Below are 49,603 nucleotides of genomic sequence, written 5' to 3'. Positions count from 1 at the left end.
TATCACAGGTGGCAACCTGAACCCAGGTTGTAACCCAGAAAGCATCAACTTCGGTTCTGCTTCTGCTAATGATAATTGTGCTGGTGCTGTTCCTGTTACTTCTACTGCCGGTACGATCACTACTACTGGTTGTTCAAGAACTCAGACTATGACATGGAATGCAAGTGATGCTTGTAATAATTCTTCATCCACTTCACGTACTGCTACATGGACTGTGGATACACAAGGACCAGTTATCACTATCACAGGTGGCAACCTGAACCCAGGTTGTAACCCAGAAAGCATCAACTTCGGTTCTGCTTCTGCTAATGATAATTGTGCTGGTGCTGTTCCTGTTACTTCTACTGCCGGTACGATCACTACTACTGGTTGTACAAGAACACAGACTATGACATGGAATGCAAGCGATGCTTGTAATAATTCTTCATCCACTTCACGTACTGCTACATGGACTGTAGATACACAAGGACCAGTTATCACTATCACAGGTGGCAACCTGAATCCAGGTTGTAACCCAGCAAGCATCAACTTCGGTTCTGCTTCTGCTACTGAGAATTGCGCTCGTGCTGTTCCCGTCGCTCCTCCTGTCTGTACGATCACTACTACTGGTTGTTCAAGAACTCAGACTATGACATGGAATGCAAGTGATGCTTGTAATAATTGTTCATCCACTACACGTACTGCTACATGGACTGTAGATGTTGATGGACCAGTTATCACTATCACTGGTGGCAACCTGAATCCAGGTTGTAACCCAGCAAGCATCAACTTCGGTTCTGCTTCTGCTAATGATAATTGTTCTGGTGCAAGTGCTGTTACTTCTACTGCCGGTACGATCACTACTACTGGTTGTACAAGAACTCAGACTATGACATGGAATGCAAGTGATGCTTGTAACAATTCTTCATCCACTTCACGTACTGCTACATGGACTGTGGATACACAAGGACCAGTTATCACTATCACAGGTGGCAACCTGAACCCAGGTTGTAACCCAGCAAGCATCAACTTCGGTTCTGCTTCTGCTAATGATAATTGTGCTGGTGCTGTTCCTGTTACTTCTACTGCCGGTACGATCACTACTTCTGGTTGTACAAGAACACAGACTATGACCTGGAATGCAAGTGATGCTTGTAATAATTCTTCATCCACTTCAAGAACAGCTACATGGACTGTGGATACACAAGGACCAGTTATCACGATCACAGGTGGCAACCTGAACCCAGGTTGTAACCCAGCAAGCATCAACTTCGGTTCTGCTTCTGCTAATGATAATTGTTCTGGTACAGTACCTGTTACTTCTACTGCCGGTACGATCACTACTACTGGTTGTACAAGAACACAGACTATGACTTGGAATGCAAGCGATGCTTGTAATAATTCTTCATCTACTTCAAGAACAGCTACATGGACTGTAGATGTAATTGCACCTGTATTCACGAATCCGCCTGCAAGTGTTGATCTTGATTGCAGTGCAGCGATTCCAACAGTTCCAACTGTAACTGCAACTGATAATTGTGGTGGCACACCTGGAGTTGTGTACAATGGACAGACTGATAATCCATCAAATTGTCAAACAGGATTCCAGCGTATCATAGTAAGAACATGGACTGCTACTGACGCTTGTGGAAATACTGCAGTACATACCCAGACTATCAGAGTTAAATGTTGTGTACCTATATGTACATTGACTCAGGGTGGTTATGGTCAATACGGTGGTACTATTTGCTTGCCAAATGGACAAACAGTTCTTCAGCATTCATTAATGGCGACTGCTCTTGACAGTGAGCCTGGTGATTCTGTTGTATTTGGTAAACAAAGCAATAACAAGTATTGGGTAGTTAGTCTCTCTGATGTTAACAACGGAGCCAATAGCAATATCCTTAAGATGTTGCCTGGTGGCGGAGGATCATTCGTATTAGGAGCAGATATTTATAGCAATGCACCTAAGTATTCAAATGCACCTTCATGGCCTGTAGCTCCATTGGCAGGTAACGGAAAGATCAGGAACACATTGTTAGCGCAAACAATCACTTTCTACTTCAATACGAAGGTTGTAGGTAGTGGTATTGGAAGCCTGATCCTGAATGGTGATTCTGCGATTATATCAGATAGAGTATGTGGTTCACTTGTTCCTGTTCCGGGTACAAGAGATACAGTTGAGCTTATTTCACCAACAGTTGTTTCATATATGTCAAGTCATGGCTATCCAGCCACTGCAGCAGGATTGTTGCAACTTGCAAATGATGCATTGGGTGGTGTAAATGTCAGCCCGCTTAGCCTTAGTGATATAGCTGGTGCAGTTGACAGGATCAATAATGTATTTGACAATTGCGTACTGCTTGAAGGTTATGTTGCTTACGTTTCTTCTAACAGAGGAAGCAGTAGCCATGTAGTAAGACAGGCGCTTCCTGCCAATGAACTGAATGTAACAGCTTTCCCTAACCCTTATGAAGAGCAGAACTTCTCTTTGAGAATTAATGCTCCTGTAAGCGGCCAGGCAACAATCGAGTTCTTTACAATTGATGGTCAGAAAATTTCTGAGATCAAAAGAACAATAGTTGCTAACAGGGATGAAGTAGTAACATTCAAAGTTCCAGGTGTGCAGAAATCAAAGATTGCATACGTGGTTAAGGTAGGCAAGTACAATTCAAAAGGGATTGTGTTAAGCCCGAATTAATCATTGATCAAATAACAAACAAAAAGGCTGTCAGAAATGACAGCCTTTTTTTATTTTAATAATGAGTACAGTACTTGTTTACTTAACGTTTGAGGTTCCGTTTGTTTTGATCAGCGTTTTTGTAACCCGCATTTTTTCATTGGTTGCTTCAATGATGTATTTCCCCGGTGGTAATGTTGAGAAATTTTTAGAGAAATAATTTTCACCTTTCATACATTTCATTGTTTCATTAAACATCACTTGTCCCTGCATGGAAATGACCCTTAGATTTAATTTACCCAGCTGGTTGGTTTGAATATTCAAAACTAAATTGGCAGATACAGGATTCTCAAAACTCAGATCAACATAAGGCATATCCGACCTGTTAACCGAAACAATTCTGTGATACTTTATATTTCCATCAATGTCAACCTGCTTTAACCTGTAAAAAGATTTACCTGGAAGCGGGTTATCATCTTCGAGCCTGTATAATTTTTCGCTGAAAGATTCAAGTGCTCCTTCCACTCTTCCAACCGGAATAAAATCTTTTCCATTTGCACTTCTTTCAACCTCGTAATAATTATTATTAAACTCCTGCAAGCTTGCCCATTTGATAAGGTTTGAACGGGATACTTTTTCAGCAGTAAAATATTTAATATAAGCAGCAAGACCTACTGAGTTGCTAGCGCTGATCTGGTACTGGCAGTTAGAACCCGCAACTCCATCGATACCCACCGCTACCCTTGTACCAGCAGGCAGGGTCCCGGTACTAGCAGACACCGTAGCCCCTGAATTAGATGAACAGGTAAGGGGTATAAGACTCGCACAGGAGGTGCCTGTAAAAAATCCGATCTGGAATCCATTACTGTTATTTGCATCTCCATTATCGCAGCCAATACTTGTGATATTTACAGTACTTGAACCAGTGCTTGCAAGTGTATAAGTATACCAGGCTGTATTCTCCACGCTGAATGCACAGAGATAAGATGGATTAACGGTAAGATCAGGAAGGTTGCAGGCATTATGATCCCAGATAGGTATAGGTCCAAGTGTTGTAGCACCTGAACATGTATTATTAGGTGCCGTATAAAGCCGTGCATTTATTGATATGTTTCCGGCAGTAAGCGTTTTAACCCGGAGATTATAAGTTGCATTAGGTGTAAGTGAAAAATTATGAGCAGGAGCCCAAAGACCAGTAGCATCATAAAAACAAATACTGGAAGCAGCTTCAAGATTACCTCCTGAACAAGCACCATCATACATGGCAACCTCACAATTTGTTCCACCGGGGCCAGTAATGTTTAACAAAGGCATTTGAGCAGATGCATTCGTAGTTACAGAAAAATAGGTAATGGGAGTACTGCCTGGCATTGTACAAATAACTGCATTGCCGGTACTGGCAGATGTTGCATAAGTTCTTGTAACTCCATCGAGGATTAAGACATGCGGTGTAGCGCAACTGGAGCCTGTTTGTGCTGATACTGATATATAAAATAAATATACCGGTATGAGAGTACAGATATATTTCATAGGTACTGGATTTGGTTATCTCATAGGTTACACCATAAAATTATTCTTAATATGCCCCGGGTAGAAGCATTTAATAATCAGCCTGAAAAAATTGAGTACTTTCCTGAAAGGCTATTTCGTAGTATCACTTTTGCCTATCCATACTGTTCGTATAATCTACCTGTTTACGGCATTACAGATTTTACGGATACCATATATCCACAAACTCTATCGCTGCATAATGAAAAAGAGGCTCTTATCAAAAACACTGCGCTGGATGGCCTGCAAAATGTAGATTGCTTAAAACTTCAATCATGAAATCGTTATTAGTTTCAATCTGCTTCTTGCTTATCACTTTTATTTCTATAGCCCAGATCCCACTTACTGTTTTACCGAGCGGTGGAAATAAAAAAGCATCCGTAACTGAACAGGTAGGCCTTACAAAAGTATCTATCAACTATGACCGGCCGGGTGTAAAAGGACGTGAAGGGAAAATATGGGGACAATTGGTTCATGCCGGGTTTATTGACCAGGGATTTGGAAGTGCAAGACAAGCTCCTTGGCGTGCAGGAGCCAATGAAAACACAACAATAGAATTTTCTACGGATGTAAAAATTGAAGGAAAAGATCTACCTGCTGGTAAATATGGTTTTTTCATTGCTTATGGCACTGATGAATGCACACTTATATTTTCTAAAAATGCCGGTTCATGGGGAAGTTATTATTACAATGATAAAGAAGATGCATTGAGAGTGAAAGTAAAACCGGTTGCACAGGCTCAATTAACCGAGTGGCTGAAATATGAATTTTTAAACGAAAAAGAAAATTCATCCACAATAGCACTTACTTGGGAAAAACTATCAATCCCTTTTAACGTGGAAGTTGATTATGTAAAAACACAACTTGAATCTTTCAGAAATGAATTAAGAACGGATAAAGGTTTTATCTGGCAAGGCTGGGCACAGGCTGCTGATTGGTGCCTGCAGCGAAATATAAATCTTGAAGAAGCATTGCTATGGGCAGACTCTGCTACCAGCCCGGGTTTTGAAGGTGACAAATCTTTCCGTGCCTGGAGCACAAAAGCACAAATACTTGAAAAGCTCGGTAAACCAAATGATGCAGCTGAAGTAATGAAGAAAGCTCTTCCTATTGCAACAATGAATGAAGTTCACCAGTACGGCAGGCAATTACTTGGTCAGAAAAAAAATAAAGAAGCACTGGAAGTGTTTAAATCTAACTACGCAAAATACCCTAACCAGTTTACAACGTTGATGGGTATGGTAAGAGGACACTCGGCAAATGGAGATTATAAATCTGCATTGAACTTTGCTAACCAGGCATTGCCTTTAGCACCTGATACAAATAACAAGAACAATGTATCAGCAATGATCGATAAACTAAAAGCAGGAAAAGATGTTAACTAAAAAGAAAGCCGTCCCGATGTTATCGGAACGGCTTTTTTTTATTCCTTTATATTATTAATTACAACCTAATAATTCACACAGCTTAGAATCGAGTGCTGGTCCGCGAAGGTTTTTTGCTACTATTTTCCCTGTAGGGTCAATTAAAAAATTCTGTGGTATGCTGCCTACTTTATAAAGTTGTGCTGCCGCATTATTCCAAAACTGTAAATCGCTGACCTGTGTCCACGCAAGATTATCTGCATGTATTGCATCCAGCCATTTGTCTTTTTGCCCTGGCTTGTCAAGTGATACGCCGAGCACTGTAAAATTTTTCTCCTTAAACCTGTGGTAGCTGGCAACAACATTTGGGTTTTCATTCCGACAGGGGCCACACCAGCTTGCCCAGAAATCAATTAAAACATATTTACCTCTGAAAGATGAAAGAGCAACAGGAATACCAAGTGTATCTGCTTGAGAAAATTCCGGCGCCAGGGTACCAATAGAAGCGATCTTTATTGATTTGATATATTCTCCCAATGAAATCCCAAGAACAGATGATTTTATAGACTGGTCAAGATAATTATATCGTGTCTCAAGTAACATAGGATCATCATACAACTGTGTTGTTACATACAGTACAAATGGTGATACGTAAGATTTGGGCCTGGCCTTTATAAATTTGTCAATTTGTGATTGTATATCTTCCAGTATAACATTGTACTCCTTCATCATTGAATCCCTTTCTGCACCCGGCCAACTGGAATTTATCTTGTTTGCTATATTGCTCATTTTCTCAACGCGGGGATCAAATATTTTTTTAAAATCTTCAAAATCTTTATGAGATGAAGAACCTGAAATTTTTAATGGGCTAATAGCATTGGCAGCTGCATTACCTGAAATTGCGATCGTTTTGTTTTCAAGATATATATCCACTGCCCGAATAGTACCTAAAGACAATTTTACTAAGACTGGTTCACCCACTTTTCCTTTGATAGTGAAAAGTCCATTATACATTTTCGTCCTGCCAACCTCTTTATCGTTCTCGGTTAATTTGATCTCAGTACCATTTGGTACGCCGGTCAGTTTACCATTGATCGTAAAACCAAAATCCCCCATTTGTGAATAGGCTAAGCCACTGATCAAGGTGAAAATGAGAAATAAAAACTTTTTATACATTATTACGGATTTTAAAGGCTCAAATTTAAAACTAAAAAACCGAAGATTATATCGGCAGTCTACAGATGTTTATAAACGGTATATAGCGGCTATTTTATGGATGAAAGGAAGGTTTTTGTGACGGACTTAACATCTGCAGTGTTCTCCAGTGCCCGGATATATGCACTGCCAATGATGGCCCCGTTTGCATAAGCACAGGCAGCCTCAAATGTTTGTTTATCCTTTATGCCAAAACCAACCAGGACAGGATTTTTCAACTTTAAACTTTGCAGTTTTTGAAGGTAAGCGGTAATATCCGTCATGTTCTTATCTGAGCCTGTAGTAGATGAAGAAGAAACAGCATATAAAAATCCTGTGCTTAAATCATCCAACTCCTTTATCCTTTCATTACTTGTTTCTGGTGTAACAAGGAAAATAAAGTCTATCTCATATTTTTTAATAATAGCACCATACTCTGTTTCAAACTCATATTGGGGCAGATCAGGTAAAATCAACCCATCAATTCCAACTGCCGCTGCATCCTTGCAAAAATTTTCAAATCCATATTGTAAAACAGGGTTCATATATCCCATCAACACTACCGGCACAGTAATTTCGTTTCTGAAATCTTTTAGCTGTTCAAAAAGTGTTTTCATTGTCATCCCGTTTGCCAATGCAATGCTGCTGCTCTGCTGAATAACGGGCCCATCAGCCAGCGGATCACTATATGGCATGCCGAGTTCAATGATGTCAGCTCCGTTTTCCTGCAGTGCCTTCATCACATCCAATGTTGAATTCAACTGAGGATAACCTGCTGTACAATAGACATTAAGTATTTGCCCCCTAAATCCCCCTGAAGGGGGACTTTCAAAGACTCTGTCAATTCTATTTTTCGTTGTCTCTTGCATTACACTTTATTTCATTAATTACTGCTTTCATTTTCTCAATTACATTTTCAATTTCGTTTCTTATTTCATAGTTTTTAAACCTGACGACTTTTATACCAAACGATTTTATATCATCCTCCCTTATAATATCATTTTCCATAACTTCCTTAATATTATGAACTGAGCCATCGATTTCGATAACTAATTTTAATTCGTGACAATAAAAGTCAGCTATATACAACCATATCGGATGCTGTCGCTTAAATCTTACTCCTAATTGATTTACTTTTAAAAATTGCCACAACAACATTTCCTCATGAGTCGGGTTCTTTCTCAATATCTCAGCTCTTGTAAAAATTGGTTTAATTGCGCCATAAAACATATTTGCCATATGCCGTAAATAAAAAAATAATGAATCCTTAAATTTCAGAGTCCTAAGTCTCCCCTTCAGGGGAGATTTAGAGGGGCATTTGTTTCATATACGCGGCTAAATCCTTATCCCCTCTACCACTTAAACAAAGCACCACTTTATCTTTTGCCTCAAACTTCACTATATTCAATGCATGCAAAGCATGTGCACTCTCCAATGCAGGAATAATTCCTTCCAACTTCGCTAGTTCAAATGCTGCAGCCAAAGCTTCATCATCTGTTGCATTTAAAAATTCACCGCGGCCGCTTTCAAATAAATGTGCATGCAAAGGGCCGATACCCGGATAATCCAACCCAGCTGAAATACTATGTGGCTCTACTACCTGACCATCTGGTGTCTGCATCAATAAACTTTTACTGCCATGCAGAATGCCGGGGGTACCTAATGCTGTAGTAGCGGCACTGAATTGAGTATTCACTCCGTGACCCGCTGCTTCTACTGCGATCAATTTAACTGAAAGCTCATCTAAAAAATGATAGAATGCACCCGCTGCATTACTGCCGCCACCTACACATGCAATAACATGAGATGGTAATTCAGTTCCAACCTGCCCGCCGTGGCGGGTTTTTTCTTTTAACTGCCAGCGGATCTCTTCACTTATCACACTTTGAAAACGTGCCACCATATCCGGATAAGGATGCGGCCCTACTACACTTCCAATTATATAATGTGTATCAACAGGATTATTTATCCAATCGCGGATAGCTTCATTCGTTGCATCTTTCAAAGTTTTACTGCCGCTTCTTGCTGGTATCACGGTAGCACCAAGCATTTTCATTCGGGCTACATTCGGCGCCTGCCGTTCAATATCTTTTTCTCCCATGTAAACAATACACTCCAATCCTTTCAAAGCACAAACAGTTGCAGTAGCTACACCGTGTTGACCTGCCCCTGTTTCAGCAATGATCCTCTTCTTTCCTAAACGCAACGCTAATAAAATTTGTCCAATAGTATTATTGATCTTATGAGCACCAGTATGACAAAGATCTTCCCGTTTCAGGTAAATCGTTGTTCCAAATTTTTCACTCAACCGTTTTGCATGATATAAAGGTGTTGGCCTTCCTGCATAATCCTTCAGCAATTCACGGAACTCTTTCTGAAAAGATGCTTCATTAATGATATCAAGATATTTTGTACGCAACTCTTCCACATTGCGGTGAAGCATTTCTGGAATATAGGCGCCCCCGAATTTTCCGTAATAACCTTGCTCGTTTGGCTGTTGAAATGTTTTCGTAGTTGCCATTTTTTTACTTAGCTTTTGTGCTACTATTTAGGTTCTGTTGCGTCGCACTCTTGTACTTTATGTAATGCTATTCATTATTTCAATCCCTGCTTAAACCCCAGCACCAGTCCCATATCTTTTACGCCGGGTTCTTTTTCAAACCGACTATTAATATCTACTCCAAAAAAATCCGGATGTCTGAATGATTTGATCTTTGCAGCATCATCCGGTCCTATCCCCCCACTGAGAAAGAATGGTTTTTCAATTTTTGCTTTCTTTAAAATATCCCAGTCAAATTGTTTGCCGGTACCACCAATGCTATAATCACTAGCCTTGTCAAACAAATAATAATCACATACATTATCGTATACTTTTACCATCGCATCAATATCCGTGTCATCTTCTTTTATACGAAAAGCTTTTATCACTTCCACTTCACTACTAAGGTCATCACACATTTCCGGTGTTTCATCGCCGTGCAACTGTACCGCATCCAGCCCATATTCATCAATAGCATCTAACACATCGATCATTTCAGGATTTACAAACACTCCTACTTTTTTCAGGTCAAAGTCTGCTGATTTGATGTCCTTTTTTGAAAGCTTATCACCTACGTAACGTGGCGACTCCTTATAAAAGATCAATCCGGCAAAATCAATGTTGAGTGCTTCCAGTTGCTGCAGTTGTTTCAGTTGTGTAATACCGCAAACCTTAATATTCATTTCAGTTATGTTTTAGTTATACCAATCTTAGTTGTAAAATCCTTTACTTTCCTCACATCCTTCACACCGGGGCTAATTTCAAACCGGCTATTAATATCTACTGCAAATAATTTCTCTCCTGCTGCAGTAGTTACAAATTTCATTAATTTTTCTTCGTCACCCGGCTCAATGCCGCCACTGAGAAAATATGGTTTGCGTGGGGGTGCTTTTTCCAACACGGACCAGTCAAATTTTTTGCCTGTACCACCGTAACCTACTCCGAGTGTATCAAACATAAAAAAATCACATACTTCCAGGAAAGGATTGGTCATCCATTCCAGGCTATCATTTTCACTCAGGCGAAATGCTTTGATCACAGAAATATAATCAGCGATCTTCTCGCAGAACTTTGGTGTTTCATCTCCGTGCAACTGTACCATATCCAGCCGGTATTCATCCACTGTTTTTTTCAAATCATCATAGGTTGGGTTTACAAACACTCCCACCTTCACGATCTTGCCTTTGATCTGTTTCATTTTTTCCGCAGTTATTTTTTGCCCCAAATATCTCGGCGATTTTGGATAAAAAATAAACCCGGCTAATGTCACACCCATTTCATCAAAGGCGCTGACCTGTTCGGGTAAGGTATTACCACAAACTTTAATCTTCATGTGCTTTTGCTTTTAATTGTTTTACAAATTCTGCAAAAGCAATCGTTGGGTCTTCCGCTTTCATAAAATTTTCCCCAATGAGAAAACCTCTAAAGCTATGCTGTTTAAATAATAAAATATTTTCAACTGAACTGATTCCGCTCTCGGCCACTTTAATTTTGCCAGCCGGGATCTTTTCTGCCATACGCAAACTCCTTTCAATATCTACTTCAAATGTTTTAAGGTTGCGGTTATTGATCCCTATTATATCTGTTTCATCACAAATATGCCCCAACTCTTCCTCATCATGCAGCTCTAGTAATACTTCAAGCCCTAAGCTTTTTGCAAAGCCGGCCAGCCTCTTCACTTCTGCTGGCGACAGGCATGCTGCTATCAGCAAAATTACGTCAGCCCCGATTGATTTAGCTTCTGTAATTTGGTATTGCTCAATAATAAAATCCTTTCTCAGTATCGGCACTTCATTGATTCTTGCTTTTATAAGGTCATCATTGGTTCCACCGAAGTAATATTGATCCGTAAGAACGGATAAGCAGGAAGCCCCATTATCGGCATAAGCTGTTGTTACTTCCAGTACATCTGCTTTATCGTTTATTATTCCTTTTGATGGTGATTTTCGTTTGAACTCAGCAATAATTCCTGTTCTCGTATTATCATTTAAAAATTCTTTCAGCGAAAATGTTTTTCTTGCGTATAGCTCACTTGACTCCAGCTCAGCTACAGGCTTGGCTAATTTCCTGTTTTTAACTTCTCCTCTTTTAGTTTCTATTATCCGTTCTAAGATATTCATCACTGTATGCTAATTAGTTTTTGTAAACATTGATTAGCCTTTCCGCTTTCCAAACTTTCTACAGCAGCATTATATGCCTCATCATATGTTTTATATTTACCCGTACAGTTCAAAGCCATAGCAGCATTAGCCAGCACTACTGCATTCTGGGCAAATGTGCCTTCACCTTTTAATATAGTAGTAAAAATCTTTGCTGCTTCTTCAACACTGTTTCCTCCTGTGATATCCGAAGCCATAACCATCCTTTTTCCTAATTGCTCAGGTGTCATTATCTTCTCTCCTTTATTTGTAATCACTTTTGTATCGTTGGTCAATGATATTTCATCATACCCATCAAGCCCATGAATGATAGTGAAGGCCCGGTCAGAAAGTTGTAAGAGGTAATTATAAATTCTTGCCATTTCTAAATTAAAAACACCAACGAGTTGATAAGCCGGTGCAGCAGGGTTTACCATTGGCCCAAGTATATTAAAGAATGTTCGCATAGCAAGGTTCTTACGAATTGGCCCAACAGTTTTTAACGCAGGATGAAACATTGGTGCATGTAAAAAACAAATTCCAGCTTCTTCAACTTCTTTCTTCAATGCGTCATTATTGTTTTTAAATTTGTATCCCAGTTGCTCCATTACATTACTTGCACCGCTTATAGAAGAAGCTCCATAGTTACCATGCTTCGCCACTTTTTGCCCGGCACCTGCTACTATAAAACAACTAAGAGTAGAAATATTAAATGTGTTCTTACCATCACCACCGGTACCAACAATATCCATTGTTTGATGACCATTCAAATTAACTGGTACACACAATTCAAGCAATGCATCCTGGAAACCCTGCAATTCTTCAATTATAATGCTACGCATAAGATATACAGTCATGAAAGCAGTAATCTCATGTTCATTATAAATTCCCTTACCGATGTTTACTAAAACTTCTTTTGCCTGTTCACGGCTAAGTGTTTTGTGTTCGAATAAATATTGAAGGATCTTTTTCATACCCCTGTCCCCTAAAGGGGAACTTAGTTTTATAGTTAATAAATTATAGCCGATTATTCCTTTTCATTAATCCAATAAAGACTTTACATATTAAGTTCCCTAAAGCCCCCTTTAGGGGGTTTGGGGGTTTAACCAGTTTCTTAAAATACTTTCTCCCATAGGCGTCAACACACTTTCCGGGTGAAACTGCACACCCTGTACATCAAACTTTTTATGTTGTAAACCCATTATCATTCCGCTTTCATCTCTTGCCGTTATTTCAAGTTCATTTGGAAAATTTTCCTCTGAAACAACCCATGAATGATAACGACCAACTTCCAATTCATCAGGCAATCCTTCAAATAAGGGACTCCTGACTCCCGACTCCTGACTCCCAACATCTATCTTAGTTGCTACTCCATGAAAAACCGAACTTAAATTCTCCAGCTTTCCACCAAATGCCTGCCCGATAGCCTGATGCCCCAAACACACACCCAGTATGGATTTCCGGGATGCATATTCTTTTATCAAAGGCAACAACAAACCGGCTTCTTCAGGAATGCCGGGGCCCGGAGATAAAATTATTTTATCATATTCATTCACTTTCTCCATTGCAATCTTATCATTCCTGTACACATCAACCTTAGTATGTGTGATCTTCTCAACCAGGTGAACAAGGTTGTAAGTAAATGAATCGTAATTATCAAAAACTAATATTTTCATACCCCAAACCCCTAAAGGGGCTTTATAGTTTTAAAGTTTATAATGTCATTTCCTTCTCAAAGACTCTTCTTAAGTCTCCCTTTAGGGAGATTTAGAGGGTTTCCGCTTTTTCAATAGCCTTCTTCAACGCTCCGAGCTTATTATTTACTTCCTGCAATTCACTTTCAGGTTTGCTTGCTACCACTACACCAGCACCGGCCTGTGATGTCAACGTATTGTTGCTGCTAAGAAAAGTGCGGATCATGATGGCATGATTGCAACTGCCATCAAAGCCAACAAAACCGATAGCGCCGCCATAATAACTTCTTGCAGTAGGTTCATACGAATCGATCAATTCCATTGCCTTAAATTTCGGTGCACCACTTAATGTACCTGCCGGGAATGTTTTAGCAAGCAATTCAAATACATTACTCCCCTCTCTCACTTTACCAGTTACCTCACTCACCATATGAATAACATGACTGTAGTATTGTATTTCTTTGTAGTGAGAAACTTTCACATCATCACAGATACGACTAAGATCATTACGGGCAAGATCAACTAACATTACATGTTCGGCATTTTCTTTTTTATCACCAGCCAGTAACTCTGCCGCCAAATGATCTTTATCATCATCACCTGTTCTTCGGAATGTGCCGGCGATCGGGTGAACGACCGCTTTGCCATTCTGAACAACCAGTTGCGCCTCCGGTGAAGAACCCATTAACTTATAGTCGCCATAATCGAAGAAGAATAAATACGGAGAAGGATTGATACTACGCAGTGCCCTGTATACATTAAACTCATCGCCTGTAAATGCCTGCTGAAATCTTCTGCTCAATACAATTTGAAACACATCACCACGATGGCAACTTGTAATTCCTTTCTTTACCATTTCCCTGTAATCATCATCACTCATATTGGATTGCTCATTTCCTTTTGCTTTAAAAGGATAAACAGGTACATCTTTACTACGGATCAAAGATTCAAGTAAAGTTGAATCCGATTCAATTCCGTTGATATTATTTTCGAGAATAAACAACTCGTCTTTAAAATGATTGAATGCAATTACATATTGGTAGAAGCGGTAACGCATCAAAGGAATAGATGCTGGTTGTGAATTTCGGGCTGAAAGACGAATTGTATCGAAAAACTGAATTGCATCATAAGTAGTATAACCAAATAACCCTTGTGCAAATCTTGCTTCCTTAATTTCAGATTTTGTGATTTCGAACCGATGCATAAAATCCCAAAGGAGTTGTGGTACTTCGCCTGAATTTTTGAGTTCAATTCTTTCAGGTTTTTGTCCCGGTAGTTTGAATTCGATACTGCTGGCATCTGTTATTTCAATACCACCAATAGCATTTACACAAATAAAAGAGTAGCTATTTTCAGCAACATGATTGTCGGTACTTTCCAGGAGAATTGTATCCCGGAAACGATCACGCAGCCGGAGGTAGATGCCTACTGGTGTATATACATCCGCAAGGAGTCTTTTAATTGTTGTATTAACAATAATCTTTTTCATGTCGCTTTATATTGTTCAATTACATTACAGCATGTAAACAAAAAACCCCGACGATACTGTCGGGGCTTAGTATATGTTTATAAATAAACACAGCGTGTCACTACAGCCCCGGAAGAGTTGTATGCCACCACCACTGATTATTTATTGTTTGCTTATTCATGCTACTGCAAATATGCAGCTTCAATTTGACTAAAGCAAATTATTTTTGATAGTTTTAAGCCATGCAGATACAAAATAAGAAGATCGGAAACAAAGGCCTGTTTTATGTAGAAATAGATGGCGAAAAACTGGCAGAAATGGTTTACACCATGCCATCCCCCGATAAAATGATCATTGAACATACCGATGTAGATGAAAAGCTGAAAGGCAAGAATGTGGGCAAGCAACTGTTACATACGGCTGTTGAGTATGCAAGAACCCATAATATTAAGATCATACCTCTTTGTCCATTTGCTCATGCAATGTTCAAAAAGAAACCTGAATACGCTGATGTACTTTTAAATAAGTTGATATGAAAAAATATTTTTCATTCATTCCTTTATTGTTTGCATTTATTTTTTGTTGTGCGCAGCAAACAGATAAATATATTTTACTGAAACCTGACCATGTATTTGATGGCGAACAAATGCATAGTGATTGGGTAGTGTTGGTAAAAAATAATAAGATCGAACAGGCAGGAGCAATGATGTTTAAATTACCTGCAGGTACAGAAATAATTGAGTTGAAGGGAATGACTTTGCTGCCAGGTTTGATCGAAGGTCACTCTCATTTATTTCTTCATCCGTATAACGAAACTTCATGGGATGACCAGGTGCTGAAAGAATCAAGAGCGGAAAGAACTGCAAGGGCAGTGAATCATGCAAAAGCAACTTTATTGGCGGGTTTTACAACCGTAAGAGATCTCGGAACTGAAGGCGCAATGTATGATGATGTGGGTTTGAAAAAAGCAATCGAAAAAGGAGTTGTACCGGGGCCGAGAATGATAGTTGCTACAAGAGCAATTGTTGCAAAAGGAACTTATGGACCCAAATCTCCTTCACCTGATGTAGAACTGCCGCAGGGTGCTGAAGAAGTAACAGGCCTGGAAGAGTTATCAAAAGCTATTCGTTCACAAATTGGTCATGGTGCTGATCTAATTAAAGTATATGCCGATTACCGATATGGCCCTAATGGTGAAGCACAGCCAACATTCAGTGAACAGGAACTCGGATTGCTTACTGAAATCACAAAAAGTAGTGGAAGAAAAGCCGTTGCTCACGCATCTACTGCAGAAGGAATGAAACGAGCAATTAATGCCGGTATATCAACTATTGAACATGGTGATGGTGGAACTGAAGAAGTTTTCAAACTAATGAAGGAAAGAAATGTTGCGCTATGCCCTACCCTTGCTGCCGGTGATGCAATACAACAATACCGTGGCTGGAAAAAAGGAACTAATCCTGAACCTGCTTCCATTACCAGTAAAAAGAAAAGTTTTGCGCTGGCTTTAAAAGCAGGTGTCACTATTTGCATGGGCGGTGATGTAGGTGTATTTGCACATGGCGAAAATGCAAGAGAAATGGAACTAATGGTGGAATATGGAATGAAGCCAATTGATGTGCTGAAATCCGCTACCTCTGTAAATGCAGATGTATTTGGCTATGCGGATAAGATCGGCAAGATAAAAACCGGATTGTTTGCCGATTTAATTGCAGTAGAGGCTGATCCTTCAACAAACATTAATGCAATCAGGAATATTAAACTGGTGATGAAGAATGGACAAATTGTAGTCCGTAATTAATTACACAAACGGAGCCTGTTATTGGCCGCTGTTTCTTAACTTCAAAAAAAATCTATCATGAGAAAATTTGCTTTATTGCTATTATGCTTTTTTACAACAGTATCATTAAATCTTTTATCAGCACAGGATAATGCCGGCTACAAACTGCCGCCAAAAGATATCGCTGATATGCTGTTGACAAAACCTACACCCGGAGTAAGCGTGGATGATAAAGCAGAGTGGATGTTGTTTACAGAAAGCAGTAGCTATCCATCAGTAGAAGAACTGGCGAGACCTGAATTGAAAATAGCAGGCTTGAGGATAAACCCGGCCAACTTTGCCCCCAGCCGCCAGAATTTTATTACAAATATTTACCTAAAAAATATTGCATCAGGCAAAGAATATAAGATCACAGGACTTCCCAACCCGATGTACGGAGGAAATGTTTCCTGGAGTCCTAATGATAAAAAAATTGCATTCACCAATACAACCGGGAGTCGTGTTGATCTTTATGTAGTGGATATAGCCACACAAAAAACAACAAAGATTAATAAGACTGCCGTTAACACAGTAACCGGCGGTTATCAATGGTATGATGATAATACTATTCTCTATCGTGCAATTGTAAAACCTGTATCTGCTGCACCTGCAAAACCTGCTGTACCTAGCGGACCAACAGTGCAGGAAAATTATGGAAAGGCAAGCCCCCGTCCTACTTTCCAGGATCTGATCAAAAGCCCTTACGATGCGCAGCTTTATGAATTTTATGCAACAACACAGTTGGTAAAAAATACAAATGGTATAGAAACAAAAATTGGCCAGCCTGCCATTTATAGTTTTATGAATATTTCACCCGATAAAAAATACATGCTTGTACGTACATTGAAAAAACCATTTTCATACACGGTGCCTGCAGGTGGTTTTGCCTCAACCATTTTTATTACTGATATGAATGGTAAGATGGTAAAATCATTAGGTGACTTGCCATCATTAGAAACAGCACCCAGCGGAAATGATAATGTACAAATGGCGCCACGCAGCTATGGCTGGCGGGATGATGAGCCTGCAACATTAACATGGTGTATGCCGCTTGACAGTGGGTTAATTAAAAAGAATGTTGACTATCATGATGTGGTATTTGCATTAGCTGCGCCGTTTAATGGTAGCGCAAAAGAATTGTTCAAAACAAAAATGCGTTTCCGCGGTGTGACCTGGGGAAGCAAAACTTTTACCTTGATAAATGAAGGTCTTACGGGAAAACAAAAAACAGCTACTTACCGTTACAATCCATCTACAGGGGAAACAGAATTACTGATGGAAAGAAATACTACAGATAATTATTCGAATCCAGGTTTTCCTGTTACTGAAAAAAATGAGTGGGGGCAGGATGTAATAAAACTGGTTGATAATGGGAATAAAATTTTAATGAATAATGGAACTGGTGCATCTCCAAAAGGAGACTTACCATTTCTTGCAACATTTGATCTCACGACAAAAAAACTGGATATCATCTGGAGATGCGCAGACGGCTATTTTGAAAACGTAGTAAGAGTATTGGATGCCGATAAACTGCAACTGCTTACAAGAAGAGAAAGCGAAAAAGAAATGCCGAACTACTGGATCAAAAACCTGAAATTAAAGATCGCTGACCGCCAACTTACATCATTCAGCAATCCTTACCCGCAAATGGATGGAGTAACCAAAGAAAAAATAAAATACAAAAGAGCTGATGGTGTTGATCTAACCGGCGATTTGTATCTGCCAAAAGGTTATAATAAAGAAAAAGATGGCTTGTTGCCAGTATTTATCTGGGCTTACCCAGCTGAATACAACTCAGCTGATGATGCAGCACAGATAAGAGGAAGCGAACATCGTTTCACTTTTGTTGGCGGTGGTTCGCCAGTGTTTTATGTTACACAAGGGTATGCAGTTTTAAATAATGCAGAAATGCCGATCGTCGCAACGGATAAAGACAAAAAACCAAATGATAATTTTATTGATCAGTTAAAAATGAATGCAGAAGCTGCAATCAATAAATTATCTGAAATGGGAATTGGTGATAAAGACCGTGTAGCTGTGGGTGGCCATAGTTACGGGGCATTCATGACAGCTAACCTGCTTGCGCATACAAATCTTTTCAAAGCAGGCATTGCACGCAGCGGCGCCTATAATCGTTCATTAACGCCTTTTGGTTTTCAAAATGAAGACAGAACATACTGGCAGGCTACTGAACTGTATAATAATATGAGCCCATTCAATTATGCTGATAAAATAAAAACACCACTGCTGCTGATACATGGTGATGCGGATAATAACACCGGCACCTTCCCTATTCAAAGTGAAAGAATGTTTAATGCCGTGAAAGGACATGGTGGTACAGCAAAATTTGTAAGCCTTCCATACGAAGCACATGGATATGCAGGAAGAGAAAATGTATTACATGTATTGGCCGAACAGTTTGAGTGGTTGGAGAAATATGTGAAGAATTCGCCGAAAACTAATGATGCGAAAAAAGAACCGAAAGCATTTTAATAACGGATGGATTTAATAAAGAGTTTAAAAGCCAGGCTATTTGCATCTCAACTGCGAAAGCCTGGCTTTTTATTTGGTAAAAAAGTAGGATTGCAGATGAATGCCGGAAATGCCTTCTTGTATGATTTTACATTGAACGCAATGCAGCTTAAAGACCAAGAGTCAATTCTCGAGATCGGATTTGGCAACGGAAAATTTTTCAAACAGATATTTTCAAAAGCAAATAATCTAAAGTTATCCGGTATTGACTATTCAGCCGAAATGGTAAGAGTAGCAAAGACATTGAATAAAGATCTAATCCAACCAGGCAATCTTGTTTTAATAAACGGCAATAGTGATGCAATGCCTTTCAGCGAAAACCAGTTTGACAAAGTTTTTTGTATCAATGTCATTTATTTCTGGGATGATCCTGCTGCCCATCTGAAAGAAGTTTACAGGGTATTGAAACCTGGTGGAAAATTTTATGCTGTAATCCGAAGCAAAGAACAGATGCAGTATATGCCATTTACCAAATATGGCTTTAACATGCATAACGAAACAGAATGGCTTGATCTGCTCAATAAGTCAGGTTTTAAAAATTTATCTGTACTGCCTATTACTGAACCTGCAGTAAAACATAAAGGGAAAGAATATATTTTACAGTCGCTTTGCTTCGAAGCAATAAAATAAATAGAATGAACCAGCAACTCGTACATATTGCATTAGTCGTAACAGATTATGATGAAGCAATTCAATTTTATACTGAAAAATTAAATTTTGAATTGATAGAAGACACACCACAAAGCGAAACAAAGCGATGGGTATTGGTATCACCACGTGGAACCGGCAACTGCAAACTACTACTTGCAAAAGGTGCAAATGAAGAACAGCAATCTAGGATTGGCAATCAAACAGGTGGTCGTGTATTTTTATTTCTTCAAACTGATAACTTCCAAAGAGATTTTGATGAATACAAATCAAAAGGCGTTGAATTTGTAAGACCTCCATCACACGAAGAGTATGGAACTGTAGCTGTTTTTAAAGATCTGTATGGAAATCTTTGGGATTTGATCGAGTTTAAAAAATCTTAATAGTTTCATTCTATGCTAAAACTGCTGGATATATTTTACACCTGTCTTCATTTACTTATTATCAGCTTCAATTTATTTGGCTGGATATGGCCGCAAACAAGAAAACTGCATTTAATTGTTGTAACTACTACCCTTCTTTGCTGGTTTGGACTTGGCATCTGGTATGGATGGGGCTACTGCCCGGTTACTGATTGGCAATGGGATGTAAAAGAAAAACTCGGAGAAACTAACCTGCCCAATTCCTTTGTAAAATATTTTGCCGATAAAGTTACCGGCAGAGATTTCCCACCGCCACTTGTTGATCGTGTCACATTAATCAGCTTTATTGTTGCAATTATTATTACGATATATGTAAACTTCATCCGGAAATCCTTTAAGAAATAATTTAACTTCATATTGGTTGGCAAATGCAACCGTGGCATATTATTTAGGCTCTTACTATACAAATCACCGGTTTGAAAAAAACTATTCTTATCCTTTCTCTTTTGGCCAGCTCTCAACTTTTTTCACAAAAAGTGGACAGCATTGCCTTTCACCTCTACACCGACAGTCTGAAAAAAGGAGTACATAATTACATTAATGTAGATGGCAAAATGGGTAAAGGGAATTGGATGCCAATGTCAGCAAAGGAAATTTCATTTACAAGTTCTGTAGGGCATTTTGAGGGCTGCGACCTGGTTATTCCCGCAACTTATACGGGTGAGAGTGTAGTTGTAAATGCCTCACTTAAATCCAACCCGGCTATTTATATAAAAACAACTATTTGGATGAAGATAAAACCCGATCCCGATCGATTGCCAACACTGGATGAACTGGATAAGAAAAACACCAAACCAGATTCGGGATCGAAAAAAAATAAAAGCTCTAAAAACAAATAAGCCCCTTAAACAGGGGCTTTATAATTACATTGTCTTTTTTGCATCTTCCAAAAATTTGGCAAGGCCAATATCAGTAAGGGGATGTTTTAGCAAACCTAATATTGAATCTAATGGACAGGTACAAACATCAGCACCGGCTTCTGCACAACGAATAATATGATTAGGATTGCGGATAGAAGCCGCAAGAATTTCTGTTTCATAACCCTGCACCGTATAAATATGTGAAAGTTGTTCTATCAATTGCACACCATCCCAGCCGCTATCATCAATACGACCAATGAACGGAGAAACATAGGCTGCACCTGCTTTAGCACAAAGGATCGCCTGGCCAGCAGAAAAAACTAATGTGCAGTTGGTACGGATGCCATTATCAGTAAACCATTTTATCGCTTTCACTCCATCTTTGATCATCGGAACTTTCACCACAATATTCTTATGAATTTTTGCCAGCTTCTTGCCTTCAGCAACGATACCATCAAAATCAGTTGATATTACTTCAGCGCTGATATCACCATCAACCATGTCGCAAATTGCTTTATAATGGTTCATAATGGCGGCCTCACCTTTAATGCCTTCTTTTGCCATTAGCGATGGGTTTGTAGTAACTCCATCCAAAATTCCTAATTCGTGAGCCTCTTTGATCTGGGCAAGATTCGCAGTATCAATAAAAAATTTCATGAGCAATAATTTAATAAAAAACCCCATTAGGGGCTTAGATTTAAAAAAACGGCAGGCTCCTCACATCGCACCGCTACAACCACTTATCCTTGCTGCCTTCCGGCCCTGGGGAGGTTCAGCAGGAGCTGGTCGTGTAAGACCTGCCGGGCGCAAAGATAAGGGAATGACTTTTTTCAATTGAATATTTTCAATTGTCATTTGATAATCATTTGTAGAAATTATTGTTGTCTTTGAAATGCAGAATTCAGACTTGCGAAACCAACCAATTCATCTGCCCGACCGCCGAAAGAACGATAGTAAACAAGTATCGTGTAATTATTTTCAGTACCCCAGTGATTGCCTTCAGTGTTATCAAAATCCGGGAGATTATTTTCTTTATTTTTATCTGAGAGTGTTACGTAACTATAATTATAAAAACCTTGTTTCAGCAATAATGTTCTTTCATAAGCCCCTCTTTCCGGGTTGAATTCCAGTTTACTTGAATCATTAACCTCAAACTGTGTAAGTTCCCCGAACATATAAACGCTTCTACCTTCATAAGGTCTGTTCCCTGGCGGAAAATAGCTAAAATGGACATATGCATAATCACTCTGCCAATAAGGGTTGAGGTTTTCATCATTCTCTAGTATGAAAGAACCATTCAGATCCCGGTAATATAAATAAGTACCCTTTGTGCGTTCTAAATCTGGTTTTACAAAAATATCTGTTCGGGCAGGTTTATTATCGATACGTTGCATATGGTCACTCATTAGCCGCAGACTTACAAGGTTGATATACCGCCATTCCTTTCCGGCCGGAAAAGAATTTTGTATCTCATCATTATATTCAAAATAGTTTCCCCGGAAAATATTTGGCCGGGTAAGAAGTTTTGAAGTAGGCCATGCATTATTCTGCAATAAAACCACTTTAATATCCTGTGGTGTAAGAATGTTTAGAGGGGTTAATGTTTTTACCGTAACCAATATTTTCTGATGACTCATGAACATTGTGCTGTTGAACGGTTGCTGAATTTGTGCAGCCACGTTTGATTTATTTTCCACCACCATCATACGCTTGGTAAAAACAAGTTTGGATGTATCATTATTTAAAAAAACTTTTAGCAGGTAATTTCCGGAACGGTTGGGCTTGCAATTGCGTTCAGGAAAAAAAAGCTGGTAATGAGTGTAGCGGGTAAGTGAAAGAGATGAGTAGCGGTAATTTGTGATTCTATTGGTTTGAAATCCGCTGATATAATCGAATGGTGGAAGATCTGCCGGAGTCCAGTCAGCATTACAAAGCTGAAAAGTATAATAATAGAACTTATAATCCGCATCCATATCATCAAAGTGGAGCTCAAGCAATTGATTGCCGTTAAGATTGATAATAGGATAACTGTAAATATCACCCGCCTTGAACAATTTAACAGCATGAATACTGGGTTTGTAAATATGATCTGGAATTTGCGAATATCCCTGCAGCCAACCCATTACAAATACCAGTGCAATTGAAGTTTTTATAAGGCGGTTAAGTTTCATTTTATATAATTCCATAAAGTAACTGAAAAAAGGTGAGAAAAGCTTTTCCTACTCAGCCGGTTAATAGCAACAATGGTTAAAAATGTATAAACGGTTATTTGAGCCGGACATTGTATTTTTGAAGACAAACCCATTCAATTGAAGGTTGCATCATTTATAGCAAACCGTATCGCCTTTAACAGGCAGAAATCTTTTTCACGGTTTATTATCCGTCTTTCTATTGCAGCTACTGTCATCAGTGTAGCTGTTATGATCGTTACCTGGTCTTTTGCCAATGGTTTCCAGGAAAAGATCAGTCAGAAAATATTCAGCTTTCTTGGGCATATTCAGGTGCAGGATAAACAACCTGATAAAGCTGTCTTTGCAGAAGAATATCCCATTATGCATAACGATACAGTGGTGAATGATATCAAAAAGAACCCTGCCGTAGTAAGTGTTCATGCATTTGCTACCCGTTATGCGATCCTTAAAACAAAAGATGAAATGGAGGGGGTTAAGTTCAAAGGAGTTGACAGTAGCTTTGATTTCAACCAGCTAAAAACTTTTATCAAAGAAGGGCGGCAGGTAAATTTTAATGACAGCACTTATAGTCGTGAAATAATGATCTCAACTTATACGGCAGAACAATTGAAGCTGAAATTAAATGACAAGGTGCTGATCTATTTTATAAAACCCGGCAGCAGCCCCGAAGATGAAGATAAGTTCAGGGCAGATAAACTCACCATTACCGGTATTTACAAAACAGGCATTGAAGATTATGATAAATATTTTGCTATCGGTGATATAAAACTGATACGCCGCCTGAATGGCTGGGATGAAAATGAGATCGGCGGTTATGAAGTTTTTTTAAACGATTATACAAAGATCGATAAAGTGGCAAAAGAAATACATGAGCTTGATAGTTTCCCGGTTACATGGACTCCGAAAAGTGCCAGGAATATTTCGCCCAACATTTTTGATTGGCTGAACATGCAGAGTAAAACACGGAATGTTTTAATGGGAATTATGGCTGTTGTTGCATTGATCAATCTTATCACCTGCCTTATCATTTTGGTATTGGAAAGAATAAGAATGATCGGAGTGCTAAAAGCATTGGGCGCAAAAAATATTACTATACAAACAATTTTTATTCATCATACTTTGATCATAACTATAACTGGCATAATCCTCGGCACATTACTGGCCCTCGGTCTTTTGTACCTGCAACAGGAAACTGGTTTTATTAAACTACAAGAAGAGGCTTATTACCTGAGTGAGGCTGCAGTAAAAATTGTTTGGTGGCAAATACTCCTTATCATTTCATGCACCTTCGCTGTCTGTTTAGTGATTTTGACAATTCCATCATTGCTCGTAAGAAGAATACAACCAGTAAAAGCAATACAGTTCAGGTAGGTCAGATACAAGATACTGGTCTCTGGATGCTGGATAAGCAAAGCTGACTATTAATTTAAAACCTATCCCATATCTAGAATCCAGTATCCAGCATCCAATAGCTAGCAAATATGAGAAAGAATAATCCCTGTCGCCACCGCTGCATTAAGTGATTCTGCATTGCCAATGCGGGGAATAGAAATTTTTTCATTAGCAGCAGCAAGTATTTCATCATGCACACCTTTTGATTCATTGCCGACAATAATAATTCCTTCCTTTAATTTTCCAATTGCATTTACTGGTTTACCGGAAACTGCTGTTGCATAAATGCCGGTCGATTTATTTTCACTCAACCATTTTTGCAAATCAGTATAAACAATATTTACCCGTGCAATACTTCCCATTGTGGCTTGCACAACTTTTGGATTATAAATATCCGCCGAATCTTTGCTGCAGATAATGTTCCGTATACCAAACCAGTCCGCAATGCGAATAATAGTTCCCATATTCCCGGGATCCTGAATTGTATCAAGGGCAAGAGTGATCTTATTTTTCAAATCAGCAGAAGCATTAGATTCAAATTTCTTCACCACTGCAAACACCTGATTAGGAGTTTTCAGTTGCGACACCCTTCCCAATTCCGTTTCGTCTATCTCATACAATTCTGTATTTCCAATCTTTCCTTTATTCTCATCGATCCAATTCTTAAGAGCATAAACCTGTTTAATAGCCCCGGTTGAGTGTATTAAGAATTCATCGACTATCTTAGGCCCTTCAGCAATAAACAGCCCTTCCTCGTCACGGCTTTTTTTCTGGCCTAAACTTTGGATATATTTGAGCTGCATTTTTGAAAGCATAGCATTTAACTAATTTAAATTAATGAAAATCAGGCCATCGAAAATTTCTGCTTTACTAAAATTAAGCATCGCCTGTTTTTCAGTTTTGTTCGTTACAAGCTGCGGTGTTGTTCCCAAGAATTATCCGAAAAATAAGCCTTTTGTTTTTGAAACAAATATATCAGTTGAAGGTAATTTTACAAATGAGGAACGGGGCCACCTGGAATCACAGTTAGAAAATCAATTAGAAGATAGTATGCTTGCCCGGACAGCATCGAAATTTACACTTAAACGTCTTCTATTCTTCCACAAAAGCCTTGACAAACCTCCCGCTTTTGATTCCTCGTCGGCTGTAAAATCAATCGAATTTATGCAGCGGTTGCTTCGGTCATCTGGTTATTATTACGGAGATATCAGTTACAATTATACGATTGACACTGTAAAGGATCAGCAAAGAACAAAGGTAAACTTTATCGCAAAACCGGGCAAGCTGATGACACTTGATACTGTCATTTATAAATTCAGCAAAGCAGAAATACAGGACATTGTTGAAAAGAATATGAAAGATGCGCAGGTTAAAAAAGGTGATGCATTTGCTAAAATTGCTATGACTACAGAACGTGACCGGTTAGTAGAATTATTCAGAAATAGTGGTTACCTCCGTTTCACAGGAACAGACATAATGGGACTTTGGGATACATTGGATGTTTCATTGCTGCAACCAAGCCTTGATCCGTTTGAACAGATCGATCTCTTAGAAAAAATTAAAAGCCGGCAAGAAAACCCAACTGCCAATCTTGAATATCGTTTTAAACCGGGTGTTGACACTTCCCGCCTTATAAAATTCTATATCGGTAATGTAACGATGTACCCGGAAGTTACAGTGGATTCTGCTTTTACCATTAACAGGACACTTTTACTTGATTCAGGCCGTTTTAAAATTGTTTATAGTCAAGATATTTTCAACCCAGGATTTCTTCACCGCAATTTTTATTTGCGTCATGGGAATCTTTACAGCCAGAAAGACCTGGTAAGGACAATTAATCGTTATAATGCACTCGGAGCATGGAAACTTGTAAGTATAGAACCTAAAATAAGAGGAGCAACTGACACGGTTGATTTTGAAGCAAGATTATCGCCTGCTGATAAGTATGCTTATAGTCTTACACTCGAGGGAACCCGGAACCAAAGTGCTATTACAGGTGATCTCTGGGGAATGGGACTTAATCTTGCGTTTCAAAACAGGAACTTTGCAAGATCAGCCAATAACTCTGTTACAACCTTTCGGTATGGTATTGAATTTGGCGGTGGCAGGGGAATTCAGACCCAAACATTTTTACTTAACCAGAATATTTATTTCCCACGTTTTATTGCTCCCAATTTTATAAAACCCAGTATTCATTTTCGTGATAATGCAAGAACGATATTCTCGTTTGGTGGTGGCATTACTGATCGTATCGATTATTTCAACCAGAAAACGATCAATGTTTCCTGGGGCTATCAATATGAATGGAACAACAAGAGCATTACATTTCTCTTACCCAATTTTGAATATTCGGTTCTTTTGCCAAGGGATAGCCTCAATGCATTGTTTGCCACCAATCCCATTTATAAAAACCAATTTACAGATGGCTTGATATTATCTGCAATTGCCCGTTATAATGTAAACTGGGGAAAACCGAACCGATTGAATTTTTTCAGGTTAAATGTTGAGCAATCAGGTGTTTTTACTGGTGTTATTAAAAATAAATTCTTTGACACAAACTTATATCGTTTTATAAAAGTTGAAGCTGAGATATCACGTAAGATGATACTTAAAAAATGGAATGACGGGCTTGCTAAAAAGGTTCTGGCTATGCGGATGATGGTTGGCATCGGTTATGAGCTTGGTGCTACTGAAAATCCGAATAAGCGAAACAATATGCCCTTCTTTAAATCATTTTATGCAGGTGGACCCAATAGTATGCGGGCATGGCAGTTACGTCGGCTTGGACAGGGTTCTGTGATCAAAGAATTCAATGGTTCAGGAAGTACACCAGAGCGGTATGGCGATGTACAATTCGAAGGAAATATTGAATATCGTTTTCATCTTTTTAAATATGCAGGTGTAAAATTCAATGGCGCATTATTTACCGATATGGGAAATATCTGGTACCTGAAAAAAGAAGCCGTACCAGCCACACCCGAAGAACAGGTAGCTGTATTTAAACTAAGCAGGCTTGGAACAGATCTTGCCATAGGCATGGGTATGGGCTTGAGGGTCGACTTTAGTTTATTTATTCTTCGCCTGGATTATGCGTATAAAGTAAAGGATCCAAGTCCTGAACCTGCCAGTGCCTATAAGCAAAACAAATGGTTCTACGATTTTCAATTATTCAACGGAACATTACAATTAGGCATCAACTATCCGTTTGTGTTGTAGTCTTTTTCAGATCATCAATAAACTCATGTATAGATTGAGCCTCGCTCAATTTAAATTCACCAATTCTTGTGCGACATAAACTACTCAAATAAGCACCACAACCTAATGCTTCTCCAAAATCATTGGCAAGACTACGGATATAGGTTCCGGTTGTGCACACAATTTTGAAACTTACAACCGGCATTTCAATAGCTGTTATTTCAAATTCTTTAATTGTGATCTTCCTTGGCTCAAGTTTTACCTCCAGCCCTTTTCTTGCCAGTTCATAAACTCTTTTACCATCTATTTTTATAGCTGAATGTGCAGGCGGAACCTGCATAATTTCACCCATAAATTTTTTTGTGGCATCTCTTATTTGCACTTCATCAATTGTGTCAACAGGTTTAAAATTTACCGGATCACTTTCAAGATCGTAAGTAGGTGTTATAGCGCCTAATGTAATTGTACCGGTATATTCTTTTTCCTGCGCCATATATTCATTTATCTTTTTTGTAAACTTTCCTGTGCAGATAATAAGTAAGCCGGTAGCAAGGGGGTCGAGTGTGCCGGCATGTCCCACTTTCTTAATTTTAATTGCGTTCCTTATTTTTCTTACCGCATCAAATGAAGTCCACAAAAGTGGTTTATCAATCAGTAGCAGCTGCCCTTCTGCGTACTTGTTCCCCGGTAAAATATCTTCGTTCATCCGTTTAAGGTTTAAAGTTTAAAGTTTAAAGTTAACATTTAACATCAAACCTTAAACTTTAAACATCAGATAGACATCCTGTTCTTTAACTCAAGGTATTTATTCACAGTATTAACGGAAAGATTTTGAGGCGGAGTAAGGATAGAGGCAATACCATGTTTGTGCAATTCTTTTACCATCAGTCTTTTTTCAAAATTAAATTTCTCTGCAATGGTTTTTATGTAAATTTCTTCGGTAGAGCCAGCTTTTTTCTTTTCAATAGATTTTAGCTCTGTATTTTCAAAAAATATAACCAGCAGCAGGTGATGCTCTGCAATTTTTTTCAGCGCCGCTATATTGCGCTGCAATCCTTCCATACTTTCAAAATTAGTGAATAGTACGAGCAAGCTACGGTTAGTGATCCGGTTGCGGATCACGGCATATAGTTTTTCAAAATCCTGTTCGAGATAACGGGTTTGCTGATTATATAATGTCTCAAGTATCTTATTGATCTGCGTAGGTTTCTTATCTGCTTGTATAAATGTGTCAAGATTTTCAGCAAAGGTTATCAAACCTGCTTTGTCCTGTTTTGCCAAAGCCACACTGCTTAATACCAGTGAAGAGTTGATCGCATAATCTAGTAATGACAATCCCTCAAAAGGCATTTTCATCAGACGTCCTTTATTTATCACACAATAGATCTGTTGACTTCTTTCATCGGTATAGTTATTTACCATCAGGTCACCTTTTCTCGCAGTGGCCTTCCAATTGATCGTTCTGAAATCATCTCCTCTTACATATTCTTTTATCTGTTCAAATTCCATACTATGTCCCAACTTTCGCATCCGCTTCACCCCTGTTTCCTGTACCCGGTTGCTAACAGCCACAAGTTGAAAACGCCGCATTTGTATATAGGAAGGATAGACTTTTACGACTTCCTCTGCTTTGAAGGAAAATTTTCTTTTCACTAACTGTAACGGGCCATTCACAAATACATTAATACTTCCAAAAACATACTCACCACGACTTACAGGCCGCAATGTGTACATGATCTGCTCAGATGAATTGCCGGGGACCTTTAACTTGCGTATCCAGTTCCTGTCCTGGAATTGAACAGGCAATTCATCAATCACACTTATTTGTGCGGGGAATACATAATTATTTTTCAGTTGCAGGTATACTTTATTTTCATCACCTAAACTAAAACGTTCAGTCAGCTTTCTTGAAGCTACTATTCCTTTTTTATTCGAATAGCAAAGTATCGTATCAACTACAACTGCAATAGCCAGTAATAGAAATACGATCGATCCTAACTGAAAAAACTGAGGAAAGAAATAACTCAGCACAAAAACCATCACGCCGGAAAGGCCGATGAGAAAAACGATCCTGTTTAAAAAAAATGAATTATGCAATGAGCCGGTTGTTAGATTGATAAATTGTATTGACTGATGATTCTTACCTCGGCACTTCCATTCCTTGTATGATCTGTCTTATAACTTCATCTTCTGTTATTCCTTCCATTTCTTTATCTGGTGCAAGAATGATGCGATGACGTAGCACGGGTGTAGCTACATTGATAATATCTTCAGGCGTTACAAAATCCCGTCCTTGCATAGCCGCAGTTGCTTTTGATGCATTCATTATTGCCAGTGATGCCCTCGGCGATGCACCCAAATAAATTGATTTGTGATTTCTTGTCAAGTGTATCAGTTTCCCGATAAACTGCAACAAACGTTCCTCGATCAACAATGTTTTTACCTGTTGCCGTAATGCGATTACCTGCTGACCCGTAATGGCGGGTTTTATCATATCCTGTGCAGGTGTATTTCCCATCCGATGAAACTGTGTGAGTATAGTTATTTCTTCCTGTTCACTTGGATAAGGAACCAGTATTTTAAAAAGGAAACGATCTAATTGTGCTTCAGGCAAACGATAAGTTCCTTCATGCTCTACAGGATTTTGTGTAGCCAGCACCATAAATGGATTTGCCATCAGGTATGTTTTGCCATCCACAGAAGCCTGCCGTTCTTCCATTATCTCCAGCAATGCGGATTGTGTTTTTGCAGGGGCACGGTTTATCTCATCCACTAAAACAAGATTATTGAATACAGGGCCTTTCTTAAATTCAAAACTAGCTTCACGGGGATTGAAAACCGGTGTACCTAACACATCGCTTGGCATCAGGTCAGGTGTAAACTGAATGCGGTTAAAACCGACATCAACACTTTTTGCGACCAGTTTAGCAGTTAATGTTTTTGCTACACCCGGCACACCTTCTATCAGCACATGCCCGTCTGCCAGCAGCGCAGTTAATATCAACCGGATCATTTCGTCCTGTCCAACGATCACTTTTCGTATTTCAGAATAAATAGACCCAACTGCGTTGTTCAAAGCCGAAAGATCGGTGCGTTGCTGAAATATTTGCGGATCATCCATATTACTTGGTTTGTTGTTTTAGTGTGTTTAATAATTAAGTTTTTGAATAAAAATCTTCAAGATTCCGGTGAAAATTTTTAAGTTGTGAATCGGATATGCTAACACTTTCAATATTATTAATAAAGTTTACAATAGTTCTGAGATCTTCTGCCGGATATCCTGTTTTATAACTTACTACATTAATAAATTCTTCGTTCCTGTTTGCAACTGGAATATTATATCGTGTACGAATATAATCCAGGAAATAACCTGACATCTTTCGGCAAAGATTCCGATGATCTGCTTTTTCAAAATATAAGCGGCCAATCGTTTTGACAAATTCAAGTGAATCGTTTACCGGCCTTTTCATAATTGGTATATGCCGCTGCTTACGACGCATTTCATTCAATACATAAAGCAGCAACAGGATCAATGCTGCAATAAATGCCCACCTGAATTCTTTAAACCCGAGCAATACACTCATAAAGCCTTTTTTATCCTGGTCCTCATCGGGATTGTTATTGCGCTTGAAAAGATAATACTCATCCCATACCACCTGCTTTGCGTCCTTAGGCAAATATGAAAGCGCCGACTCATAATAATGAATATTGCTTTTGTGTAACAGGAAATAATTACTGAAAGCAAGCGGCGCTGTATGAATGTAAAAATTTCCCTTACCTGATTTTAGTCGTATAAAATTGGGTCGGTTAAGATCATCGCGGCCTAATATATAAGTAACATCCTGGTTTGTTTCACTCATGAAGGTAGCAACTCTTCTACCGGGATATTGATAGTTTTCTTTTTGCTGTGTTGCATCAGTTTGTAATGATAATCTTAATGTATCATCATCCGGACGTCCGGCGCGGAGGTATGAATAATCATAATAAGATGAATTGATGCCAAACTGATCCTGCGCTATTTCATTCAGAAAAATACTGCTGATAAAAACATCATTCCCATTTTTTACAAAATTCATAAGCTTATCCAGCTCGTCATGATTCGGATAAAAATAGGGAGAGAAAATAAGCAATGCCTGCTTACTGTCATATACAGAAAGTGAATCCCAGTAGCCGGGTTCTTTCTTATCAGTGCTGATACCTGCTACCGGGAAAAGATGTTTTAAATTATTATAAGCTACCCAATAACCATACGGTATTTTATCTTTTATGCGAAAGCTGAGCTTATCATTAAATTTCCGTGTAGCAGGCTTTCCAAAAATAATCATACCAATAGCAGTAGCCAACACAATCAAAAGGATGATATAAGGAGTTTTCAACTTCATCTCAGAGAGATCGTATTATTAAATTTTTCAAAATCATTTTTTATCAGCCGCCAGGCTTCATCATTCACAGGAAAATTGCCATACCATGTGTATTCATAGTCTCTGGTGAGTTTGAAAAAATCATGATAATGCTTTGTATTACGAAGCTGAAGCAGGTAATCAAAATTGGTACGATCCTGCTTATACTGAATGATATTTCTACCTGACATTGTTTTCAGCATTTGTAAGAACATCAATCGTACGGCCAACCTGTAATTACCTTCCCGTACTGCTTTATCAATCCTGTCCCGATAGTTTATTTCAAAAATATCTTCCGTTTCTTCATCCTGTTTTTCATCCGCGAAGACATTTATTTTTTTCCGGAACAAGCGAATATTACTGCCTGAAAGAAACATTATAATAGCAACAGCAAAACCACCTATAATTACAAGCCACAATAAGGTTTTAAACCAGCCTGCCTGCATCCAGGAGACTTCTACATCCTCTTCCTCGTTATCTTTTCCCTTTTTGAAAATTTGATTAGCATACCAGAAATCTTCGTCTTGCTGTATTTTTTTTATTTCATTTTCAGGAATCTTTCTTTTTACCAAACTGTCAGTTAAAAAATCAAATGCACTCTTTTTTTCAAACTTTTGCTTACCCTCTTGTGATTCCTCATCTGGCGCATATTCATCCAGTAAATTTTCTGCAGAATCCTGGTTGGGATCTCCTATAATTACTTCTGTATTCGTGACAGTTGTATCATCTTGAGATTGCGCATAAGATGGAATTACTATTGCTCCCAATAAAAGCAGCAACAGGCAAACTTTGATCCTCTTTGTGTATTGCGGATATTTTAGCAGCAGCACTATACCTCCTCCTCGTTTAATTTCACCGATAATTTTTTTTGTACCCTGATAGGATAGAGAATGAAATACCAGATAACAAACAGCACTGATAATCCGAATACCAGTGTAGTAAAAACAGATATATCATTATAAAGCCTTGTGATAAAACTTTCAAAAAAAGCAGCAAGTGCCAGCACCGGCAGCAAGCCAACAATTATTTTTATACTGTCTTTAGCACCATTCTTAAATGCATCCCAACGGCGGATAGTACCGGGAAATAAAAAACTCTTGCCCAGAATGATCCCTGCCGCAGCGCCGATTATCAATGCTGTTATTTCCAATGTTCCATGAACGAAAACAACGATCCAGAAATTAATGCCTAATCCTTGTGCCGCAAACATCTGGTCAAACACACCTACCATTCCTGCATTGTTTGCAAGAATAATAGTGGTTGGCACGCCACAGAATAAACCTGAAGTATAACCCAGCAGCATTACACGAATATTATTAACCATGATATAAAGCCACATGGAAAATGGATTACCGCCTTCATAAATACCAAATGGATTTCCTTTTTCAATATTGCTGACAGTTTCATTTACATAATTATCGCCAAACATATTTCTCACCAGTTCCTCATCCTGCTTTGAAGTAAAATAGCCGATAATAAAAAAAATAAGGAAGATCGCAAACGTAAAAAGTATAACTCCATGATGCTTGCGGATAACAAGTGGCAGGTCTTTTTTCCAGAATGTGGCGATCCGGTTAGATTCTTCTTTCCGGTTCTTATAAATACTAAGATAAATTTTTGAAGCTTCGGTATTAATGTATTTTGTCACTTTACCGGATGGATAAAATGTTTTGGCATACGCAAGATCATCTACCAATTGGGTAAATTCTTTTGCCATTTCATCCGGGTCGTCGGGTGGCATTTGCTGGTTTTTAACCCAGCGGTCTTTATTTTTTTTTATAAAAAGTGCTTCACGCATATTACAACAGCTGCTGCGGTGTAAAATAATATTTTTATAAACACAGGCTGAGTGATTTGAAAAATAAAATCTTAATTTACCGGCAGAAATAAACTTCAATGGCGGTACTGAAAATACCTACTAATTTTAACATTGACCTTGAATTTGAAATACCCGAGTTCTACCGCCGGTTATTTGCCCTGTTGATAGATGTACTGATCGAGTTTTTCTATTTCCGTATTGCCCTGAAAATTCTTGAATCTATTGTTAGCAGTGGTGATTTTTTTGATGAGGGATCAAACTTCAATATAATTGCTCTTAGCATCCTTTTATTTTTACCGATCCTTCTTTATCATGTTGTGTTTGAAATAACCATGAACGGACAAAGTATCGGCAAACGCATCATGCGGTTGCGGGTAGTGGATGAAAACGGTGGCCGGCCCGGCATCAGTCAGTATCTCATACGTTGGCTGCTTCGCATTTCTGATGTGTGGATCATTTTTATTATCGCTACACTCGTTACCAGCCCTTTCTGGTTCGGGAATGCTCAATCAGCCTTTATCATCCTTGCTGCGTTGGCATTTCTTATCACCGATATTATTCTTATCGTTTCTTCAAAAAAAGGGCAACGTATCGGTGATATACTTGCAAGAACAATTGTGATAAGAATTAATACAAAGGCAGATATTGAAGACACCGTTTTCCAGGAAGTAGCCGATAGTTACATTCCTGTTTTCCCTGAAATTATGAAGCTGGGTGATAAGGATATTAACGCTATTAAAAGTATACTGGACACTTCCCGTAAGAAAGGCGATTTTAATTTGGCCGCTAATGCTGCCGATAAAATAAAGAACCATCTCAATATCAAAACGGCACTTTCACCTTTTGATTTCCTGGAAACTGCATTGAAAGATTACAATTATTTAAGCACAAAATAAAAATGCCCCAATTAAAGGAGCATTTAGCTTTTAGAAAATTTATAATCACATGGTCGAAGCTGTTAATACCCCTAGCACAAATGCCAGAAGATAAATACTGAGTAGAATGATTGTAATAATACCCACATAGCGGAACATTACCTTCAGATTTTTGAAACTCTCCGTCAGTTGTCCCGAGTCATTTCCTGCTAATGCAAGCTTCATAGCATTGGAAAAGCGGAATAAGAACAAGCAAGGGAAAAAGTAAACAATTGCCATAAACATATAAAGAATGGCCATTCCTGTGCTAAGACCAGAGGTAAATGACTTGCTGCGGTATTGAGAGGGAAGATCAGAGAGCTGGCTTTGCATAGCGCTAACAGAAAAAGCAAGGTAAAGCCCTGCTAAAATAATTAATACGCAAACAACAAATCCTACAATAGCGAGAAAGCGGCCCCATTTGGCAGCCTCAGACAAATGAGCACGGTTAGTATCGTCAATACTTAATCCGAAAATTGATTGTTGATTTTCTTCCATAATAAACGGTTTTGGTTTCTATAAAAATAATAGTTGCGAAGTACACGGGCAAATTTAATATGTCCTCCACCATCGTTGTTTAGTTTAACACTAAACAACTCATCTTTACTTTCATTATCCATTGAAAAGATTTAGTAAGCTCTTGCAAACAACACTCTTTGCGTTGAAGGTTTACCTGTCAGAATACATTTGCCTTCTTCAGATGCGTTGTTCAAAGGAATGCAGCGAATGGTTGCCTTTGTCTTTTCTTTTATCTCCGCTTCAGTTTCAGCAGTGCCGTCCCAGTGTGCAGCAAGAAAACCACCTTTATCATCCAGCAGTTTTTCAAACTCACTCCAGCTGTCAACATTCGTAATATGTTCAGCACGGTGTGCCAATGCTTTATTATACATAGCCTGTTGTATTTCATCCAGCAGGTTCTTTACAGAATTAGCTATACCATCTAATGAAACAGATTTCTTTTCTTTCGTATCACGTCTTGCTACTTCCACTACATTATTCTCCAGATCCCTTGCACCGATTGCCAAACGAACTGGCACTCCTTTCATTTCATACTCAGCAAATTTCCAACCCGGTCTTGCATTATCATTATCATCATACTTCACCCGGATGCCTAAAGATTTTAATTGGTCAATCAATGGCAGTACTTTGGAATCAATCAATGCTTTTTGTTCTTCGCCTTTGTATATCGGTACAATCACTACCTGCCATGGAGCAATCTTCGGAGGAAGAATTAACCCATCATCATCACTATGTGCCATTACCAAAGCACCGACTAACCTTGTACTTACTCCCCAGCTTGTAGCCCATACATATTCAAGTTGGTTCTCTTTATTGGAGAACTTAACATCAAATGCTTTTGCAAAGTTTTGTCCAAGAAAATGTGATGTGCCGGCTTGCAGGGCTTTTCCATCCTGCATCAATGCCTCGATACAATAAGTATCGATAGCTCCTGCAAATCTTTCACTTGCCGTTTTCACACCTTTGATAACCGGTAAAGCCATATATTCTTCAACAAACGTAGCATAGACATCCAGCATTTTCTTTGCTTCAACTATTGCTTCTTCTGCAGTTGCATGTGCTGTATGTCCCTCCTGCCATAAAAACTCAGCTGTACGAAGGAATAACCGGGTACGCATTTCCCAACGCACCACATTGGCCCATTGGTTTATCAGTAACGGGAGGTCACGATAGCTTTGTATCCAATCTTTATAAGAATTCCAGATGATTGCTTCACTCGTTGGACGAATGATTAATTCCTCCTCAAGCTTTGCATCAGGATCAACCATAAGTTTTCCTTTCGAATTTGGATCGCTCTTCAAACGATAGTGTGTAACGATAGCACATTCCTTTGCAAATCCTTCGGCATGGCCTTCTTCTTTTTCCAAAAAACTTTTAGGCACGAACAGTGGGAAATACGCATTTACATGTCCTGTGTCTTTGAACATTTTATCCAAAACATCTCTCATATTTTCCCAGAGTGCATAGCCGTAAGGTTTTATTACCATACAACCACGAACTGCTGAATAATCTGCGAGTCCGCCTTTCAGAACAAGGTCATTATACCATTGGGAATAATCCTGGGCCCGGGAAGTAATCTCTTTTGCCATTTTGTTTGTCCATCTCCTTGATGGAATTTTTGAATTATGATTTGCTGATCAGAGTTACCTAAAGATGAACGGAGCGTCGCAACAAAAGCTCAACCAGGGAACCATAGCCGGCAACATAGTAACCTCACTCTCGTTTAAATACTAATCTATCTTTAGATATACTTTAACAGCCTGAGACGCAATTTTTTAACCGATGGCAACATCTTTGTGCCTGTTAGAAAGCGCATCTTTAATTGTTGCGCAAAAGTAGTAACTTCAATTTATAAAACTTAAACCCAGTTGCCATGAAATCATCAATTTTACTTCTGGCATTAGCAACAGTTGCTTTTAGCAGCTGTACCACCGCTTACAAAACCGGTCAAACTCCCGATGATGTTTATTACTCACCGGCCCGCCCTGTGGACCATGATGAGTATGTACGTGTAGAAGACGATAACGATCGTGAATACCGTTACGACGAATATTATTACGATGATCGTTACCTGCGTATGAAAGTTCAAAACCGTAATCGCTGGAATGAACTGGATGACTGGTACTATTTCGATCGTTACCGTTACAGCTATTATAATAGTTCATACTGGGGAAATCCATGGAGTCCGAATACTTACTGGAATAATTACTACAATCCCTATTCTCAGAATTATGTAGTCGTTAATCCGAAATCAAATTATGCTTCCAGCAGACCAAGAACATTTAATCTGAATACTTACAATAATAACAATAACCTGCTTAGTAATAAGGGTTATACAACTTCAGGTTCAGGTGTAAGAACGGCAGCGGGCAATCCCAAAATAAATACCGGCACCAGCAGCTATAACAATAACAACAGTAGTTCTCGTGGAGGTGTGTTGAGAGATATTTTCAGTGGTGGCAGCAACTCTTCTTCTTCAGGAAGCAGTAATAATAGTAGTTCCTCACCAAGAACATCAAGCAGCAGTTCATCATCACCGTCTTCCTCTGGAAGTAGCGGCGGTGGCGGCGGCTCTGCTCCGGTGAGGAAGTTTTAAAATATTAATAAGAGTGCGGTGCAGCAACCGGTTACTCACTATGGTTTTAACGATCATAGTTATGTAACCGGCAGAAGTACCCTGATCAAACTTCGGTTGCGTCGCACTCTTGTACTACATCAATACTACTGAGCCATCAGAACAATTTTCAATGAACTATAATAAACTCTTTATATGAAAAGATTTTTCATAACAGCTTTTATTGCATCAGCGACCGGTGCCATGGCACAGGAACCTGCTGATGCCCTTCGCTATTCATGGAGTATTCAGAGTGGCACAGCCCGGCAGCAAGCCGTAGGCGGTGCTATGGGAAGTTTGGGGGGTGATATTTCTGCCAACTATGTAAACCCGGCTGGTTTGGGCTTTTATAAAACAGGGGACCTTGTTATTACCCCTGGATATAATTTCGGAAATACAAAGTCAACATTCATGGGAAGAACAGAAGAAAAACAAAAGAAGAATTCCTTTGGAATGGGAACCAGCGGTGTTGTTTTTGGATCAGGTAATAGTAACAAAAAAGGACAACGCTCCTCTGTATTCAGCCTGGCCGTTAATCGCACTGCAAATTTTGGTTCAAATGTTTTATACTTCGGGCAAAACAACCAAAGCTCTTACTCACAAAAATTCCTCGAACAGATACAAAACGATGGTGTAAAAGACGCAAACGTCGTAGCCACTAATTATGAGTACGGCGCCAGTCTCGCTTTTAACACTTACTGGATCGATACGATTGCAGGTGGCACATCCGGCAATTACCAGTTTCAGACCCGTTCACCAATTGGAACTGGTCTTTTACAAAGACAGGAATTAATCAACAAAGGAGGTTTGACAGAACTTACAATGGCTCTTGCGGCCAACTGGAATGATAAGATTTATGCTGGCGGCTCAATAGGTGTTGTATTTACCAACTATGAACGCAAATCCATTTTTGATGAAGCGGATGCAACAGCCAACCCCAATAATAAATTCGATTATGCCACCTTTACCGAGAATTTTTCTCAAAACGGAGCAGGGATTGTTTTCAGAGGTGGTGTTATTTACAAACCTGTTGAATATTTCCGTTTAGGACTTGCTCTTCATTCGCCTTCACTCCTTACAATTACGGATAAATATAATTCAGATGTAATAACAAATACAGAAAGCTACCAGGGTGAATATTCACAGACCTCGCAGTTTCTCACAGGAAATGAAAATGCTATTTTCAAGTACAATATGGTAACTCCTTATAAGATCATCGGCAGCTTATCTTATGTACTTCGTGAAATTGAAGATGTAACAAAACAAAAAGGATTTCTTACCGCAGACATTGAATATATCAACTACAAGGCAGCATCTTTTATGGAACTGGAAGCTGACAAAAACAATCCAGCTATCGTGAACTATCTGGATGATTTGAACGATGCAATTGACAATGCCTATAAAGGCACTTTCAATTTCAGGGCAGGTGGTGAGTTGAAATTTACAACCATAATGGTACGTCTTGGCGCTGCCTACTATGGCAATCCTTATAAAAATTTAGCAGGTGAAAAAGGAAGTAAGTTCCAGGCAAGTGGTGGTTTGGGGTATCGTAATAAAGGTTTCTTTATTGACCTTACTTACATACACACTTTTATCAAGGACATTCATACACCATACCGCTTGCAATCCGGGTTAACTCCGCTGGCAAGTATAAAAGGGAATATGGGTAATGCATTATTGACTTTTGGGATAAAGATCTAACCCCTGTCCTTAACAATGTCAAAAAAAATAATAGCAAAAATTAAATCCTCATTTAAAAATGAGGATTTAATTTTTATTTGAAGTTTGGTTTCCGAAATTTGATCTATGATGAAAATCGGTTTAACAGGTGGCATTGGTAGCGGCAAAAGCACTGTAGCACAAGTATTCGAAGTGCTGGGCATCCCTGTTTTTTATGCTGACATAGAAACGAGAAAGATGATGAATGAAGATGAGGGTCTGAAAGAATTAATCATTAAAAATTTTGGCATTAATTCGTATACAGATGGAAGTCTGAATCGTTCTTATATTGCTTCTATTGTTTTTAATGATCCTGAAAAACTGGAACTACTTAATTCTCTTACTCATCCTGCTATAAAACAAAATGGCGAAGAATGGATGAAGCAACAAACAACACCTTATGCAATACATGAAGCCGCTTTGATCTTTGAAGCCGGCGTTTCAGAAAGACTAGATTATGTGATCGGAGTAAATGCTCCACAGGCCTTACGCATCAAACGTGTTATGGACCGTGATCATGTAACCCATGAAGAAGTACTTAAACGTATAAGCCGGCAGATAGATGAAGATATAAAAATGAAACTCTGCGATTTTGTTATTTATAATGATGAGCATAGGCTGATAGTTCCACAGGTACTATCCTTGCATCATGACCTTTTGAAAAAAGCTTAATACAAAGGAAACATTCTTCAATAGTTTTACAAAGTGATTGAATCACTTACTCCTTCACCCATGCAATGATGCGCAAAGGCCCGCCACTGCCTCCTTTTATTTTCATTGGCAAAGCAAACACATAAGCTCCTTTCACTGGCAGTTTATCCATGTTGGCAACATTTTCAAACCCTGAAATATTTTGTGCATATAAAACCTGGTGAGTTTTAAAATCTTTTGATTGGCCATAATCAACACTTGCTACATCAATACCTACAGCTTTTAGTTTCCTGTTCTTCACCAACCATTCAGCTGCCTCCGGATGAATAGACGGAAAATGTAATTTGCTTACCGCCTCTGCTCCTCTTTCATCAGTACCTAAATATTTTTTTGCATCAGGATAAAAAGCCCCATAACCAGTTCTGAAAAACAGGATGACATTATCAGTTATTTCACCATTTATTTTTTCCCATGTTTGTATATCTTCTGTTGTTATAAGATAATCGACATTCTTTAATGCTTTATCAGACACATCAATCACAACTGCTTCACCAACTAAATTTTCAAGCGGTATTTCATCAGCAGCCCATTTACCTTTTGCAAAATGTACTGGTGCATCGAGATGAGTACCGCCATGTTCAGCTGCACAATAATTATAAGCTGAATAATAAAAGCCAGCCGGGGTAACCCCTTCAAAGGCCGTATCAAAACGAAAAGTCGCTGCTGTTGGCCAATACAATGTTTTATCAGAAAAATCGTAGGAAAGGTCAATGAGTTTACCCGACTTCATCATATCAGCGAGACTATGACTATGTTCTTTGGGGGTAGTATTGTTACACGCAAAACAAAAAACAGCCAGCATGAAAAATGGTAACCGATGCATAAATAAAATTTAGGCAAAAGTTACCACTAATGATTTTTATAAAAAATTATTTCAGCTTAGCCAACGCTTCTTTTATCCTTACATAAGCTGCTTCAATTTTCGGAAGGCTGTTTGCAAAAGAAAGACGAATACATTCAGGCGAACCAAATGCACGGCCTGTAACTGTAGATACATGTGCTGTATTCAATAAATACATACAAAGATCATCTGCATTTTCAATAGTTTGCCCGTTAACAGTTTTACCAAAATAGGCACTTACATCAGGGAAAACATAAAATGCGCCAGCAGGTTCACTGCATTTCCATCCCGGTACTTCAGACAAAAGTTGCATTACTCTTTTCTTTCTACGTTCAAATTCTTTTTCCATTTCTTCTGTAGGACGCATATCGCCTGTCAATGCAACAATACCTGCTCTTTGTGTAACTGAGTTAGCACCGCTGGTAAATTGTCCTTGTATTTTCTCGCAACCTTTAGCTACAATTGGCGCAGCAGCAATATATCCTAAACGATAACCTGTCATTGCATATCCTTTACTCAATCCGTTTACAATAATTACTCTTTCTTTTATTTCATCAAACTGAGCAATGCTTTCATGTGCACCTATGAAGTTGATATATTCATATATTTCGTCGGAGATAATAAATATCTCCGGGTAGTTGCTGAATAATTTTGCTAATGCTTCCAGCTCTGCTTTATTATAAACTGAACCCGAAGGATTGCAGGGTGAAGAAAAGAGAAACAGTTTTGTTCTATCTGTAATTGCTTCTTCTACTTCAGCAGCGGTTACTTTATAATCATTCTCCAGTTTTGAAGGAAGAATAACAGGAATACCGCCTGCAATTTTTACCAACTCTGAATAAGTAACCCAGAATGGAGCAGGAATGATCACTTCATCGCCTGCATCTACTGTTGCAAGAATGGCGTTTGCTAAACTTTGTTTGGCGCCTGTCGATACAACAATGTTCTCTGGTTTATAATCAAGATTATTATCACGTTTAAATTTATCACAAACAGCCTGTCGCAGTTCAGGATAGCCTGCAACCGGTGGATAATGGCTCCAGTTATCATCAATAGCCTTCTTCGCTGCATCTTTGATATGCTGAGGTGTATCAAAATCGGGTTCACCCAAACTCAGATCAATTATATCAATACCCTGTGCCCTTAACTCACGACCGAGCTTGGCCATTTTAAGTGTTTCAGGTTCATTAAATTTTTGTAGTAAAGAAGATAATTGCATAGCTGCTATTGCTGACATTTTAAAATTTTATGCAAATGTACGTTTGCACAGGACTAACACCTGTTTCAAAGCATAAAAAGAATCCACAAATTGGTCAATCATTTATAACCTTAAACCCTCTGTAAATAAAGAATTTCCACTCGTCAGCCCAAGCCAAAATCTCCCCTGATTTTCACACCGAAACCCCTATCTTTGCCCTCCTTAAAAAAACAGGCCCCACCCTATTGGATTGTGGTGTCATGGATTAACAATAAACTACCTAACGTATGCAACTGAAAGGCTTGGTCAGATTCTTTACCATTCTACTGATCATTTACTCCCTCTACCAACTGTCTTTTACCTGGTTTGTCCGCAACCATGAAAAGAAAATGGAAAATATTGCGTTGAACAATGTTCATGCTGCTTTTCCTGAAACAAGAAGTCAGAAAATTGACGATTACAGTGCAGTAGCGAAAGAGTATTATGACAATCGTTTGAAAAGATTACTCGACAGCACAAAAACAAAAACTGTTTCCTATGGAATCAATGGTCCAGTATCCTACCAAAAAGCAAAAGAAGAGGAACTGAACCTCGGTCTCGATCTGCAAGGCGGTATGAGTGTGACCATGGAAGTGGAAATGACTGGGATGCTGAAATCATTGGCCAGTGGTTCAAAAGATCCACAGTTTCTTAAAGCACTTGATAGTGCTACTAATTTGAAAAAAAATAGTTCTGCAAATTTCATCACACTTTTTAAAGATGCTTACCAGGGTATTGCAGGCAAGGACAAGATGAGCGGTTTATTTGCAACTGCCCGTAAAGAACAAATAAAAGTAGGCGATAACGATGAAAAGGTGATTGGTGTATTGAGAACAGAAGCTGGTGTGGCATTTGACAATACTTACCGCATCCTTAAAAGCCGTATTGATCAGTTTGGTGTAGCACAGCCGAATATTAATCCTGAACCGAGTCGCGGAATCATCACTGTTGAATTACCAGGAGTAAAGGATAAAGAAAGAGTAAGAAAGTTATTGCAGTCATCTGCGAATCTCCAGTTCTGGGAAACTTATAGGATGAATGTTGTCTCAGCATCATTAAACAATATTGATGCTGTGTTTGACAATTTTACAAAAGGTATAAACCCAGCTGATACTACAAAGCCCGGTGATACAACTGGAACTAAGCCCGTAACGGCTGCTCCTGTGGTAGATACAACACAAAAAGTTACCAAGCTATCGGATCTTGATAAAACCCCAACAAATGATACTGGTAAAACTCCAGCGAAGCAAACAGCTGCTGCAGATAAAAATAGCATCTTCAAATACATTTTACCGGTAGGTGATCAAACGGTAGGTTTGGTAGGTTTCCAGGTAAATGTAAACGATACAGCTATTGTAAGAGAATACCTGAACTCAGAAGCATTAAGAAGATATTTACCGCCTAACGCAATCTTAGCTTATGGGATACCTACTGATGCGAAAAATAAAAAAATTCTCCCTGTTTATTTCCTAAAGCCTATCAATGATAGAGCTGCTATGCAGGGTGATGTAGTTACTGAGGCAAAACAGGACTTTAATCCGCTGGATGGTAAGCCTACTGTAACATTGAAAATGAACAATGCTGGTCAGCGTATCTGGGAAGCTCTTACTGAAAGAAGCAGTAATGCTACAACAGGTTTCCCGATTGCCATTGAAGTTGATAATATTGTTTATTCAGCACCGGGTGCAAGAGAGAAGATATCAGGTGGCAATACAGAGATCAGCGGAAGCTTTACCATTGAAGAAGCTAAAGACCTTGCTAATATCTTAAAACTCGGAAGACTGGAAGCTCCTGCAAAAATTGTTCAGGACGAACAAGTAGGTGCTACATTGGGTAAAGATGCGATCCGCGGTGGTTCAATGGCATTCATCATTTCATTTATAGTGATATTCCTGCTGATGCTTATTTATTATAACACGGCCGGATGGATCGCTAATATCGCCTTAATACTTAACCTGCTGTTCACTATTGGTGTGCTTGCAGGGTTAGGCGCAACATTAACAGCTCCCGGTATCGCCGGTCTTGTACTTACCATCGGTATGGCAGTTGATACGAACGTAATTATTTATGAACGTATCAAAGAAGAATTAACGAAGGGAAAAGGATATATCCCGGCTATCAATGAAGGTTATAAACGTTCATTGCCGCCGGTAATAGATGCCCACGTTACGACATTCCTTACTGCTTTATTGTTGTTTACTTATTTCCAAACAGGCCCTATCCGTGGTTTTGCAACTACGCAAATGCTGGGTATCGTCCTCTCGTTATTCTGCGGTATCCTTGTGAGTCGTTGGGTTACAGATTGGTTTACCAGCAAGAACAAACATCTTGAATATTTCACCAACGTAAGCCGCAGGGTATTTAAACATGCTAAATTCAAATTCATTGAATACCGTAAGTATGCATACATGATCTCAGTCGTTGTAGCATTGCTTGGCATCGGTTCTTATTTCAATGGATTTAAAGAAGGTGTTGAATTCAGCGGTGGACGCCAATACAAAGTAAAATTTGATAAGTCTGTAGATGTTGAGAAGATTCGTGATGAACTGAAACTTGCATTTGAAGGTGAAAACCCTGTTATCAAAACTGTTGGCGATAACCAGACACTGGAGATCACTACTTCCTACCTTATCAATACTCCCGGACAGGAAATTGATTCATTAGTACGTGAAAAAATGTTGGGTGGATTAAAAGCTCATGGAAAACCAGAGGTTCAAAGTTCATCAACTGTATTACCTACTATTGCGGATGATATTAAAAAGAATTCAGTGAATGCAACTTTGCTTGCATTACTGGTTATTTTCATATACATATTAATACGTTTCCGTGACTGGCGTTATTCATTAGGAACAATTGTAGCCCTTTTGCACGACGTCTTTATTACATTAGCCGTATTCTCGTTCCTGAAAAACGTGGTTCCATTTCCATTGGAAATAGACCAGCATTTTATCGCAGCGGTTCTTACCGTTATCGGTTTCTCGATGAACGATACCGTTATCGTTTTCGACAGGATACGTGAATACAGCCATGTTTATAAAGGAGAATCAAGAGGATCAATTATCAACCGTGCAATCAACGATACATTGAGCCGTACGATCATGACATCACTCACTGTATTCCTTACCATCCTTATCCTGTTCCTGGTTGGTGGTGAGGTTACAAGAGGCTTTGCATTTGCAATGCTGATCGGTGTTATCACCGGTACTTACTCATCTATCTTTGTTGCTGCACCAATTCTTGTTGATATTGGTAAAAACAAACCACTGGGTGAATCAGCGCCAGGTAAAACTGTGGTTAAGAAATAATAGTCTCAACTTATATATATTGAACCCCGACCGTAACGTTGGGGTTTATTTTTTACCATAATCGCAACCTTTCGTCATTTCACACTGTTAGTATTTGCAGTAACTTGCTATACAGTTTTATGAAAGGTTTTCATTTCAGCAAATATGATCCCCGGGCAAATGGCAAATCAAAATTTGATCAATTGCTTGATCTGTTTATGCAGCTCCTCACCTACACAAGCGGCGATGTAGCAGAAGCTTTGTCATGGCTGAATGAACTGGATAAAAAATACCAGTTAACCGATGATGAATATGGTATGGGAGATTTTATTGAAGACCTGAAAGCAAAAGGATTTATTACTGACAATAATCAAACAGGGGAAATTAAGATCACTCCGAAAACAGAACAAGGCATCCGTAAGAGAAGTCTTGAAGAAATTTTCGGTAAACTAAAGAAAACTAAGAAAGGCGACCATCATAGCTTCAAACCGGGATTGGGTGATGAAGTAAATCCTGAAACAAGACCTTACCAGTTTGGCGATATGCCTGAGCAAATAGATTTTACAGAAAGTATCCGCAATGCACAGATCAATCATGGTATTGAAAGTTTTCATTTGCAGGAAGATGATCTAAGCATACGGGAAACAGATTTTAAATCACAAACCAGCACAGTGCTGATGATCGATATCTCTCACTCAATGATCTTATATGGTGAAGATAGAATAACACCCGCCAAGAAAGTAGCAATGGCATTGAGTGAACTCATAACAACAAAATATCCTAAAGACACTTTGGATATTGTTGTGTTTGGAAATGATGCATGGCCAATCGAAATAAAAGATCTTCCTTACTTACAAGTAGGACCTTTTCATACTAACACAGTTGCTGGGCTTGAACTGGCGATGGATATTTTGCGCCGCAGGAAAAATCCCAACAAACAGATCTTTATGATAACAGATGGTAAGCCCACCTGTTTGAAGATCGGCAAGCGGTATTATAAAAACGCTTTCGGGTTGGATAGAAAAGTCGTAAATCGTTGCATCAATCTTGCAGCTCAGTGTAAAAAATTGAAAATACCAATTACCACATTTATGATCGCAACCGATCCTTATCTGCAAAATTTTGTTCAGGAGTTCACCGAAATGAACCAGGGCAAAGCATTCTTTGCATCGCTGGATAAATTGGGAGCATTTGTGTTTAAGGATTTTGAAAGCGGAAAAAGAAAAACTGTTTATTGAACCACCTGTCCCCCTAAAGGGGAACTTAGATTTGAGAATACATTTAAGAAGTTATTTTTAAAAAAATCAAAAGAAAAAAGAAACTAATAAATGAAAGAAGTACCTAAATCCCCCTTTAGGGGGTTTGGGGGTATCGCAACCCTCGGAGAACTGAAAGAAAGCGGCTATAAACCGAAAACGATCAAAGAAGAAATTCGTGATAATCTTATAGCAAGGTTAAAAAAAGGCGAAGAAACTTTTCCCGGCATTATTGGATATGAAGAAACCGTAACCCCCGATGTTGAAAGGGCATTGCTGAGCAGGCATAATATTTTATTCCTTGGTTTGCGTGGACAGGCAAAAACAAGAATGGCAAGGCTGATGACTGAACTGTTGGATGAGTATGTTCCGGCAGTATCCGGTAGCGAACTAAATGATGATCCGCTGAACCCAGTTTCAAAATTTGCGATCGAAGAGATAGCAACACATGGCGATGAGACAGCTATCCATTGGATACACCGGAGTGAACGTTATGGCGAAAAATTGGCAACGCCGGATGTGAGTGTTGCCGACTTGATTGGCGATATCGATCCGATAAAAGCTGCTAACCTAAAGCTAAATTTTGCAGATGAAAGAGTGATTCATTATGGCATCATCCCAAAGAGCAATCGTTGCGTTTTTGTTATAAACGAACTCCCTGATTTGCAGGCAAGAATACAGGTTGCCCTCTTTAATATCTTAGAGGAAGGCGATATACAGATCCGTGGCTTTAAGTTGCGATTGAACCTCGATATTCTTTTTGTTTTTACAGCCAACCCGGAAGATTATACCAATCGTGGCTCCATCGTTACTCCGCTTAAGGATCGTATCGAAAGCCAGATACTTACTCACTATCCAAAGAGTCTTGAAAATGCATTGGCTATTACGGAACAGGAAGCAGAAATTTCGAAAGATCAAAAACAAAAAGTAAGGATCAGCGACATGGTAAAACGCCTGATCGAACAAGTAGCTTTTGAAGCAAGAGCCAGTGAACTGGTTGATAAAAAAAGTGGCGTAAGTGCAAGGCTTACTATTTCTGCTTTGGAAAATATTATCAGCACAGCTGAAAGAAGGGCCATCATCAACAACGAAAAACAGACACAGGTATGGATGAGTGATTTGATTGGCATCATTCCTTCCATCACCGGTAAAATAGAGTTGGTATATGAAGGCGAGCAGGAAGGCCCTTACCAGGTTGCCATGAACCTGCTTGATAAAGCGATCCGTACGCAGTTCATTCAATACTTTCCAAATCCTGAAACATTGAAGAAAAGAAGGAATCCCGATAGAAATCGGGATAAACAAACACTGGAAGAAAAAGAACCAGATAATCCTTACCGTTCTATTACAGGTTGGTTTGATAAAGGCAATAACCTGAATGTATTCTTTAACACAAAGGATAAAGACAAACTGTTATTACTGTATAAAGTAGATGGCTTGCATTCATTGGTCAAGAAATTTTTTCCAAAGGCAAATGAAGAAGAGTCGGCTTTGATGATGGAATTTGTGTTGCATGGGTTGGCTTCTTATTCGCTTATCAGTAAAAAAGTAATGGAAACAAAAGTGGAGTTTGCTGACCTGATCGGTAGCATGATGAATATCGGCACAGCAAAAAGTTATGATGAGGAGTTTGATGGAGAAGATTTGAATTAGAAACAGGATATACATTATGAACTACTTTGAAATATTCGGCATACCCGTTCAACTGAAAGTGGACAAATCCGGTTTACCAGCAAAATATTTTGAGCTGAATAAAAAATTTCACCCGGATTTTTATGCCAATGCCATACCATCTGAGCAGCATCATGCATTGGAAATAACAGCTAACCTGAATAAAGCTTTTAAAACTTTTCAGAATCCTGATGAGACAATTAAGTATGTCCTTCAATTAAAAGAACTGCTGGAAGAAGAAGAGAAATACCAGTTGCCACCGAATTTTTTAATGGAAGTGCTTGAGATAAATGAGCAACTTATGGATGCCAAAATGGAAGATGACCCGGAGTTAAAACAAAATATTCAATCATCAATCTTAAATCTCCAATCGGAAATATATGAACCTGTTAAAGAGATTATTGAAAATTATCAGGACGGTATTACTACCGAAAAAGAATTGCTGCAGGTAAAAGAATATTACTACAAGAAAAAATATCTGAATAGGATAAACAGGGAGCTTGCAGAAAATTAACCCTCTTCATACGAGCTGTTATTACAAAAGCCTGCAACTACTTCTTTCCTTCCAGCATCGGCACAAAAGAAAAACGGTCAAAGACTTCTTCCTTTATAGCCCCGCTTGCCAATTTAGTTAATCGCATCATCTGCTGCACATCACCGCTTCCAAGTGGCAATACCATCATGCCATAAAATTTTAATTGTTCAAGAAGTTTTTGCGGTATTTCAGGTGCAGCGGCAGTAATGAGTATTTTATCAAAAGGCCCATAAGTAGGCAGTCCTTCAAAACCATCACCGTAAAAGAATTTAATATTGGAGAACTTTTTTAAAAAAGTAAACTGTTTATTGCTGTCAAATAATATCTTATGTCTTTCAATGGTATAAACCTGGGCTCCCATTTCGGCCAATACTACTGCCTGGTAAGCGCTGCCAGTACCAATTTCCAGTACCTTTTCA

Annotated in this window: 44 protein-coding genes and 1 other RNA gene (1 of these 45 cut by a window edge); 19 read left to right on the top strand and 26 right to left on the bottom strand. The window is 38.8% G+C overall.

The window, feature by feature from the left end; all coding sequences use genetic code 11:
* Positions 1-2,758: 2,758 nt before the first annotated feature.
* A complete protein-coding gene (locus E6H07_19260; protein TMI61655.1) occupies positions 2,759-4,189 on the bottom strand; it encodes a T9SS type A sorting domain-containing protein in 1,431 nt (476 codons plus the stop codon).
* A gap of 51 nt (positions 4,190-4,240) precedes the next feature.
* Here E6H07_19260 and E6H07_19255 point away from each other — a divergent pair, with 51 nt between their 5' ends.
* On the top strand, positions 4,241-4,486 hold the full coding sequence (locus tag E6H07_19255) for a hypothetical protein (GenBank protein ID TMI61654.1): 246 nt from the start codon (positions 4,241-4,243) through the stop codon (positions 4,484-4,486).
* Positions 4,483-5,592: a DUF2911 domain-containing protein gene (locus E6H07_19250; protein TMI61653.1), complete on the top strand. Its 1,110-nt coding sequence runs from the start codon at positions 4,483-4,485 to the stop codon at positions 5,590-5,592. Before E6H07_19255 ends, E6H07_19250 begins: the two co-directional genes overlap by 4 nt.
* A gap of 54 nt (positions 5,593-5,646) precedes the next feature.
* On the opposite strand, the gene E6H07_19245 is transcribed toward E6H07_19250, so the two are convergent.
* The 10 genes from E6H07_19245 to E6H07_19200 form a co-directional block, all read right to left on the bottom strand.
* Positions 5,647-6,747: an AhpC/TSA family protein gene (locus tag E6H07_19245; protein ID TMI61652.1), complete on the bottom strand. Its 1,101-nt coding sequence runs from the start codon at positions 6,745-6,747 to the stop codon at positions 5,647-5,649.
* An 89-nt stretch (positions 6,748-6,836) separates the two neighbouring features.
* Positions 6,837-7,634, bottom strand: a complete 798-nt coding sequence (locus E6H07_19240) for a tryptophan synthase subunit alpha (protein ID TMI61651.1) — start codon at positions 7,632-7,634, stop codon at positions 6,837-6,839.
* Positions 7,612-8,004: an endonuclease domain-containing protein gene (locus E6H07_19235; GenBank protein ID TMI61650.1), complete on the bottom strand. Its 393-nt coding sequence runs from the start codon at positions 8,002-8,004 to the stop codon at positions 7,612-7,614. Before E6H07_19235 ends, E6H07_19240 begins: the two co-directional genes overlap by 23 nt.
* A 67-nt stretch (positions 8,005-8,071) precedes the next feature.
* Positions 8,072-9,286: a tryptophan synthase subunit beta gene (gene trpB, locus E6H07_19230; protein TMI61649.1), complete on the bottom strand. Its 1,215-nt coding sequence runs from the start codon at positions 9,284-9,286 to the stop codon at positions 8,072-8,074.
* 74 nt (positions 9,287-9,360) lie between these two features.
* A complete protein-coding gene (locus E6H07_19225) occupies positions 9,361-9,987 on the bottom strand; it encodes a phosphoribosylanthranilate isomerase (protein ID TMI61648.1) in 627 nt (208 codons plus the stop codon).
* A 5-nt stretch (positions 9,988-9,992) separates the two neighbouring features.
* Positions 9,993-10,637: a phosphoribosylanthranilate isomerase gene (locus tag E6H07_19220; GenBank protein TMI61647.1), complete on the bottom strand. Its 645-nt coding sequence runs from the start codon at positions 10,635-10,637 to the stop codon at positions 9,993-9,995.
* Complete coding sequence (gene trpC, locus E6H07_19215) at positions 10,627-11,424, bottom strand: indole-3-glycerol phosphate synthase TrpC (GenBank protein TMI61646.1); 798 nt, start codon at positions 11,422-11,424, stop codon at positions 10,627-10,629. The genes E6H07_19220 and trpC overlap by 11 nt, the downstream gene beginning before the upstream one ends.
* Positions 11,424-12,416 carry an anthranilate phosphoribosyltransferase gene (trpD, locus tag E6H07_19210; protein TMI61645.1) on the bottom strand — a complete coding sequence of 331 codons (993 nt, stop codon included), beginning with the start codon at positions 12,414-12,416 and terminating at the stop codon, positions 11,424-11,426. Before trpD ends, trpC begins: the two co-directional genes overlap by 1 nt.
* Before the next feature lie 111 nt (positions 12,417-12,527).
* Entirely contained in the window at positions 12,528-13,118 is a 591-nt protein-coding gene (locus E6H07_19205; protein ID TMI61644.1) for an aminodeoxychorismate/anthranilate synthase component II, read from the bottom strand.
* 91 nt (positions 13,119-13,209) lie between these two features.
* Positions 13,210-14,625, bottom strand: coding sequence for an anthranilate synthase component I family protein (locus tag E6H07_19200; protein TMI61643.1), 1,416 nt, complete (start codon positions 14,623-14,625; stop codon positions 13,210-13,212).
* Positions 14,626-14,846: 221 nt separating this feature from the next.
* On the opposite strand from E6H07_19200, the gene E6H07_19195 reads away from it, so the two are divergent.
* The 7 genes from E6H07_19195 to E6H07_19165 all read left to right on the top strand — a co-directional run bounded on the left by E6H07_19195 (position 14,847) and on the right by E6H07_19165 (position 20,864).
* Positions 14,847-15,140: an N-acetyltransferase gene (locus E6H07_19195; GenBank protein ID TMI61642.1), complete on the top strand. Its 294-nt coding sequence runs from the start codon at positions 14,847-14,849 to the stop codon at positions 15,138-15,140.
* On the top strand, positions 15,137-16,405 hold the full coding sequence (locus E6H07_19190) for an amidohydrolase family protein (protein TMI61641.1): 1,269 nt from the start codon (positions 15,137-15,139) through the stop codon (positions 16,403-16,405). Before E6H07_19195 ends, E6H07_19190 begins: the two co-directional genes overlap by 4 nt.
* 57 nt (positions 16,406-16,462) lie before the next feature.
* A complete protein-coding gene (locus tag E6H07_19185) occupies positions 16,463-18,916 on the top strand; it encodes a S9 family peptidase (GenBank protein ID TMI61640.1) in 2,454 nt (817 codons plus the stop codon).
* 6 nt (positions 18,917-18,922) lie between these two features.
* Positions 18,923-19,585, top strand: coding sequence for a class I SAM-dependent methyltransferase (locus E6H07_19180; protein TMI61639.1), 663 nt, complete (start codon positions 18,923-18,925; stop codon positions 19,583-19,585).
* A gap of 5 nt (positions 19,586-19,590) precedes the next feature.
* The gene (locus E6H07_19175; protein TMI61638.1) at positions 19,591-19,986 is read left to right on the top strand and encodes a VOC family protein; all 396 of its coding nucleotides are present in this window, start codon (positions 19,591-19,593) and stop codon (positions 19,984-19,986) included.
* Positions 19,987-19,998: 12 nt separating this feature from the next.
* Positions 19,999-20,370, top strand: a complete 372-nt coding sequence (locus E6H07_19170) for a DUF2784 domain-containing protein (GenBank protein ID TMI61637.1) — start codon at positions 19,999-20,001, stop codon at positions 20,368-20,370.
* Between the two features lie 71 nt (positions 20,371-20,441).
* A complete protein-coding gene (locus tag E6H07_19165) occupies positions 20,442-20,864 on the top strand; it encodes a hypothetical protein (GenBank protein TMI61636.1) in 423 nt (140 codons plus the stop codon).
* A 24-nt stretch (positions 20,865-20,888) separates the two neighbouring features.
* On the opposite strand, the gene fsa is transcribed toward E6H07_19165, so the two are convergent.
* The 3 genes from fsa to E6H07_19150 all read right to left on the bottom strand — a co-directional run bounded on the left by fsa (position 20,889) and on the right by E6H07_19150 (position 23,071).
* The gene (gene fsa, locus E6H07_19160) at positions 20,889-21,542 is read right to left on the bottom strand and encodes a fructose-6-phosphate aldolase (GenBank protein TMI61635.1); all 654 of its coding nucleotides are present in this window, start codon (positions 21,540-21,542) and stop codon (positions 20,889-20,891) included.
* Between the two features lie 46 nt (positions 21,543-21,588).
* An RNA gene (gene ffs / locus E6H07_19155) (signal recognition particle sRNA small type) lies at positions 21,589-21,688 on the bottom strand.
* Between the two features lie 72 nt (positions 21,689-21,760).
* Positions 21,761-23,071, bottom strand: coding sequence for a DUF5103 domain-containing protein (locus E6H07_19150; protein ID TMI61634.1), 1,311 nt, complete (start codon positions 23,069-23,071; stop codon positions 21,761-21,763).
* A gap of 123 nt (positions 23,072-23,194) precedes the next feature.
* Between E6H07_19150 and E6H07_19145 the strand changes: the two genes are divergently transcribed.
* Positions 23,195-24,448 carry an ABC transporter permease gene (locus E6H07_19145; GenBank protein ID TMI61633.1) on the top strand — a complete coding sequence of 418 codons (1,254 nt, stop codon included), beginning with the start codon at positions 23,195-23,197 and terminating at the stop codon, positions 24,446-24,448.
* A 101-nt stretch (positions 24,449-24,549) separates the two neighbouring features.
* Here the strand turns inward: E6H07_19145 and E6H07_19140 are convergent, their stop codons facing one another.
* A complete protein-coding gene (locus tag E6H07_19140; GenBank protein TMI61632.1) occupies positions 24,550-25,284 on the bottom strand; it encodes an RNA methyltransferase in 735 nt (244 codons plus the stop codon).
* Between the two features lie 22 nt (positions 25,285-25,306).
* Between E6H07_19140 and E6H07_19135 the strand changes: the two genes are divergently transcribed.
* Positions 25,307-27,685 (top strand): hypothetical protein, encoded by a 2,379-nt coding sequence (locus tag E6H07_19135; protein TMI61631.1) that lies wholly within the window; start codon positions 25,307-25,309, stop codon positions 27,683-27,685.
* Here the strand turns inward: E6H07_19135 and truB are convergent.
* From truB to E6H07_19105, 6 genes are all read right to left on the bottom strand, one after another.
* Positions 27,663-28,370 (bottom strand): tRNA pseudouridine(55) synthase TruB, encoded by a 708-nt coding sequence (gene truB / locus E6H07_19130; GenBank protein ID TMI61630.1) that lies wholly within the window; start codon positions 28,368-28,370, stop codon positions 27,663-27,665. The genes E6H07_19135 and truB overlap by 23 nt on opposite strands.
* 65 nt (positions 28,371-28,435) lie before the next feature.
* The gene (locus E6H07_19125) at positions 28,436-29,704 is read right to left on the bottom strand and encodes a DUF58 domain-containing protein (protein TMI61661.1); all 1,269 of its coding nucleotides are present in this window, start codon (positions 29,702-29,704) and stop codon (positions 28,436-28,438) included.
* A gap of 100 nt (positions 29,705-29,804) precedes the next feature.
* The gene (locus tag E6H07_19120; protein TMI61629.1) at positions 29,805-30,785 is read right to left on the bottom strand and encodes a MoxR family ATPase; all 981 of its coding nucleotides are present in this window, start codon (positions 30,783-30,785) and stop codon (positions 29,805-29,807) included.
* Between the two features lie 34 nt (positions 30,786-30,819).
* On the bottom strand, positions 30,820-32,046 hold the full coding sequence (locus E6H07_19115; GenBank protein ID TMI61628.1) for a DUF4350 domain-containing protein: 1,227 nt from the start codon (positions 32,044-32,046) through the stop codon (positions 30,820-30,822).
* Positions 32,043-32,894: a hypothetical protein gene (locus E6H07_19110; protein ID TMI61627.1), complete on the bottom strand. Its 852-nt coding sequence runs from the start codon at positions 32,892-32,894 to the stop codon at positions 32,043-32,045. The genes E6H07_19115 and E6H07_19110 overlap by 4 nt, the downstream gene beginning before the upstream one ends.
* Positions 32,894-33,862 carry a stage II sporulation protein M gene (locus E6H07_19105; GenBank protein TMI61626.1) on the bottom strand — a complete coding sequence of 323 codons (969 nt, stop codon included), beginning with the start codon at positions 33,860-33,862 and terminating at the stop codon, positions 32,894-32,896. Before E6H07_19105 ends, E6H07_19110 begins: the two co-directional genes overlap by 1 nt.
* 98 nt (positions 33,863-33,960) lie before the next feature.
* Here E6H07_19105 and E6H07_19100 point away from each other — a divergent pair, with 98 nt between their 5' ends.
* Entirely contained in the window at positions 33,961-34,779 is an 819-nt protein-coding gene (locus E6H07_19100; protein TMI61625.1) for an RDD family protein, read from the top strand.
* 45 nt (positions 34,780-34,824) lie between these two features.
* Here the strand turns inward: E6H07_19100 and E6H07_19095 are convergent, their stop codons facing one another.
* Complete coding sequence (locus tag E6H07_19095; GenBank protein ID TMI61624.1) at positions 34,825-35,295, bottom strand: hypothetical protein; 471 nt, start codon at positions 35,293-35,295, stop codon at positions 34,825-34,827.
* A 131-nt stretch (positions 35,296-35,426) separates the two neighbouring features.
* A complete protein-coding gene (locus tag E6H07_19090; GenBank protein TMI61623.1) occupies positions 35,427-36,905 on the bottom strand; it encodes a proline--tRNA ligase in 1,479 nt (492 codons plus the stop codon).
* A 284-nt stretch (positions 36,906-37,189) separates the two neighbouring features.
* Here E6H07_19090 and E6H07_19085 point away from each other — a divergent pair, with 284 nt between their 5' ends.
* The 3 genes from E6H07_19085 (at position 37,190) to E6H07_19075 (ending at position 40,321) form a co-directional block, all read left to right on the top strand.
* Positions 37,190-37,912, top strand: coding sequence for a hypothetical protein (locus E6H07_19085; GenBank protein ID TMI61622.1), 723 nt, complete (start codon positions 37,190-37,192; stop codon positions 37,910-37,912).
* A 174-nt stretch (positions 37,913-38,086) separates the two neighbouring features.
* A complete protein-coding gene (locus E6H07_19080) occupies positions 38,087-39,631 on the top strand; it encodes an aromatic hydrocarbon degradation protein (GenBank protein TMI61621.1) in 1,545 nt (514 codons plus the stop codon).
* A gap of 105 nt (positions 39,632-39,736) precedes the next feature.
* Entirely contained in the window at positions 39,737-40,321 is a 585-nt protein-coding gene (locus E6H07_19075) for a dephospho-CoA kinase (GenBank protein TMI61620.1), read from the top strand.
* A gap of 46 nt (positions 40,322-40,367) precedes the next feature.
* Here E6H07_19075 and E6H07_19070 read toward each other — a convergent pair whose 3' ends face one another.
* Together E6H07_19070 and E6H07_19065 are read right to left on the bottom strand one after the other, a co-directional pair.
* Positions 40,368-41,183: a cyclase family protein gene (locus tag E6H07_19070; protein TMI61619.1), complete on the bottom strand. Its 816-nt coding sequence runs from the start codon at positions 41,181-41,183 to the stop codon at positions 40,368-40,370.
* 46 nt (positions 41,184-41,229) lie between these two features.
* A complete protein-coding gene (locus tag E6H07_19065) occupies positions 41,230-42,420 on the bottom strand; it encodes a pyridoxal phosphate-dependent aminotransferase (protein ID TMI61660.1) in 1,191 nt (396 codons plus the stop codon).
* A 266-nt stretch (positions 42,421-42,686) separates the two neighbouring features.
* On the opposite strand from E6H07_19065, the gene E6H07_19060 reads away from it, so the two are divergent.
* The 4 genes from E6H07_19060 (at position 42,687) to E6H07_19045 (ending at position 49,163) form a co-directional block, all read left to right on the top strand.
* The gene (locus E6H07_19060; protein TMI61618.1) at positions 42,687-45,743 is read left to right on the top strand and encodes a protein translocase subunit SecDF; all 3,057 of its coding nucleotides are present in this window, start codon (positions 42,687-42,689) and stop codon (positions 45,741-45,743) included.
* Between the two features lie 119 nt (positions 45,744-45,862).
* The gene (locus E6H07_19055; GenBank protein ID TMI61617.1) at positions 45,863-46,960 is read left to right on the top strand and encodes a hypothetical protein; all 1,098 of its coding nucleotides are present in this window, start codon (positions 45,863-45,865) and stop codon (positions 46,958-46,960) included.
* Between the two features lie 90 nt (positions 46,961-47,050).
* Positions 47,051-48,631, top strand: coding sequence for a magnesium chelatase (locus tag E6H07_19050; protein TMI61616.1), 1,581 nt, complete (start codon positions 47,051-47,053; stop codon positions 48,629-48,631).
* Positions 48,632-48,647: 16 nt separating this feature from the next.
* Positions 48,648-49,163: a hypothetical protein gene (locus E6H07_19045; GenBank protein ID TMI61615.1), complete on the top strand. Its 516-nt coding sequence runs from the start codon at positions 48,648-48,650 to the stop codon at positions 49,161-49,163.
* A 37-nt stretch (positions 49,164-49,200) separates the two neighbouring features.
* Here E6H07_19045 and E6H07_19040 read toward each other — a convergent pair whose 3' ends face one another.
* On the bottom strand, positions 49,201-49,603 hold the 3' portion of the coding sequence (locus tag E6H07_19040) for a protein-L-isoaspartate(D-aspartate) O-methyltransferase (GenBank protein ID TMI61614.1). The gene runs 251 nt beyond the window's last position; only the last 403 of its 654 coding nucleotides appear in the window; its start codon lies beyond the right edge, outside the window; its stop codon occupies positions 49,201-49,203.

It is taken from the genome of Bacteroidota bacterium, from assembly GCA_005882315.1.
GTDB lineage: Bacteria > Bacteroidota > Bacteroidia > Chitinophagales > Chitinophagaceae > VBAR01.
The sequence above is the reverse complement of the archived record's forward strand: the minus strand, read 5'-3'. Positions and strand labels throughout refer to the sequence as shown.

Excerpts from the sequence above, each read along its gene's own strand:
- trpD (TMI61645.1), bottom strand. The coding sequence starts at position 12,416 with ATGAAAAAGATCCTTCAATATTTATTCGAACACAAAACACTTAGCCGT.
- trpC (TMI61646.1), bottom strand. The coding sequence starts at position 11,424 with ATGAATATCTTAGAACGGATAATAGAAACTAAAAGAGGAGAAGTTAAA.
- E6H07_19125 (TMI61661.1), bottom strand. The coding sequence starts at position 29,704 with ATGGTTTTTGTGCTGAGTTATTTCTTTCCTCAGTTTTTTCAGTTAGGA.
- trpB (TMI61649.1), bottom strand. The coding sequence starts at position 9,286 with ATGGCAACTACGAAAACATTTCAACAGCCAAACGAGCAAGGTTATTAC.
- E6H07_19150 (TMI61634.1), bottom strand. The coding sequence starts at position 23,071 with ATGGAATTATATAAAATGAAACTTAACCGCCTTATAAAAACTTCAATT.
- E6H07_19080 (TMI61621.1), top strand. The coding sequence starts at position 38,087 with ATGAAAAGATTTTTCATAACAGCTTTTATTGCATCAGCGACCGGTGCC.
- E6H07_19100 (TMI61625.1), top strand. The coding sequence starts at position 33,961 with ATGGCGGTACTGAAAATACCTACTAATTTTAACATTGACCTTGAATTT.
- E6H07_19120 (TMI61629.1), bottom strand. The coding sequence starts at position 30,785 with ATGGATGATCCGCAAATATTTCAGCAACGCACCGATCTTTCGGCTTTG.
- truB (TMI61630.1), bottom strand. The coding sequence starts at position 28,370 with ATGAACGAAGATATTTTACCGGGGAACAAGTACGCAGAAGGGCAGCTG.
- E6H07_19050 (TMI61616.1), top strand. The coding sequence starts at position 47,051 with ATGAAAGAAGTACCTAAATCCCCCTTTAGGGGGTTTGGGGGTATCGCA.
- E6H07_19090 (TMI61623.1), bottom strand. The coding sequence starts at position 36,905 with ATGGCAAAAGAGATTACTTCCCGGGCCCAGGATTATTCCCAATGGTAT.
- E6H07_19255 (TMI61654.1), top strand. The coding sequence starts at position 4,241 with ATGCCCCGGGTAGAAGCATTTAATAATCAGCCTGAAAAAATTGAGTAC.
- E6H07_19045 (TMI61615.1), top strand. The coding sequence starts at position 48,648 with ATGAACTACTTTGAAATATTCGGCATACCCGTTCAACTGAAAGTGGAC.
- E6H07_19075 (TMI61620.1), top strand. The coding sequence starts at position 39,737 with ATGATGAAAATCGGTTTAACAGGTGGCATTGGTAGCGGCAAAAGCACT.
- E6H07_19195 (TMI61642.1), top strand. The coding sequence starts at position 14,847 with ATGCAGATACAAAATAAGAAGATCGGAAACAAAGGCCTGTTTTATGTA.
- E6H07_19135 (TMI61631.1), top strand. The coding sequence starts at position 25,307 with ATGAAAATCAGGCCATCGAAAATTTCTGCTTTACTAAAATTAAGCATC.
- E6H07_19095 (TMI61624.1), bottom strand. The coding sequence starts at position 35,295 with ATGGAAGAAAATCAACAATCAATTTTCGGATTAAGTATTGACGATACT.
- E6H07_19070 (TMI61619.1), bottom strand. The coding sequence starts at position 41,183 with ATGCATCGGTTACCATTTTTCATGCTGGCTGTTTTTTGTTTTGCGTGT.
- fsa (TMI61635.1), bottom strand. The coding sequence starts at position 21,542 with ATGAAATTTTTTATTGATACTGCGAATCTTGCCCAGATCAAAGAGGCT.
- E6H07_19060 (TMI61618.1), top strand. The coding sequence starts at position 42,687 with ATGCAACTGAAAGGCTTGGTCAGATTCTTTACCATTCTACTGATCATT.
- E6H07_19065 (TMI61660.1), bottom strand. The coding sequence starts at position 42,420 with ATGCAATTATCTTCTTTACTACAAAAATTTAATGAACCTGAAACACTT.
- E6H07_19190 (TMI61641.1), top strand. The coding sequence starts at position 15,137 with ATGAAAAAATATTTTTCATTCATTCCTTTATTGTTTGCATTTATTTTT.
- E6H07_19175 (TMI61638.1), top strand. The coding sequence starts at position 19,591 with ATGAACCAGCAACTCGTACATATTGCATTAGTCGTAACAGATTATGAT.
- E6H07_19200 (TMI61643.1), bottom strand. The coding sequence starts at position 14,625 with ATGAAAAAGATTATTGTTAATACAACAATTAAAAGACTCCTTGCGGAT.
- E6H07_19180 (TMI61639.1), top strand. The coding sequence starts at position 18,923 with ATGGATTTAATAAAGAGTTTAAAAGCCAGGCTATTTGCATCTCAACTG.
- E6H07_19240 (TMI61651.1), bottom strand. The coding sequence starts at position 7,634 with ATGCAAGAGACAACGAAAAATAGAATTGACAGAGTCTTTGAAAGTCCC.
- E6H07_19260 (TMI61655.1), bottom strand. The coding sequence starts at position 4,189 with ATGAAATATATCTGTACTCTCATACCGGTATATTTATTTTATATATCA.
- E6H07_19205 (TMI61644.1), bottom strand. The coding sequence starts at position 13,118 with ATGAAAATATTAGTTTTTGATAATTACGATTCATTTACTTACAACCTT.
- E6H07_19115 (TMI61628.1), bottom strand. The coding sequence starts at position 32,046 with ATGAAGTTGAAAACTCCTTATATCATCCTTTTGATTGTGTTGGCTACT.
- E6H07_19085 (TMI61622.1), top strand. The coding sequence starts at position 37,190 with ATGAAATCATCAATTTTACTTCTGGCATTAGCAACAGTTGCTTTTAGC.
- E6H07_19250 (TMI61653.1), top strand. The coding sequence starts at position 4,483 with ATGAAATCGTTATTAGTTTCAATCTGCTTCTTGCTTATCACTTTTATT.
- E6H07_19140 (TMI61632.1), bottom strand. The coding sequence starts at position 25,284 with ATGCTTTCAAAAATGCAGCTCAAATATATCCAAAGTTTAGGCCAGAAA.
- E6H07_19225 (TMI61648.1), bottom strand. The coding sequence starts at position 9,987 with ATGAATATTAAGGTTTGCGGTATTACACAACTGAAACAACTGCAGCAA.
- E6H07_19235 (TMI61650.1), bottom strand. The coding sequence starts at position 8,004 with ATGGCAAATATGTTTTATGGCGCAATTAAACCAATTTTTACAAGAGCT.
- E6H07_19245 (TMI61652.1), bottom strand. The coding sequence starts at position 6,747 with ATGTATAAAAAGTTTTTATTTCTCATTTTCACCTTGATCAGTGGCTTA.
- E6H07_19105 (TMI61626.1), bottom strand. The coding sequence starts at position 33,862 with ATGCGTGAAGCACTTTTTATAAAAAAAAATAAAGACCGCTGGGTTAAA.
- E6H07_19185 (TMI61640.1), top strand. The coding sequence starts at position 16,463 with ATGAGAAAATTTGCTTTATTGCTATTATGCTTTTTTACAACAGTATCA.
- E6H07_19055 (TMI61617.1), top strand. The coding sequence starts at position 45,863 with ATGAAAGGTTTTCATTTCAGCAAATATGATCCCCGGGCAAATGGCAAA.
- E6H07_19220 (TMI61647.1), bottom strand. The coding sequence starts at position 10,637 with ATGAAGATTAAAGTTTGTGGTAATACCTTACCCGAACAGGTCAGCGCC.
- E6H07_19170 (TMI61637.1), top strand. The coding sequence starts at position 19,999 with ATGCTAAAACTGCTGGATATATTTTACACCTGTCTTCATTTACTTATT.